This is a genomic window from Ruegeria sp. BF10, from assembly GCF_056538725.1.
The window spans coordinates 444,045-498,738 of the sequence record NZ_JBQFTR010000001.1 but is presented as its reverse complement, the minus strand read 5'-3'; the positions used below and the strand labels follow the sequence as shown (position 1 = coordinate 498,738).

General features: G+C 60.2%; 55 protein-coding genes and 3 tRNA genes (2 of these 58 only partly in view). 28 read left to right on the top strand and 30 right to left on the bottom strand.

The window, feature by feature from the left end; genetic code table 11:
• From ACR0DJ_RS02590 to ACR0DJ_RS02555, 8 genes are all read right to left on the bottom strand, one after another.
• Nucleotides 1-326, bottom strand: partial view of a ketosteroid isomerase-related protein gene (locus ACR0DJ_RS02590; protein WP_480683776.1) — the 5' portion only. The gene continues 73 nt to the left of window position 1, outside the view; only the first 326 of its 399 coding nucleotides appear in the window; the start codon lies at nucleotides 324-326; its stop codon lies off the left edge, out of view.
• 2 nt (nucleotides 327-328) lie between these two features.
• On the bottom strand, nucleotides 329-781 hold the full coding sequence (locus tag ACR0DJ_RS02585; RefSeq protein ID WP_480683775.1) for an arsenate-mycothiol transferase ArsC: 453 nt from the start codon (nucleotides 779-781) through the stop codon (nucleotides 329-331).
• Between the two features lie 3 nt (nucleotides 782-784).
• On the bottom strand, nucleotides 785-1,264 hold the full coding sequence (locus tag ACR0DJ_RS02580; RefSeq protein ID WP_170346175.1) for a UPF0262 family protein: 480 nt from the start codon (nucleotides 1,262-1,264) through the stop codon (nucleotides 785-787).
• Between the two features lie 98 nt (nucleotides 1,265-1,362).
• The gene (hisD, locus tag ACR0DJ_RS02575; protein ID WP_480683773.1) at nucleotides 1,363-2,664 is read right to left on the bottom strand and encodes a histidinol dehydrogenase; all 1,302 of its coding nucleotides are present in this window, start codon (nucleotides 2,662-2,664) and stop codon (nucleotides 1,363-1,365) included.
• A 61-nt stretch (nucleotides 2,665-2,725) separates the two neighbouring features.
• Complete coding sequence (locus ACR0DJ_RS02570; protein WP_480683772.1) at nucleotides 2,726-3,247, bottom strand: GNAT family N-acetyltransferase; 522 nt, start codon at nucleotides 3,245-3,247, stop codon at nucleotides 2,726-2,728.
• On the bottom strand, nucleotides 3,248-3,724 hold the full coding sequence (locus tag ACR0DJ_RS02565; protein WP_480683771.1) for a DUF2948 family protein: 477 nt from the start codon (nucleotides 3,722-3,724) through the stop codon (nucleotides 3,248-3,250).
• Nucleotides 3,721-4,989 carry a UDP-N-acetylglucosamine 1-carboxyvinyltransferase gene (gene murA, locus ACR0DJ_RS02560; protein WP_480683770.1) on the bottom strand — a complete coding sequence of 423 codons (1,269 nt, stop codon included), beginning with the start codon at nucleotides 4,987-4,989 and terminating at the stop codon, nucleotides 3,721-3,723. Before murA ends, ACR0DJ_RS02565 begins: the two co-directional genes overlap by 4 nt.
• A gap of 6 nt (nucleotides 4,990-4,995) precedes the next feature.
• A complete protein-coding gene (locus ACR0DJ_RS02555) occupies nucleotides 4,996-5,151 on the bottom strand; it encodes a hypothetical protein (RefSeq protein WP_170346170.1) in 156 nt (51 codons plus the stop codon).
• A gap of 83 nt (nucleotides 5,152-5,234) precedes the next feature.
• Here ACR0DJ_RS02555 and ACR0DJ_RS02550 point away from each other — a divergent pair.
• Nucleotides 5,235-5,309, top strand: a tRNA-Thr gene (locus tag ACR0DJ_RS02550).
• 289 nt (nucleotides 5,310-5,598) lie between these two features.
• On the top strand, nucleotides 5,599-6,087 hold the full coding sequence (locus ACR0DJ_RS02545) for an invasion associated locus B family protein (protein ID WP_480683769.1): 489 nt from the start codon (nucleotides 5,599-5,601) through the stop codon (nucleotides 6,085-6,087).
• Between the two features lie 188 nt (nucleotides 6,088-6,275).
• Here ACR0DJ_RS02545 and ACR0DJ_RS02540 read toward each other — a convergent pair.
• From ACR0DJ_RS02540 to ACR0DJ_RS02530, 3 genes are all read right to left on the bottom strand, one after another.
• Nucleotides 6,276-6,352: transfer RNA gene (locus ACR0DJ_RS02540), tRNA-Met, on the bottom strand.
• Nucleotides 6,353-6,424: 72 nt separating this feature from the next.
• The gene (locus ACR0DJ_RS02535) at nucleotides 6,425-7,411 is read right to left on the bottom strand and encodes an alpha/beta fold hydrolase (protein WP_425078765.1); all 987 of its coding nucleotides are present in this window, start codon (nucleotides 7,409-7,411) and stop codon (nucleotides 6,425-6,427) included.
• Complete coding sequence (locus ACR0DJ_RS02530; RefSeq protein ID WP_480683767.1) at nucleotides 7,412-8,884, bottom strand: flavin-containing monooxygenase; 1,473 nt, start codon at nucleotides 8,882-8,884, stop codon at nucleotides 7,412-7,414.
• Nucleotides 8,885-9,110: 226 nt separating this feature from the next.
• Here ACR0DJ_RS02530 and ACR0DJ_RS02525 point away from each other — a divergent pair, with 226 nt between their 5' ends.
• The 4 genes from ACR0DJ_RS02525 (at nucleotide 9,111) to ACR0DJ_RS02510 (ending at nucleotide 12,512) form a co-directional block, all read left to right on the top strand.
• Nucleotides 9,111-10,658 carry a trimethylamine methyltransferase family protein gene (locus tag ACR0DJ_RS02525; protein WP_480683765.1) on the top strand — a complete coding sequence of 516 codons (1,548 nt, stop codon included), beginning with the start codon at nucleotides 9,111-9,113 and terminating at the stop codon, nucleotides 10,656-10,658.
• Between the two features lie 71 nt (nucleotides 10,659-10,729).
• Nucleotides 10,730-11,053: a hypothetical protein gene (locus ACR0DJ_RS02520; RefSeq protein ID WP_425078768.1), complete on the top strand. Its 324-nt coding sequence runs from the start codon at nucleotides 10,730-10,732 to the stop codon at nucleotides 11,051-11,053.
• The gene (locus ACR0DJ_RS02515) at nucleotides 11,050-11,781 is read left to right on the top strand and encodes an SDR family NAD(P)-dependent oxidoreductase (protein ID WP_170346165.1); all 732 of its coding nucleotides are present in this window, start codon (nucleotides 11,050-11,052) and stop codon (nucleotides 11,779-11,781) included. The genes ACR0DJ_RS02520 and ACR0DJ_RS02515 overlap by 4 nt, the downstream gene beginning before the upstream one ends.
• Nucleotides 11,778-12,512, top strand: a complete 735-nt coding sequence (locus tag ACR0DJ_RS02510; RefSeq protein WP_480683763.1) for an SDR family NAD(P)-dependent oxidoreductase — start codon at nucleotides 11,778-11,780, stop codon at nucleotides 12,510-12,512. The genes ACR0DJ_RS02515 and ACR0DJ_RS02510 overlap by 4 nt, the downstream gene beginning before the upstream one ends.
• Before the next feature lie 10 nt (nucleotides 12,513-12,522).
• Here the strand turns inward: ACR0DJ_RS02510 and ACR0DJ_RS02505 are convergent, their stop codons facing one another.
• The 4 genes from ACR0DJ_RS02505 to ACR0DJ_RS02490 are packed head-to-tail and all read right to left on the bottom strand — an operon-like array spanning nucleotide 12,523 to nucleotide 16,997.
• Nucleotides 12,523-13,863 (bottom strand): NAD(P)/FAD-dependent oxidoreductase, encoded by a 1,341-nt coding sequence (locus ACR0DJ_RS02505; RefSeq protein ID WP_170346163.1) that lies wholly within the window; start codon nucleotides 13,861-13,863, stop codon nucleotides 12,523-12,525.
• Nucleotides 13,860-15,356 (bottom strand): aldehyde dehydrogenase, encoded by a 1,497-nt coding sequence (locus ACR0DJ_RS02500; RefSeq protein ID WP_480683762.1) that lies wholly within the window; start codon nucleotides 15,354-15,356, stop codon nucleotides 13,860-13,862. Before ACR0DJ_RS02500 ends, ACR0DJ_RS02505 begins: the two co-directional genes overlap by 4 nt.
• 5 nt (nucleotides 15,357-15,361) lie before the next feature.
• Entirely contained in the window at nucleotides 15,362-16,279 is a 918-nt protein-coding gene (locus ACR0DJ_RS02495; protein ID WP_480683761.1) for a dihydrodipicolinate synthase family protein, read from the bottom strand.
• Between the two features lie 7 nt (nucleotides 16,280-16,286).
• The gene (locus ACR0DJ_RS02490; protein WP_425078773.1) at nucleotides 16,287-16,997 is read right to left on the bottom strand and encodes a GntR family transcriptional regulator; all 711 of its coding nucleotides are present in this window, start codon (nucleotides 16,995-16,997) and stop codon (nucleotides 16,287-16,289) included.
• 168 nt (nucleotides 16,998-17,165) lie between these two features.
• Between ACR0DJ_RS02490 and ACR0DJ_RS02485 the strand changes: the two genes are divergently transcribed.
• Nucleotides 17,166-18,116 (top strand): GlxA family transcriptional regulator, encoded by a 951-nt coding sequence (locus ACR0DJ_RS02485; protein ID WP_480683760.1) that lies wholly within the window; start codon nucleotides 17,166-17,168, stop codon nucleotides 18,114-18,116.
• Nucleotides 18,117-18,603: 487 nt separating this feature from the next.
• Here the strand turns inward: ACR0DJ_RS02485 and ACR0DJ_RS02480 are convergent, their stop codons facing one another.
• Nucleotides 18,604-19,161 carry a ZrgA family zinc uptake protein gene (locus ACR0DJ_RS02480; protein WP_170346158.1) on the bottom strand — a complete coding sequence of 186 codons (558 nt, stop codon included), beginning with the start codon at nucleotides 19,159-19,161 and terminating at the stop codon, nucleotides 18,604-18,606.
• Between the two features lie 249 nt (nucleotides 19,162-19,410).
• On the opposite strand from ACR0DJ_RS02480, the gene ACR0DJ_RS02475 reads away from it, so the two are divergent.
• The 10 genes from ACR0DJ_RS02475 (at nucleotide 19,411) to speB (ending at nucleotide 30,424) form a co-directional block, all read left to right on the top strand.
• Nucleotides 19,411-20,682, top strand: a complete 1,272-nt coding sequence (locus ACR0DJ_RS02475) for an imelysin family protein (RefSeq protein WP_480683759.1) — start codon at nucleotides 19,411-19,413, stop codon at nucleotides 20,680-20,682.
• Between the two features lie 85 nt (nucleotides 20,683-20,767).
• Complete coding sequence (locus ACR0DJ_RS02470; RefSeq protein WP_170346156.1) at nucleotides 20,768-21,061, top strand: (2Fe-2S)-binding protein; 294 nt, start codon at nucleotides 20,768-20,770, stop codon at nucleotides 21,059-21,061.
• Entirely contained in the window at nucleotides 21,009-21,494 is a 486-nt protein-coding gene (bfr, locus tag ACR0DJ_RS02465; protein WP_170346155.1) for a bacterioferritin, read from the top strand. Before ACR0DJ_RS02470 ends, bfr begins: the two co-directional genes overlap by 53 nt.
• Nucleotides 21,454-23,001 carry a di-heme oxidoreductase family protein gene (locus ACR0DJ_RS02460; protein ID WP_480683757.1) on the top strand — a complete coding sequence of 516 codons (1,548 nt, stop codon included), beginning with the start codon at nucleotides 21,454-21,456 and terminating at the stop codon, nucleotides 22,999-23,001. Before bfr ends, ACR0DJ_RS02460 begins: the two co-directional genes overlap by 41 nt.
• A gap of 3 nt (nucleotides 23,002-23,004) precedes the next feature.
• On the top strand, nucleotides 23,005-24,015 hold the full coding sequence (locus tag ACR0DJ_RS02455) for an imelysin family protein (protein WP_480683756.1): 1,011 nt from the start codon (nucleotides 23,005-23,007) through the stop codon (nucleotides 24,013-24,015).
• A gap of 3 nt (nucleotides 24,016-24,018) precedes the next feature.
• Nucleotides 24,019-25,104, top strand: a complete 1,086-nt coding sequence (locus ACR0DJ_RS02450) for a DUF1513 domain-containing protein (protein ID WP_480683755.1) — start codon at nucleotides 24,019-24,021, stop codon at nucleotides 25,102-25,104.
• A gap of 101 nt (nucleotides 25,105-25,205) precedes the next feature.
• A complete protein-coding gene (gene speA, locus ACR0DJ_RS02445) occupies nucleotides 25,206-27,095 on the top strand; it encodes a biosynthetic arginine decarboxylase (RefSeq protein ID WP_425078781.1) in 1,890 nt (629 codons plus the stop codon).
• A gap of 24 nt (nucleotides 27,096-27,119) precedes the next feature.
• Nucleotides 27,120-28,331 (top strand): saccharopine dehydrogenase family protein, encoded by a 1,212-nt coding sequence (locus ACR0DJ_RS02440; RefSeq protein ID WP_480683754.1) that lies wholly within the window; start codon nucleotides 27,120-27,122, stop codon nucleotides 28,329-28,331.
• Nucleotides 28,332-28,415: 84 nt separating this feature from the next.
• Nucleotides 28,416-29,585 (top strand): carboxynorspermidine decarboxylase, encoded by a 1,170-nt coding sequence (gene nspC, locus ACR0DJ_RS02435; RefSeq protein WP_480683752.1) that lies wholly within the window; start codon nucleotides 28,416-28,418, stop codon nucleotides 29,583-29,585.
• Entirely contained in the window at nucleotides 29,582-30,424 is an 843-nt protein-coding gene (gene speB, locus ACR0DJ_RS02430) for an agmatinase (RefSeq protein WP_480683750.1), read from the top strand. Before nspC ends, speB begins: the two co-directional genes overlap by 4 nt.
• A gap of 39 nt (nucleotides 30,425-30,463) precedes the next feature.
• Here speB and ACR0DJ_RS02425 read toward each other — a convergent pair whose 3' ends face one another.
• Complete coding sequence (locus tag ACR0DJ_RS02425) at nucleotides 30,464-31,066, bottom strand: HD domain-containing protein (RefSeq protein WP_171206203.1); 603 nt, start codon at nucleotides 31,064-31,066, stop codon at nucleotides 30,464-30,466.
• A 101-nt stretch (nucleotides 31,067-31,167) separates the two neighbouring features.
• Here ACR0DJ_RS02425 and ACR0DJ_RS02420 point away from each other — a divergent pair, with 101 nt between their 5' ends.
• The gene (locus ACR0DJ_RS02420; protein WP_480683749.1) at nucleotides 31,168-32,001 is read left to right on the top strand and encodes a LysR family transcriptional regulator; all 834 of its coding nucleotides are present in this window, start codon (nucleotides 31,168-31,170) and stop codon (nucleotides 31,999-32,001) included.
• A 3-nt stretch (nucleotides 32,002-32,004) separates the two neighbouring features.
• Here ACR0DJ_RS02420 and lptF read toward each other — a convergent pair whose 3' ends face one another.
• Complete coding sequence (gene lptF / locus ACR0DJ_RS02415) at nucleotides 32,005-33,144, bottom strand: LPS export ABC transporter permease LptF (RefSeq protein WP_480683748.1); 1,140 nt, start codon at nucleotides 33,142-33,144, stop codon at nucleotides 32,005-32,007.
• 218 nt (nucleotides 33,145-33,362) lie between these two features.
• Here lptF and ACR0DJ_RS02410 point away from each other — a divergent pair, with 218 nt between their 5' ends.
• On the top strand, nucleotides 33,363-34,289 hold the full coding sequence (locus ACR0DJ_RS02410) for an alpha/beta fold hydrolase (RefSeq protein ID WP_480683747.1): 927 nt from the start codon (nucleotides 33,363-33,365) through the stop codon (nucleotides 34,287-34,289).
• A gap of 427 nt (nucleotides 34,290-34,716) precedes the next feature.
• Here the strand turns inward: ACR0DJ_RS02410 and ACR0DJ_RS02405 are convergent.
• Nucleotides 34,717-34,792, bottom strand: a tRNA-Trp gene (locus ACR0DJ_RS02405).
• A 141-nt stretch (nucleotides 34,793-34,933) separates the two neighbouring features.
• Between ACR0DJ_RS02405 and ACR0DJ_RS02400 the strand changes: the two genes are divergently transcribed.
• Nucleotides 34,934-35,638 (top strand): lysophospholipid acyltransferase family protein, encoded by a 705-nt coding sequence (locus ACR0DJ_RS02400; RefSeq protein ID WP_480683745.1) that lies wholly within the window; start codon nucleotides 34,934-34,936, stop codon nucleotides 35,636-35,638.
• Here ACR0DJ_RS02400 and ACR0DJ_RS02395 read toward each other — a convergent pair.
• The 5 genes from ACR0DJ_RS02395 to ACR0DJ_RS02375 all read right to left on the bottom strand — a co-directional run bounded on the left by ACR0DJ_RS02395 (nucleotide 35,635) and on the right by ACR0DJ_RS02375 (nucleotide 42,808).
• Nucleotides 35,635-35,880: a MoaD/ThiS family protein gene (locus tag ACR0DJ_RS02395; RefSeq protein WP_152458904.1), complete on the bottom strand. Its 246-nt coding sequence runs from the start codon at nucleotides 35,878-35,880 to the stop codon at nucleotides 35,635-35,637. The two genes, ACR0DJ_RS02400 and ACR0DJ_RS02395, sit on opposite strands and share 4 nt — an antisense overlap.
• Nucleotides 35,873-38,128, bottom strand: coding sequence for a xanthine dehydrogenase family protein molybdopterin-binding subunit (locus tag ACR0DJ_RS02390; protein WP_480683744.1), 2,256 nt, complete (start codon nucleotides 38,126-38,128; stop codon nucleotides 35,873-35,875). The genes ACR0DJ_RS02395 and ACR0DJ_RS02390 overlap by 8 nt, the downstream gene beginning before the upstream one ends.
• The gene (locus ACR0DJ_RS02385; protein WP_117868038.1) at nucleotides 38,128-38,607 is read right to left on the bottom strand and encodes a (2Fe-2S)-binding protein; all 480 of its coding nucleotides are present in this window, start codon (nucleotides 38,605-38,607) and stop codon (nucleotides 38,128-38,130) included. The genes ACR0DJ_RS02390 and ACR0DJ_RS02385 overlap by 1 nt, the downstream gene beginning before the upstream one ends.
• On the bottom strand, nucleotides 38,604-39,470 hold the full coding sequence (locus ACR0DJ_RS02380; RefSeq protein WP_170346140.1) for an FAD binding domain-containing protein: 867 nt from the start codon (nucleotides 39,468-39,470) through the stop codon (nucleotides 38,604-38,606). The genes ACR0DJ_RS02385 and ACR0DJ_RS02380 overlap by 4 nt, the downstream gene beginning before the upstream one ends.
• 125 nt (nucleotides 39,471-39,595) lie before the next feature.
• Nucleotides 39,596-42,808, bottom strand: coding sequence for a reductive dehalogenase (locus ACR0DJ_RS02375; RefSeq protein WP_480684749.1), 3,213 nt, complete (start codon nucleotides 42,806-42,808; stop codon nucleotides 39,596-39,598).
• A gap of 93 nt (nucleotides 42,809-42,901) precedes the next feature.
• On the opposite strand from ACR0DJ_RS02375, the gene ACR0DJ_RS02370 reads away from it, so the two are divergent.
• A complete protein-coding gene (locus ACR0DJ_RS02370; RefSeq protein ID WP_480683743.1) occupies nucleotides 42,902-43,804 on the top strand; it encodes a LysR family transcriptional regulator in 903 nt (300 codons plus the stop codon).
• Here the strand turns inward: ACR0DJ_RS02370 and ACR0DJ_RS02365 are convergent.
• Nucleotides 43,795-44,646: a LysR substrate-binding domain-containing protein gene (locus ACR0DJ_RS02365; protein WP_480683742.1), complete on the bottom strand. Its 852-nt coding sequence runs from the start codon at nucleotides 44,644-44,646 to the stop codon at nucleotides 43,795-43,797. The genes ACR0DJ_RS02370 and ACR0DJ_RS02365 overlap by 10 nt on opposite strands.
• Before the next feature lie 104 nt (nucleotides 44,647-44,750).
• On the opposite strand from ACR0DJ_RS02365, the gene ACR0DJ_RS02360 reads away from it, so the two are divergent.
• On the top strand, nucleotides 44,751-45,452 hold the full coding sequence (locus ACR0DJ_RS02360) for an SDR family oxidoreductase (protein WP_170346136.1): 702 nt from the start codon (nucleotides 44,751-44,753) through the stop codon (nucleotides 45,450-45,452).
• 2 nt (nucleotides 45,453-45,454) lie between these two features.
• Here the strand turns inward: ACR0DJ_RS02360 and ACR0DJ_RS02355 are convergent, their stop codons facing one another.
• The 3 genes from ACR0DJ_RS02355 to ACR0DJ_RS02345 all read right to left on the bottom strand — a co-directional run bounded on the left by ACR0DJ_RS02355 (nucleotide 45,455) and on the right by ACR0DJ_RS02345 (nucleotide 48,779).
• Nucleotides 45,455-46,726, bottom strand: a complete 1,272-nt coding sequence (locus tag ACR0DJ_RS02355; RefSeq protein ID WP_480683740.1) for an NAD(P)/FAD-dependent oxidoreductase — start codon at nucleotides 46,724-46,726, stop codon at nucleotides 45,455-45,457.
• Nucleotides 46,727-46,916: 190 nt separating this feature from the next.
• Nucleotides 46,917-48,074, bottom strand: a complete 1,158-nt coding sequence (locus ACR0DJ_RS02350; RefSeq protein WP_480683738.1) for an acyl-CoA dehydrogenase family protein — start codon at nucleotides 48,072-48,074, stop codon at nucleotides 46,917-46,919.
• A gap of 141 nt (nucleotides 48,075-48,215) precedes the next feature.
• On the bottom strand, nucleotides 48,216-48,779 hold the full coding sequence (locus ACR0DJ_RS02345; RefSeq protein ID WP_480683737.1) for a TetR/AcrR family transcriptional regulator: 564 nt from the start codon (nucleotides 48,777-48,779) through the stop codon (nucleotides 48,216-48,218).
• Between the two features lie 292 nt (nucleotides 48,780-49,071).
• Here ACR0DJ_RS02345 and ACR0DJ_RS02340 point away from each other — a divergent pair, with 292 nt between their 5' ends.
• Genes ACR0DJ_RS02340 through ACR0DJ_RS02330 form a run of 3 tightly spaced genes read left to right on the top strand, consistent with a single transcriptional unit; the run spans nucleotide 49,072 to nucleotide 50,379 of the window.
• On the top strand, nucleotides 49,072-49,536 hold the full coding sequence (locus tag ACR0DJ_RS02340) for a nuclear transport factor 2 family protein (protein ID WP_480683736.1): 465 nt from the start codon (nucleotides 49,072-49,074) through the stop codon (nucleotides 49,534-49,536).
• A 10-nt stretch (nucleotides 49,537-49,546) separates the two neighbouring features.
• Complete coding sequence (locus tag ACR0DJ_RS02335) at nucleotides 49,547-50,167, top strand: pyridoxamine 5'-phosphate oxidase family protein (RefSeq protein WP_171329351.1); 621 nt, start codon at nucleotides 49,547-49,549, stop codon at nucleotides 50,165-50,167.
• Nucleotides 50,168-50,217: 50 nt separating this feature from the next.
• Nucleotides 50,218-50,379 (top strand): hypothetical protein, encoded by a 162-nt coding sequence (locus tag ACR0DJ_RS02330; RefSeq protein ID WP_171228943.1) that lies wholly within the window; start codon nucleotides 50,218-50,220, stop codon nucleotides 50,377-50,379.
• A 174-nt stretch (nucleotides 50,380-50,553) separates the two neighbouring features.
• Here the strand turns inward: ACR0DJ_RS02330 and ACR0DJ_RS02325 are convergent, their stop codons facing one another.
• Both ACR0DJ_RS02325 and ACR0DJ_RS02320 read right to left on the bottom strand, forming a co-directional pair.
• A complete protein-coding gene (locus ACR0DJ_RS02325; protein WP_217355942.1) occupies nucleotides 50,554-51,249 on the bottom strand; it encodes a THxN family PEP-CTERM protein in 696 nt (231 codons plus the stop codon).
• Between the two features lie 251 nt (nucleotides 51,250-51,500).
• Complete coding sequence (locus tag ACR0DJ_RS02320) at nucleotides 51,501-52,163, bottom strand: TetR/AcrR family transcriptional regulator (RefSeq protein WP_480683734.1); 663 nt, start codon at nucleotides 52,161-52,163, stop codon at nucleotides 51,501-51,503.
• 65 nt (nucleotides 52,164-52,228) lie between these two features.
• Here ACR0DJ_RS02320 and ACR0DJ_RS02315 point away from each other — a divergent pair, with 65 nt between their 5' ends.
• The 3 genes in view from ACR0DJ_RS02315 to ACR0DJ_RS02305 are tightly spaced (each overlapping or abutting the next) and all read left to right on the top strand, a layout consistent with a single transcriptional unit that may run on beyond the window.
• A complete protein-coding gene (locus ACR0DJ_RS02315; protein WP_480683733.1) occupies nucleotides 52,229-53,545 on the top strand; it encodes a flavin-containing monooxygenase in 1,317 nt (438 codons plus the stop codon).
• On the top strand, nucleotides 53,542-54,444 hold the full coding sequence (locus ACR0DJ_RS02310) for a bile acid:sodium symporter family protein (RefSeq protein ID WP_425078797.1): 903 nt from the start codon (nucleotides 53,542-53,544) through the stop codon (nucleotides 54,442-54,444). The genes ACR0DJ_RS02315 and ACR0DJ_RS02310 overlap by 4 nt, the downstream gene beginning before the upstream one ends.
• On the top strand, nucleotides 54,441-54,694 hold the 5' portion of the coding sequence (locus ACR0DJ_RS02305) for an SDR family oxidoreductase (protein WP_480683732.1). 679 nt of this gene lie beyond the right edge of the window; only the first 254 of its 933 coding nucleotides appear in the window; the start codon lies at nucleotides 54,441-54,443; the stop codon falls past the right edge of the window. The genes ACR0DJ_RS02310 and ACR0DJ_RS02305 overlap by 4 nt, the downstream gene beginning before the upstream one ends.

Below are 54,694 nucleotides of genomic sequence, written 5' to 3'. Positions count from 1 at the left end.
TTCAGGTCGAAAAAAGACCCGGCAGGCAGGCGGTAGGTCTGGCCATGCGCATCCGGAAGGCCGTCATCGGTTTCCAAATAGGTTCCGTTGACAATAAACTCAGCCGCCGCGCGGGTGCCGCCTTCGGCTTCGAACACGACAATGTCGGTCAGGGTCTCTTTGTAGCAGCGGTTCATATGCGCGCAGAACGCGGCGAACTTCTCCTTGCCGATGCGGATCTGGCCTTCGTTCACGTGATGGGCCACGTCATCGGACAGGCAAGCCAGCATGGCATCCACGTCACCGGCATTGAAGGCTTCGAAATAGGTTTTGACGGTCTGGTTCATGGTCACTCCGTAGGTTCGCCCCAGCGGTCTTTCAGATGTTTGATGATCTGATCGCGGGTCTGTCGGTAGTGATGTAGCTTTTCTTCGCGGGTCTCGCCCAACCCGGTAGGGTCCATTATTGGCCAATAATCGACATCGAGGTGAAAAACCCGGGTCAGTTCCAGCGCCCGGCGCTGACTGGCGGGCGAAAGCGCCACGACCAGATCGAACGAGCTGAGATCGTCGCCCCATTCCTGCATCTCGTCAAAGGACCGCGAGCGATGACGGGACAGCTCTACACCCACCTCCTGGCAGGCCGTGATGCAGAACCCGTCGATTTCAAGATCGTTGTGCACGCCTGCGGACTGGACATAGGTGCCCGTGCCGTAAAACTTCTTCATCAGCCCCTCGGCCATCGGAGATCGAACCGAGTTGTGGTCGCAACAGAACAGGACCGACTGCGGCAGAGGCTTCACCCGTCAGCCCCCGAAATGCAGCACGCAGATCAGCGTGAACAGGCGTCGGGCCGTATCGGTATCCACTTCTGCTTTTCCCTCCAGCCGTTCCTGTAGAACGCGGCTGCCTTCGTTGTGGATGCCGCGGCGGGCCATGTCGATGGTCTCGATCTGGCTGGGAGGCAGCGATTTGACCGCGTCGAAATAGCTTTCGCAGATCTGGAAGTAATCCTTGACCACCTGTCGGAACGGGCCGAGCGACAGGTGAAATTCGGCGGCTTTTTCATCCTCTTCCGTCGCGACATCAAAGACCAGCCGTTTGTCGCGGATCGAAAGCTGCACGTGGTAAGGCCCATCAGGAATGACGCGGTCATCCCGTTTGGGCAGCGCAAAGCTGTTGTCTTCCAGCAGATCATAGATGGCAACCTTGCGTTCCTGCTCGATCTCGGGGGTCGGAGGCGGCAGGTTTCGGTCATCCAGTTCGATATGCGAAATACGGGTCATCTTTACGGCAACTATCCTTGTGTCAGCACAGACCTATAACAACGGCATTTCATCGGCAACGCAGAGAAGTGCCATACATGCCCGGTCTTTGCGTCATTTTAGCCATTCAGGCGGTTCAGGCGCGCCGTGACCGAAAGGCCGTGCGCCTCGAGGCTTTCCGATTGCGCCAGCTGTTCAGCGGCGGGCCCGATGGCGCGCAGGGCTTCCGGGGTCATCTGGCTGAGCGTGGTGCGTTTGAGGAAATCCATCACGCTGAGCCCGGACGAGAACCGGGCGGACCGGGCGGTTGGAAGCACGTGGTTGGGGCCGCCGACATAATCACCGATGGCTTCGGGGGTGTACTGGCCCAGAAAGATGGCCCCGGCGTGGATGGTCTTTTCGCTCAGCGCCACCGGGTCCGCGACGCAAAGCTCCAGATGCTCCGGGGCGATACGGTTGGAAAGCGCCGCGGCCTCGTCCAGATCGCGCACGGTGATGATGGCGCCATAGTCGCGCCAGCTGGCCCCGGCGATGGCGCGGCGTTGCAGGGTTTCGAGGCGCTTTTCGACAGCCTTGGCAACGCTGTGGCCAAAAGCGGCATCATCCGTGATCAGGATCGACTGTGCGCTTTCATCATGTTCGGCCTGGCTGAGCAGGTCCAGCGCGATCCAGTCGGGGTCGTTGTCCTTGTCGGCGATGACCAGGATTTCCGAGGGGCCCGCAATCATGTCGATGCCGACCTTGCCAAAGACGCGCCGCTTGGCCGCTGCCACAAAAGCATTGCCCGGGCCGGTGATCTTGTCGACCGGTGCGATGGTGTCGGTGCCATAGGCCAGCGCCGCCACGGCCTGCGCGCCGCCGATGCGATACACTTCGTCCACGCCCGACAATTGTGCCGCCAGCAACACCAGCGGGTTCACCTGCCCGTCCGGCGTGGGCACCACGATGGTCAGCCGTTCCACGCCCGCCACCTTGGCCGGGATGGCATTCATCAGAACCGAAGACGGGTAAGACGCCAGCCCGCCGGGCACATACAACCCCGCAGCCGAAACGGCTGACCAGCGCCAGCCCAGTGTGGCCCCGGCCTCATCCGTCCATTGGTGATCCTCGGGCATCTGCTTTTCGTGATAGGCCCGGATCCGGCCGGCGGCCAGCTCCAGCGCGGCGCGGTCTTCGGCCCCGACCTGCGCCACCGCGTCTGCGATCTCCTGCGCGCTGAAGGCCAGCGTTTCGGGTGTCAGCTCCAGCCGGTCGAATTTCGCGGTCAGTTCGATGACCGCCGCGTCGCCCCGTTTGCGCACATCGTCGATGATCTGCGCCACGACCGCGTCCACATCCGGACTGTCCTCGCGCTTGGCGGACAGCAGGGTCTGGAAGGCGGCTTCGAAATCGGGCGATGTGGCGTCGAGGAAAACGGGCATGGTCTGGCACTCCGGGCGTTGCGCCACGGGACATATCGCCCACGGGGCGCGGCCTCAACCCTCAGCCCTGGGGGTGCAGCGATTTGCGCATGGCAAAGCAGGACAGGTCCTGACGGTCACTGCATTGCCCGGTGACCTGCCAGCCGTGGCGCAGATAGAATTCGCGCGCGGTCCGGGTGCCATCAAGACGCGCCTCGGAACAGCCGCACGCGGCCAGTTGCCGCTCCAGCCTGTTGAGCAGTGCGGCCCCCACCCCGCTGCCGACGTGATCCGGGTCAACGTAGAGCAAGGTGATCTTGCCGGTTTCGATCAATCCTCCGACCGCAGCCACCTGACCTTCACGCTCGGCCAGCCAGATCTGGGATCCCGGCTGGAACCAGCCCCGGATGGTCGCCGGGTCTTTGTTCGCGGTCCACTGCTTCAGATGGTCGGGATCGTTGTTGTGATCGGCCACGCAAAGCTGCGTGATCGACCGGATCAGCACCCGGCTTACGTCAAACACATCGAACACCGTGGCCGGGCGCAATGCGATGCCTTCGGGCACCTTCAAAAACGCCTGAGGAATGCCACGCTTGTTCTGCATCTATTCAGGGTGGTGCGGGGCCCGACCGGATGGGGCCTGATACGGGCGCGTGACGTCTTTGAGCGTGGCTTCCAACGCCTCGACCGTCAGGCGGATCGCGCCATCACCCGCCAGTGTCAGCAAGACCTGGCCCGCGCCATCCTCGCCGGGTTCGAATTCGACGGACAGCAGGGACATGACCATGTCCTTCTCGCCGCGATCAATGCCCTGACTGGCCACGGACAGAACGGAATCGAAGACCAGAACCGACTGCACCCGTTCAAACGGGCGGTCACGGCGGGCGGCGGCATCCTTGTCTTCCCAGCGAAAGCGATTCAGCAGCAGGCCAAAGCGGCGCTTCGACGGTTGCCATTTCATCTCGGTCACGGGAAAAACCGCGTCCTGGGCAAGGCTCGAGATCACCTTCAGGTCATCTGCATCCTCGGCCCCCAGATTCAGCGGGGCTTCGCGCCCGTCTTCAAAACTTGCGTCCGTCATTCGCCCTTGATCCGTTCGATTTTTGCGCCCACGCCTTCCAGCTTGCGCACTACATGCTCATATCCGCGGTCCAAATGATAGACCCGGCTTACCGTTGTCTCACCTTCTGCCGCCAATCCGGCAAGGATCAGCGACACCGAAGCCCGCAGATCCGTCGCCATCACCGGGGCGCCTTTCAGGGCTTCGACACCCGTGACGGTGGCGGTGCCGCCGTGCACTTCGATATTCGCGCCCATGCGCACAAGTTCCGGGGCATGCATGAAACGGTTTTCGAAAATTCGCTCTTCCAAGACCGAGGTTCCTTCGGCGGTGCACATCAGCGCCATCATCTGCGCCTGAAGGTCGGTCGGGAACCCCGGGAAAGGTTCGGTCACCACATCCACGGCCTGAACCCGGCCGTTCTTGCGGGCCACTTTCAAGCCGTTTTGGGTTTCGGTGACACTGACCCCCGCCGCGTCGAGCTTGGCCGCAAAGGATTCAACCAGCGCCATGCGCCCGCCCAGCAGTTCGACCTCGCCGCCGCAAATCGCTGGGGCCAGCATATAGGTGCCCAGTTCGATCCGGTCGGTGACAACCTGATGGGTGGCACCGTGCAGCCGGTCGACGCCCTGGATCTCGATGGTCGAGCTGCCCTCGCCCGAAATCTGCGCACCCATCTTGCGCAGGCATTCGACCAGATCGACGATCTCGGGCTCGCGCGCGGCGTTCTTCAGAACCGTGGTGCCCTTGGCCAGCGTCGCCGCCATGACGATGTTTTCGGTGGCCCCGACCGAGGCAAATCGCATCTCATGCACCGCGCCTTTCAGCCCTCCCGGAGCCCTGGCGTGCAGATACCCGTCTTTCAGCTCGATCTCGGCGCCCAGCGCCTCGAGCCCTTCCACGTGCAGGTCCATCGGACGGGCTCCGATCGCGCAGCCACCGGGCAGAGAAACGACCGCTTGTCCAAATCGCGCAAGCAAAGGTCCCAGCACCAGATTCGAGGCACGCATCTTGCGCACGATGTCATAATCCGCCGTTTGGCTGGTCAGGTTATGGCTCGACATCGCGATCACCTGACCATCTTGCAGCGACGACACCTCGGCCCCCAGCGATTGCAGCAGAGCCGTCATGGTCTTGATGTCGCTGAGACGTGGTGCGTTGGTCAGCGTCAGCGGTTCTTCGCTCAGCAAGGTCGCGGGCATCAGCGTCAGACACGCGTTCTTGGCCCCCGCAATCGGTATCTGACCGTTCAGCGGGCCGTTGCCCGTCACCAGAATCGAATCCATCTGCTCTTATCCCTCGTCCTTGTCGGCTTTGTCCCCGGAGGCCGCCCGCGCCTTGGCCTGCGCCTTGCGCCGCGCCATATTGGCCTTCAGCGCCGCTTTCAGCCGCTCTTCGCGCGCATCCCCGGATTTGCCTTGTTTTTTGGGTGAATTTTTATCCGTCATGATCTTTCTCTACAGGAGGCGAAAAAAACCGTCCAGACACCCTTGCGCCGCGTTTCGTTTGAGTCTAATCACCCGCCCACAGCGCTGCTGTAGCTCAGAGGTAGAGCACTCCCTTGGTAAGGGAGAGGTCGAGAGTTCAATTCTCTCCAGCAGCACCATGATCTCCGATAAAGTTGATGTTTCTGAAACGCGTGGTTTTTAAACCCTGCTTTTGTCCTCTTTTCCTCGACGGCCAAACGCCCGGGCTTTGGACGCCGTGTCAGCCCAAAAATGTGTGGCTAGCAAAAACTCAATCTCCACCATCGACAAAGCTCAACCCGATTTCAGTTTTTTCCGTCAGACTTTATCGAGGTTTATAGCCCGGGCATCTTTCCCCACTAAAAGCTGGCAGAAACACAACTCCAGCGTTACTGAAAGAGACCAGTTAATCCGTTTTTGAGGGCTTCGATGCTGAAGATTTTTCTTATTGCCGCATCCATTTTCCATACCGCCAGCCAGGCGGAAGCACGGTCGAAGAAAGTTGCCAAAGCAGGTGTTTGGGACATCTACTGCGACGCGTCCAAGTCAGAGTGTTCGGCGATCCAAGGCATCAAGTACCACGGCAAGAACATCGCGAACATAATTGGTATCCCGATGGACAACAACGAGGTTGTAGCCGGGCTCGTTTTGCATTTGCCTACAACAACGGACTTGAAAAATGGAGTGGTTGTGACACTTGATGGCAGGTTCAGTCGAAAGTACGCATACCAGTTTTGCGCCCCCCAATATTGCCAAGTCAACGTCGGGCTGACGAAAGAATTGTTGAACGCAGAATTCGGAAAGGTGGAGTATTACTTTGCGGCTTCTCCAGCCGTCAAACGCAGTTTCACGTTCTCACTTTATGGGTTTTCTGCGGCCATCGAAGAGGTTCGGAAACGCGGCTACCCCTCCAATTGACAACAAGTTGCTGAAACCGGCCAGCGACCTGGAAAGGTACCTGCGTACAGGTCGATTCAAACCGTGACGCTGTTATCCGGGCGTTGGCCTCGACTTGGTTGTGGACTGCCAAGCAGTGGATAAGATGCCGGCAAGCTCCGCACAGGACGTCATTCCTGCTTACAATCCATTGCTTTACTTCAGGTGGGTGGTAGCGGAGGAGGGACTTGAACCCCCGACACGCGGATTATGATTCCGCTGCTCTAACCAACTGAGCTACTCCGCCGTGAGTGAGAGGCGATGTAAGCGAGGGGCCCGGGAGGGTCAAGAGGGAAATCAACCAACCCGAAGATTTCTTTCACGCCTGCTCTGATGGCCTGTCCTGCAAGGATGTCCGGGGGGATGTGGTCGCTTCGGTCATCCTGCGGATGAAGGCGGCACAGATTTCGGGCTCTGTGATCGGAATCATGTGGCCGAACCCGTCCAGCTCTTCGTAACTCAGCCCGAACTCGGTCATTGTCGGCCCGTGCAGCGGCGGTGACAGTATCGCGTCCTGACGGCCATACAAGATGCCCCCGGGGACAGTCAGTTTCGGATAGCGCGCGACCTGCGCATTGATACTTGCATCGACCCCGGCAACGTCCTGAGAGGCCGTGACAAAGGCGGAAGGCCGCAGACCAAGCGCGCCGCCTGCCCGGTCCAGAAAGTCGTCCGGCGGGGTTTCCGGGTCAAACGCTGCGCTCAGCGTGTGCGGCGCGGTTTTGGACGCCAGAGGAACGGCGACCGTGTTGCCGATCAGACTGCGCAGCCATTCGGAGCGGATCTCGAGCGGTTTGAAGATCGCCGGGGTTTCGGGCAGTTTGTGCGTCAGCGGCGCCAGCAGCGCCAGACCGGCGACCCGGGCCGGATGGTCCAGTGCCATCGCCAGTGAAACCGCGCCCCCCAGTGAATGGCCGACCAGAACGGCGCGGTCCACGCATTTTTTGTCCAGAAACTCGGCAATCATGCCAGCCTGGTGGGGCAATTGCGCCAGCTCGGCCGTATCGCGCGTTGAATACCCGCATCCCGGCCGATCCAGTGCGATGACGTGGTAATCGTCTGCCAGAAGATCCACCAGCGCATAGGTAAAGTGCTGCAACTGCCCGGCCAGGCCGTGGATCATAACGATGGTCTGCGCCTCGGGGTTTCCCTTTTCCACATAGTGGATGCTGCCGCCGCGAACGGGTGTGATCTGACCCAGCTGTGGCACGGTTTCAAGACCGCGGCGGGTAATCTTCCGGGTCCACAGGTTCATGAAAAACAGAACCGCGACAAGGACGGCGATTGTGATCAGAACGGTTGTCATTCAGCTTTCTCCATTGCCAAGGGCGGCGGGTCTGTATTGTTCCAACCCCGATTGTGCCATGCGTTTCTGAAACTCGGCAACGGTGCCGGGCCACAAGGTCGTGTTGCGGCCTTCCGCATCCATGTACCAGGATGTACAGCCCCCGGCCTGCCACACGCCCTCTGCATGGCGGTCGTGCATTTCCCGTATGAACGCCGCTTGTTTGGCGGCGTCAGGAGTGATCGCGGACAGCCCTTCGCGCTGCATCTCGCTCAGGACTCGGCCGATATGGCCAACCTGGGCTTCGATCATCAGCACGACCGAGTTGTGCCCCAGCCCGGTATGCGGCCCCAGAAGCAGGAAGAAATTGGGAAAACCCGCAACTGCGGTACCCAGATGCGCACACATGCCATCCGACCAGGCAGAGCGCAGCGTCAGCCCGCCTGTTCCGGTAATGTCCAGACGTTCGACCACGTCGGTTACGTGAAACCCGGTGCCCCAGATCAAGACATCCGCCTTGGTCCGGGTGCCGTCTGCCGCGATGACCGTGTCGCCTTCGATACGGGCGACGCCCTTCGGAACAACACTGACATCGTCGCGGGCCAGGGTCGGGTACCAATCGTTCGAACTCAGGATACGTTTGCAGCCGATCCGGTAGTCGGGGGTCAGACTCCGCCGTTCGGCCGGATCGGTGATGGCGCGTTCCAATGCCTTTCGCCACATTTTCAAGGCAAAATTCACCGCGCGTTCCTCACCGCGAAACACGCGGTGGCGAAATTCGAAGATCATGAATATCAGTTTGCGCCGAATGCGCGGCAAAATGGGAAACCGGGCGTAAAGGCTGCGCACCCAGGGCGCAATCGGACCGTCCGGGCGCGGCATCACGTAAGGCGCACTGCGCTGAAAGATCGTGACGTGGCCAGCAATCTTGGCGATCTCGGGTACAAACTGAACAGCGGACGCCCCGGTACCAACGACCGCCACGCTCTTGCCGGTCAGATCGACATCGTGATTCCATTCGGCCGAGTGGAAACTGGGGCCCGGAAACCTGTCTGCGCCGGGGATATCAGGGATGCTGGGATAATGAAGTGCACCAATGGCCGAGACCAGAAACCGCGCCGACCAGTGCTGGCCATCCATCGTTTCAACTTGCCAGCGCGTTCCATCCCACCTGGCCGATTTCAGCTCCTGCCCGAAATGGCACAGGTCATACAACCCTTCCTGCCGCGCGACATTTTGCAGATAAGCCTGAATTTCCGCGCCACCGGCATATGCGCGGCTCCAATGCGGGTTGAGATGGGTCGCCATGGAATACAGATGCGACGGCACATCACAGGCGACACCGGGATAGGTGTTTTCGCGCCATGTCCCCCCGATATCATCGGCCTTTTCCAAAATCGCGATATCCTTGATGCCGCGCTTGCGTGCCTCAAGCGCCATCGTCAGCCCGGCAAACCCGGCGCCGACGATCAGCATCTCTGTATTGTGGTGCATGAGTGAGTGCCTTCTGAATCAACCCTGCGTTTACCTGTTGCAGATGTATGCACTTGCTTGGCTGTGAAGTAGGTCACACATGCAAGAATGACCCCGCGTCTTTTCGTTACGCAGGGGCATAATTATTTGGAATGACCCGTGTCGCTTCTTGCAAGCACATATCGCAATCAGAGAGGTGGGCGCGCCGCGAATCCGTCAGTTTGTTTCAAAATTGGAGGATTGCCCCTTGACCACACGCACTGCCACGCGTTCCGGCGGACGTTCTGCCCGCCGTGCCATACGCTCCGCTCCGAATTTTGACATGCTGCCGGGCCTGACCCGAGGCATCCCGCTGTGCGAGGTCATGGACGCAACCCAGGTTGAGCGCATCGACAATGCGGCGATGGACATTCTGGAAAACGTCGGCGTTCAGTTCCGCGACCCCGTCGCGCTGGAAGACTGGAAAAAGGCCGGGGCCAAGGTTGACGGCGAACTGGTCTATCTGGACCGCAATATGGTGCGCGAGCTGATCTCGACCATTCCGGCGCAGTTCACCTATCACGCGCGCGATCCGCAAAAGAACCTGGCGCTGGGAGGCAAGCACGCGATCTTCGTGCCGATGACCGGCGCGCCATTCCTGCGCGATCTGGACGATGTACGCCGCAACCCGACGCTGGATGATCTGGCGATGTTCCACAAGCTGTCGCACATGATGCCGGCGCTGCACAGCTCGGCCCATCACATTGTCGAGCCCTATGATTACCCGATCAGCCAGCGGCACCTGCGCATCACCTATTCGTCGATGAAATACTCGGACAAGACCTTCATGGGTATGACCACCTCGCCCAGGAATGCCGAGGATGTGATGGATATGTGCGATATCCTGTTCGGCGAAGGGTTCATTGACGATCATCCGGTCACCACCGGCAATTGCAACGGCAACAGCCCTCTGGTGTGGGACGAAACCATGCTGGGTGCGATGCGGGCCTTCTGCCGCCGCAATCAGCCGGTTCTGTGCTCGCCCTTTGTTCTGGGTGGTGCGAACACCCCGGCATCGGTGCCCGCGACCGTGGCGCAGCTGACTGCCGAGGCGCTGTCGGCGCTGGCCTATACGCAGGTGATCCGCAAGGGCTGCCCTGCGATCTGGGGGCATTACCTGTCGACCGTTTCGATGAAATCCGGAGCACCCATGGCCGGCACGCCCGAGATCAGCCTGATGAACTTCATGATCGGCCAGATGGCGCGCTTTTACGATGTTCCGTGGCGCACCTCGAACACGCTGGGCGGGGCCAAGACCTTTGATGCACAGGCCGGGTACGAATCCGCAACGACGCTCAGCGCGGTCATTCACGCCGGGGCCAATTATATCTGGCATTCGGCAGGATGGAACGAGGCGGGCATGCATTGTTCGGTCGCCAAGTTCATCGTCGACGCCGAACAGTGCGCGATGGCTTACCGCATGGCCGAAGGGCCGAAATGGCACGATTTCGATGAGGCCCTGGCTGCGGTTCCCGATGTGGGGCCCGGCGGGCATTATCTGGGTCATCCGCACACGCAGGACAACTTCCAGACCGCGTTCTTCATGCCGGAACTGTTCGACAACAACTCGATCGAACAATGGGTCGCCGAAGGTGAAGTTGAAATCACCGAACGCGCCCTGAAACATGCGCGGAAGTTGCTGGCCGAATATCAAGAACCCAAACTGGACGAAGCCAGGAACGAGGCCCTTCTGGACTATATCGCCCGCCGCGAGAGGGAGATCCCGGCGGCGGATGAGTTGAACCAGACATACTGATCCACACTCCGCTTACTGGCCCGCCCGTCATCCGGGTGGGTCCTTTTTTCCGGTCAGGACAAGTACACAAGATGAAGATCGCCGAACTGCATATCAACAGCCACGACCTGCCGGTCAAAAACGAACCCGACACCAAGGCCAGTGCCAAGGTCCGGGCGCTGGATACCACGCTGGTCAAAACCGTCGCACATAACGGCGCAACCGTTCGGCCCGACCTGGTGGAAGGCGTCTGGCTGGCTGCGCCGTATATCGAAGGCAACTACGATCCCGAAAACGGCATTCAGATTCAAAGCGGGCATATCGCGCTGCCAACCGGGCCGGGGCTGGGCGTGGTTCCTGATGAAAGCCTGCTCGGAACACCTGTCGCATGGTTCCAACAATGGGTGACTTCATGAACCTGAATGGAAAATCGGCTCTGGTCACTGGCGCGGCTGGTGGCATCGGGGCGTCAATCGTTCAACGGCTGCGCAATGCGGGTGCACGGGTCGCCGTTGCAGACCGATCTGTGGATGGCATCGAGGCCGAGGCGCATCTGCCCGGCGATCTGCTTGATTCTGATTATGCCGACCAACTACCCGGCGAAGCCGCCTCCGCATTGGGCGGGCTCGACATCGTGATCAACAATGCGGGCGTCATCACGCGCGGGTCGGTCACGGATACGTCCGATGCGGATTGGTCTCTGTCATTGGGTGTCAATGTCGAAGCCCCTTTCCGCATTTGCCGCGCTGCAATTCCGATCATGGCGGAAGCTGGCGGCGGGGCCATCGTCAACACCGCGTCCTGCTGGGGGCTGCGCCCCGGCCCCAATCATGCGGTCTATTGCATGACCAAGGCGGCCATCGCGTCCCTGACCCAATGCATGGGCATGGATCATGCCCATCAGGGCATCCGCATCAACGCGGTATGCCCGAACGAGGTGAATACCCCGATGCTGCGTTCGGGCTTTGAAAAGCGGGGCTTTGACCCCGATACGGCCGTGGCCGAACTGGGCCGGACCGTGCCGCTGGGCCGGATCGCCGAGCCCGAGGACATCGCCGATGTGATGATGTTCCTGGTCTCGGACGCGTCGCGTTATGTTTGCGGCGCGCTGATCGAAGTCAACGGAGGGAAACCGGTTTCATGAAGCGGTTCGACGGAAAGGTGGCGCTGGTCACCGGTGGGCGCAGCGGCATTGGCCGGGCCATCGCCCGACGTTTGCAGGACGAAGGTGCGCGGGTCTTCACCGCCCAACGTGGCGAGGACACCGAATTCCACGGCATCGCTGCGGATTTTACCCTTCCCGACAGCGCCGCGCAGGTGGTCGGCGAAGTGACTGCCCTGGCCGGGCGTCTGGACGTGCTGGTCAACAACGCCGGCATGATGCAGGAAGCCTCGGTCGAGGGGATGAGCCTTGAGGACTGGCACCACACCCTGACGGTGAACCTGACCACCCCGTTCCTGATGATCAAAGCCGCGCTGCCGTATCTGCGCGACACCAGGGGCACTATCGTCAACACCGGATCCATCGAAGGCTTGGGCAGCAATCCCGGTCACGCCGCCTATTGCGCATCAAAGGCGGGGTTGCACGGCCTGACCCGCGCCGTTGCCGTCGATCACGGGGCCGAGGGTATCCGCTGCAACGCCGTCGCGCCCGGTTGGATCGATACCGAGTTGAACGAGGATTTCATCGAATCCATGCCCGACCCGTCCGCATTCCGTCGCGACATTGCCAAGATCCACCCGGTGGCCCGAACGGGGCGGCCTGAAGAAGTTGCCGCGCTCGTCGCGTTTCTGGCCTCCGGGGATGCGGGTTTCATCACCGGGCAGGTCTTTACGATAGACGGTGGGCGCATGGCCAAGCTGAGCTTGCCCTGACGCCCGCGCATCATTCCTTGCCGGACCGCCATTCTTTCCAGATCAGATAGCTGTTCGCCCCAAGCGAAGCGAAGGGCTCGGGCGGCAATCGCGGAAGGTCCGGCTGCGCCAGAAAGTGATCCGCGATCTCTGATCCGCCTTGCAGCGCCAGTTCCGCGATGCCCATGCCTTGCAGGGTGCCACGGGCGATGCCCAGGCCGTTCTGGCAGCAGGCCGAGAACACGCCATCCTCCAATTCGCCGAACGCTGCGGATCCGTTGCGGCTGAGGCACAGCATCCCGGCCCAGCGATGCTCCATCCGCACATCCGACAGATGCGGAAAGCGTTCCCGGAACTTGCGGTCATGCACCCAGCCGGCATTGCGCAACCGCATCCGGCTGGTTTCGATCGTCGGGTGAAAACTGGATCCGGTGCGGATCAGAATGCGATCCCCGTAGCTGCCCGAAATGCGCCGGACCGAGGTGCCCATCGGATCCGCCGGGGTCACCGACCAGCGCGGTTGCCCGCCCAGTGTCTTGATCTGCGCCTCGGTCAGCGGGGCCGTGATCGAGGCGTAGAGGCAGATATGCATCAATTGCCGTTGGTAGAACCCGAAGCTTTCCAGATGGCCATTGTTGGCCAGGATGATCCGCCCGGTGCTGACTTTGGCCTTGGCGGTGTTGACCACCCAGCCTGCGCCCTGCTTTGCAAAGCTGGTGACTGGCGAGTTCTCGAATACGTCAATCTGGCTTGCCAGTTGACCCGACAACGCCCGTACATAGGCCGCCGGCTGGATCATCACCGTCCCCGGCGCAAACAGCCCCGAAACATAATGCGGGCTGCCCGTGATCTCTTGCATCTGCTTTTGGTCGTACAGCGTATGCGGCTCACCCAGTTTGGTCAGATGCCCGGCAAAGGCGCGGTTATGAGCGTCTCCTGCCCGTGTGGCGGCTGCATTGTATTTGCCGCAAGGGTCGAACACCTCTTGCGGAAGGTCGCAATCGGCGGCGATCTCGGTCGCGAAGGCGATGGCCTTGCGGTTCAGGGCAATGGCGGCGCGGTCCGCATCCAACCCATCGCCTGCGTAATTGTCCGAGGCCAGATCATGCGGCAGGTCGATCATGAACCCCGAGTTCCGCCCCGCCGAACCATCCGCAAACCGACCCGCTTCCAACAGGGCGATCTTCAGCGAGGGGTCCAGCTGGTGCAATCGCCGCGCCGCCGTCAGCCCGGCAAACCCTCCGCCGACAATGGTGATGTCAGCGATCAGATCCTGTTCGAGCACCGGCAGAGGATCCTGGGGCGGCAGGATGGCATTCCATCCTGCCGGGCCCGTCTGCCGGGGCAGTCTTTTGGCCTCGTACCGCGTCAATCCACCGCCTCGTCGGAGTCGTCGGCAAGATCGATCCAGATGGTTTTCAGCTGGGTGTACTGATCATGCGCATGGATCGAATTGTCGCGCCCGCCAAAGCCCGATTGCTTGTAGCCGCCAAACGGCGTGGTGATGTCGCCTTCGCCGAAACTGTTTACTGTAACAGTCCCTGCCCGGATGGCCCGCGCACCGCGAATGGCCCGCTTGGCGTTGGCGGTGAAGATCGAGGCACACAAGCCATAGTCCGTGTCATTGGCGATCTTGATGGCCTCGTCAAAGCCCGACACTTCGATCACCGACAGGACCGGGCCAAAGATCTCCTCTCGGGCCAGCACGGTGTCATTGCCCAACACTTCGACGACGGTGGCCTCGACAAATCCCTTGTCCGCCTTGCCGCCGATCACCACCTTTTCAGCCTGATCGAGATATCCGCAGACCTTGTTGTAATGCCCTTCGCTGACCAGCGCGCCCATGCGGGTTTCAGGGTCCAGCGGGTCGCCGGTGTTCCACTGTTTGGCGTGATGCGCGATGCGGTCCAGCAGTTCGGCCTTCACGTCTTTATGCACGATCAGGCGCGACGAGGCCGAGCAGTTCTCGCCCATGTTCCAGAACGCACCGTTCACCACATGCGCCGCCACCCGGTCGAGGTTTTCGGCATCGTCCATCACGATGGCGGGGTTCTTGCCGCCCATCTCAAGCACCACTTCCTTGGCGTTGCTTTCCGCCGAATAGGTCAGGAACCGCTTGCCGGTGACGGTCGAGCCGGTGAAGGACACCATGTCGATATCCATGTGCCGCCCGATGGGTTCGCCCACATCGGCTCCTCCACCCGGTACGATGTTCAGCACGCCACGGGGAAGGCCAGCCTCCATCGCCAGTTCGGCCAGGCGCAGCGCGGTCAGCGTGGTTTCAGCCGCGGGCTTTACGACCACTGAACATCCCGCCGCCAAGGCAGGCCCGATCTTCCACGCCAGCATCAGCAGGGGGAAGTTCCACGGCAGAACCAGCCCCACCACGCCGATGGGCTCTCGCACGACCATTGCGATATGGTCGTCGCTGGCGGGTGAGACCTGATCGTAGATCTTGTCGATCGCTTCGGCATGCCATTTCAGACAATGGATGGTCTCGGGCACGTCCACGGTTTCGCAGTCATAGATGGTCTTGCCACTGTCGAGGCTTTCCATCACCGCCAGTTCGCGGGCATTGCGGGTCATCAGCTTGGCCAACCGGATCAGCACGTCCTTGCGCTCGGACGGGTGCAGTTTCGACCAGCGGCCATCGTCGAAGGCCTCACGCGCCTTTTCGACCGCAAAATCCACATCTGCTGCGCCGCAGGACGCGATATCAGCAAGCTTGTCGCCGGTGGCCGGGTTTACGGTTGCAAACGTCTCGCCCGAGATCGCCGGGCGGAAGGCACCGTCGATGAACGCCCCGGTCGGCAGGGTCAGGCCTGCGGCGATGGATTTGTATTCGTCCTGTGTCAGCAGATACATGTCTCTTACCCCTCGGCCACGATGTCGGCGATTGTCTTTTTCAGCACGCGCGTGACCTGTTCCAGCGCGCGCTTGTCGTCCTTGTTCAGGCCCTTCAGCGGAGGCCGCACCCCGCCCGCGCTGATCCCATTCATGGTAACGCCATGCTTGATGGTCTGGATGAACTTGCCACCCTGTTCCAGCACCCGCATCAGCGGCATCATCGCGGACATGATCCGGCGGCCCTTTGCGAAATTGCCTTCAACCACGCAGGCCTGATACAGCGCCACATGTTCGGCAGGCAGGAAGTTCGACCCGCCGCACACCCAGAACGGCGCGCCCCAGGCGAAGAATTCGAGCGCCTGATCATCCATACCGCAACCAAGCTGGATATGTGGATAGTCGCGGGCCAGCAAATGCACCCGGTTGATATCGCCCGAGCTTTCCTTGATGCCGCAGAAATTCCGGCTGCGGCCCACACGGTCAAGGAACTCTTCGCCCATCACCGTACCGGTGCGGTGCGGGTAGTTGTACAGCATCACAGGCAGATCGGCGGCCTTGTCGATGGCCAGCGCATTCAGCGCGTTTTCCCTATCAGTCGGCACCGAATATGGCGGGCTGGCAAGCAGGATTGCGTCTGCACCGATCTTACGTGCGCCCGAAGCCAGAGCAATAGAATCCGGCGTCAGCATCGCGCCTGTGCCAACCACCAATGGCAACCGGCCCTTCAACTGCTTCTGCGTGAACCGGGCCAGTTCCAGCCGTTCTTCCACAGTCTGCGCATAGTTCTCACCGGTCGAACCACCCGAGATCAGGCCATGCACGCCATTCTCGATCAGGTATTCGATCACGTCGGACAAGGCGTCCCAATTCACGCTGCCATCGTCGTGATAGGGCGTGACCACGGGGGTATAGATCCCCTCAAACTTGAAAATCGGGTTCATTCCGTCCTCATGCAGGTTTCGAAAGAGGCGGGACGCCCATAGGGACATCCAGCGCGTCAGGCATCACGAACATCTCGATCTGATCGCGTGACAGATTCCAGTGATCTTCCGCCAACTGCGCCGCCGTCGCTTCATCGCGCGCCTCGATGGCTGCGATGATCGCGTCATGCTGCTGGCTGGCCAGCGACAGGTTTTCCGACATTTCGCCAGTCTGTGGCCGATAAAACGTCATACCGATCCGGGCGTGATCGATCAGCAGCCGGTTGAACGACGGCAGCAGGTAGACATTGCCGGACATTTCGCCCGTCACGTCATGAAAGCGGTTGTTTGCCAAGGCACGGTCCTCGCCGGACCCGGACCGAAGGGCCGCCTTGAACGCCTGCTGGGCCTCTTTCAAATCATCAATCTGGGCGTTCGTCGCATTCAAAGCCGCCAAACGCAGGATTGCTCCGTATACCATGGGCGCGGCAAGGAAGAAGTCGCGCAGGGTGGTATAGGACATCTCGGAAACCCGGGCGCTGCGGTTTGTCCGCAAGTCCAGATAACCTTCGCCAGCCAACTGACGAAACACCTCGCGCAGCGGCGTGCGCGACAAGCCGAATTCATCCGACAGATGCGCCTCGTCCAGATCGGCGCCCGGGCGCAGGCGCAGCGTCAGGATGGACACTTTCAGGTGCTCTCTCAGCGCGCTTTTGCGAGATTTGGCTTCGTCTTTCATGCTTTGGCCCCATCCTTCTGTTCGGCGTCCGCGGTCGAATCGCGTGCGGTCACAGTTTTGTATTCCATAAAAATACAACTTGTATACAATTAAAATTCGTGCAGCATGGAAGCCGGCGAAATAGACTCAGGTTTCGGGCGTTGTCCCAGCTTGCAAACGGTACTGCTCATGCCTCAGACGCGGCACATCACGTTCATCCTTGTCGAGGAGTTCTCGCACCTTGCGTTTTCCTGCGCGGTCGAACCGTTGCGGATCGCCAATCTGGTGAGTGGCGAAGAACTGTACCGCTGGTCCTTTGTGTCCGAACATGGCGAGCAGGCCGTGTGCTCGAACGGATCCGTCACGCTGGTGCATTCCGGTCTTCAGGGTCTGGCCAAATGTGAACAGCTGTTTGTCCTGTCGGGCATTCACATGCGTGACCACGTCACCCGCCCTCTGCTTGCAACCCTGCGCCGCGAACGCGCGCGCGGCACGAAAATCGGCGCCCTGTGCTCGGGGGCGTGGGTGCTGGCTGAGGCTGGTTTTCTCGACGGAATGCAGGCGGCGATCCACTGGGAGTACCACGACGCGTTCATGGAGGCCTTTCCCGAGGTCAATCTGGTGCGCAGCGTGTTCGTGGCCGACGAAAAGCACATTACCGCATCTGGCGGGACCGCAACGGCGGATCTGATGCTGCACCTGATCGAACGCGACCACGGCGAGGAACTGGCCATCGATGTGGCGGATCAGATGGTTTATAACGCGGTACGCAATGCCACGGCCAAACAACGGGTTTCCCTGCAATCACGCAACGGAATGCGCAATGCGCACCTGGCGAAGGCGATCACCATCATGCAGGACAGTATCGAAACCCCGGTTTCGCCTTCGTTCATTGCAGAAGAGCTTGGCATTTCAACCCGACAGCTTGAGCGGTTGTTTGGCAAATACCTCAACACGTCGCCCAAGAAATATTTCATGGAAATGCGGCTGGAGCGCGCCCAGAAACTGTTGCTTCAGACCGAAGCATCCGTCACCGAGGTTGCCGTGGCCTGCGGCTTTGAAAACCCGGGCCATTTTTCGCGCGTCTACCGGTCAAGCTTTGGCGTTACCCCGCACGCGCAGCGCAACAAGATCGACTGACATTGTCTGGCGGTGGGTCTGGTGGTGGATTTGCCCTGACCTGTACGGCAGGGGATGCCGCGATTCACCGGCCCAAAACGGGCCTGAACGGGCATCCCCCTAACCCTGCCGAGATACCCCCTCATTAAAACCGGACTAGTCAACAGATCGACAGGATGATGTACCAATAGATTTGGATATTGGCATAAGTTTTGCGAGAACTTGTCATCCATGCGATTCTTGTGCCCTTATTCGTTAATCTTTGCCTCAATTGGAGATTTGTGATTCAGCGGAATCCGGCAGCCTCAAGGATCATGACATCTTGCAAACAAACTATAATTCATGGGCTTCACTCATTGCCGCATTCAGGGACCGCACCGGGAAACAATCTGCTTCGATCTGAGGTGTTCGTTTTCTGCCCGGTGCCCCAGGGATGGACGGGGCAATCTTGGCTCGACAGCTTCGGCTGCTTGCCTGACACCGCCCAACAGGCGCTCAAGCGCCATCTCTAACGGATTTGCGTCATATCCAGCCTGGGCGCGGCGCGCGTGATTTCATGGGTGCTGTTCTCCGCGCCTGCTCCGACGCGAAGGTTCAGCTTCCTTGTCCCGCTGAACCGCTGGAAATACGCAAATTCTATCGCGTTCAGCGCATCCATATCCTGACATTGAACAACGTAGTCAGCCTGAAATTCCGAATGCTCTCCCGCCGTGGATGACGTGCCCCCCTCGCCCGCGGTGTCCTGCTGCCCCGGGACATCATGCGTCAGGATCACGTTTGCAGATGCAGTAAAGCACACGGCCTCGGGCGGGACGACAAACAGGTCCAGCGGCTTGGACAGTTCGGAAATCGCGATGGCGACACGCGTGCGCTCGTCATCACTGGCTACCGGGGTCTCGAACCCGATGATGTCAATGCTTGGAACCCTGAGGGACAGCGAAAATCCCGTGTCCGTGAGCACGATTTCCAATTGACCGGACCCATGGTGATGGGTGGACGTGATCTGCGTCGCCTGAGCAGCAAGAGCTGCCGGAAAGAGAGACAAGGCCAGAACAGAGCACTTCATTAACCAACAACCGCCTTAAACAGAATCACACCAGTGATTTTAACGCGAATCACCTGCCACGCAATGCTATCCCTCGGATCGGAGCCCGCCAGATATGGGGAGGCTTGTTGGGTTCAACAGCCCCCGCCTATATCTGACAATAAAACTCAGGTTGACATTGCCGACTAAATAACTCAGTTATTTCTTCGCCAAACCCGCGGGGCATTCCCGCACGATCCGACAGTTCTGACAGGAAAGCACCGAACTCCTATGACCAAGTTATTCACCACTGCCAGCGCCCTGACGTTCTGCATGGCAACCGCCGCGATCTCGGGTGATGCCCCCACCAAGGCGGATGTACTGAACACCTATGCCAATATTGCGGAAGCCAAATTTGAGGACAGCCTGATTTCAGCCAGAAAATTGCAGGATGCGGTCAACGCACTGATCGCCGATCCGTCGGACGCAACGCTGAACGCGGCGCGCGCGGCCTGGGTTGCTGCCCGTGTTCCCTATCAGCAAACGGAAGTCTATCGCTTCGGCAATGCCATCGTTGATGACTGGGAAGGCAAGGTGAACGCCTGGCCCTTGGACGAAGGTCTGATCGACTATGTTGACGCGGCCTATGGCGGCGCGACGGACGAAAACGAGTTTGCCGTGCTGAATGTCATCGCCAACCCCAGCTTCCAACTGTCGGGCGAGACCATTGATGCCAGCGAAATCACCCCCGAACTGCTGAGCGACATCTTGCACGAAGCCGATGGTATCGAGGCGAATGTGGCAACCGGCTATCACGCCATCGAGTTCCTTCTGTGGGGCCAGGACATGAACGGCCATGGCGCTGGCGCCGGCAACCGCCCGGCCACCGATTATGCGCAGGGCGAGGACTGTACCGGCGGCCATTGCGACCGTCGTGCGCAATACCTGAGCGCTGCGACCGAACTGCTGGTCAGCGACTTGGCCTGGATGGCGGATCAGTGGAAAGACGGCGGAGCGGCGCGCGCAGCCTTGATGGAGAACGAAGCAGCTGGCATCAGCGCGATCCTGACCGGCATGGGCTCTCTCTCCTATGGTGAGCAAGCCGGTGAACGCATGCGCCTTGGCCTGATGCTGAACGATCCCGAAGAAGAACATGACTGCTTTTCTGACAACACCCACAACAGCCATTACTATGACGGGTTGGGCATCCAGAACGTCTATCTGGGCAGCTATACCCGCATAGATGGCACCCCGGTTTCGGGCGCATCTCTGGCCGATCTGGTCATCGCCACCGATCCGGCGCTGGATACCGAGATGAAAGCGAAACTGGCCGCCACCATGCAGGCCCTGGGCAAGATCAAGACAACAGCCGAGGCAGGATTTGCCTATGACCAGATGCTTGAGCGCGGCAACAAAGGCGGTGAGGCCCTGATCATGGGCGGCGTCAACGGCCTGATCGATCAGACCAAGACCATCGAGCGCATCGTAACTGCGCTGGAACTGGACGGGGTTGCGTTTGAAGGGTCAGACAGCCTGGACAACCCGGACGCCGTCTTTCACTAAACCCAAGCGGGCCGGAGAGGGTTTCTTTCCGGCCCGTGCAACCTTTTCTGATCGCCTGTAGAGGCGGCGAAACGAGCCAAGACCAATGATTGTCTGCCACTGCACCAACATATCCGATCACGACATCCGCGCGGCCATCGACTGGATGCGCACGGCGGATCCGCAGACCATCATCACCCCCGGCAAAATCTACCATGCCCTTGGCAAATCGGCGGATTGTGGCGGGTGCATGCCGCTGTTCCTAGACACAATGCGGGCCAGCGGTAATCTGGGCGTACCGATGCAACTCCGCACATTGCGTGCCGGAGCAACACAGGAGAAAGCTGATGAAGGGCGATCCGAAGGTCATCGAATATCTGAACAAGTCTCTGCGGCATGAGCTGACGGCCGTCAGCCAATACTGGCTGCATTACCGCCTGCAAGAAGACTGGGGCCTTGGCCATATGGCCAAGAAAAGCCGCGAGGAAAGCATCGAAGAGATGGGCCACGCGGACAAGCTGATCGAACGGATCATCTTTTTGGAAGGCCACCCCAACCTTCAGAAGCTGGACCCGCTGCGGATCGGGCAGACGCCGAAGGAAACGCTGGAATGCGACCTGGCGGCCGAGATCGACGCAAGGGCTCTTTACAAGGAAGCGCGCGAATATTGTCGGGAGGCCGGCGACTTTGTCTCCATGTCGCTGTTCGAACAGTTGATGTCCGATGAAGAGGGACATATCGACTTCCTCGAAACGCAGCTCGACCTGTATGAAAGGATCGGCGAAGCCAATTATGCGCAACTCAACGCATCGAAAATGGACGAAGGCGAATAGTCTTCTTGCCTTGTCGGTGGTCGCCCTGGCGGCCACCCCTTCCCTGTCAGCCGAGCTGCGGGACCTGCATCTGAATGTCACCCCCCGCACCGATGAGGAACGCGCCCGCATTGCCGCCGCGACTGCGCCCCCGCAGGACTATGGCGTGTCGCAGCCGTTCGAAGAACTCTCTGCCGGGGCGGCGACTGTCCGGGTCCGCAACGACGCGGATGCGTTCTCGCAACCCTCGGGCAACCTGAGCTTCGAACAGGAGCTGGATTTCAAGGTCGGCAACGGGTTGTTCAAGAAAATCTGGGTTTCGTCACCATCATCCACGTTGGCCTCTGATGGGTTGGGGCCGCTGTACAACGCACGATCCTGCCAGCGTTGCCACATCAAGGATGGGCGGGGGCACACACCCAACGGACCTGATGACAACGCGGTCTCGATGTTCCTTCGGGTCTCGATCCCCGGTGCGCCGGAAGACGGGTATGGTGGGATCGAAGACTACATCGCCACGCGGCCCGAACCCAACTATGGCGGGCAGATGCAGGATTTCGCACTTGCGGGACATCCGGCGGAATATCGGCTGGATATCTCGTATGAGGAAATCCGCATCGCGCTTTCTGACGGTGAAACCGCCGCTCTGCGCCGCCCAACCTATCGGGCCGCGGATCTGGGCTATGGCCCGCTGCACCCCGATGCGATGCTGAGCCCGCGGGTCGCACCGCAGATGATCGGGCTTGGGCTGCTCGAGGCGATCCCGGTCGAAGACCTGCTGGCCAAGGCTGACCCTGATGACGTGGATGGGGACGGCATCTCGGGCCGTCCGAACATCGTCTGGTCTGTTGAATACGGTGCGCCCATGATGGGACGGTTCGGGCACAAGGCAGGCATGCCGACAGTCATGGAGCAATCTGCCGCGGCCTTTGCCGGGGATATCGGCATTTCAAGCCCGCTTTACCCGGCACCTCAGGGGGACTGCACGGATTTGCAGGTGAACTGCGTCGAGGCCCCGCATGGCGACACCGATACGCGCGAGTTCGAGATCGATCAGCAGGGCATGGACCTGGTGGATTTCTACAGCCGCAATCTGGGTGTGCCCGGTCGCCGTGATGTCGACGACCCCGAGGTGTTGCGCGGCAAAGAGGTGTTTCACACGACCGGCTGCGCATCGTGTCATACTCCGGCCCATGTCACCCACCGGCTGGAAGATCGGCCCGAGCACAGCTTTCAGCTGATCTGGCCCTATACCGACCTGCTGCTGCATGACATGGGCGAAGGCTTGGCGGATCACCGCCCCGAGGCCCGCGCGACGGGGCGCGAATGGCGGACGCCGCCGCTGTGGGGCATAGGTCTGACCGAACGCGTCTCGGGCCACACGCAGTTTCTGCATGACGGGCGGGCCCGCAATCTGCTCGAGGCGATACTGTGGCACGGGGGCGAAGCCCAGGCCGCCCGCGATGCAGTTGTGTCGATGCCGAAAGCTGACCGAGACGCCCTGATCCGTTTTCTGGAGAGCCTCTGACCCATGCGTATTCTTACTCTTGTTGCCGCGTTGATGATGCCGCTTGTCGCGCAGGCGCAGGATCGCGCGCCGATCCTGATGGACGTGACCGAGACACATATTCTGCCCCGGTTCGGCAAACTGCCGGAAACAACCGGGGCTCTGGTCAGTGCATCCCGGGTGGATTGCGATCCGACCTCACCGGCGCTGCGCGCGGCTTATGACGCGGCCTTCGACAGCTGGATTTCCGCCAGCCATCTGCGGTTCGGTCCGACCGAGGTCGACGATCGTGCGTTTGCCATGGCGTTCTGGCCCGATACGAAAGGGTTCACCTCAAAGGCCCTGTCCCAGCATATCGCAACCGAGGATGACGCCGTGCAAAGCCCGAATACCTATGCCGAGACCTCCATAGCGGGGCGCGGATTCTTTGCGCTCGAACGGATGTTGTTCGATCCCGCCTTTGCAGAGCAGGGCGATGCGGACTACCGCTGCGCGCTGATCCAGGCGATCGCGGCGGATATTGATGCCAATGCCCGGGCGATGGCCGAGGACTGGCAAAGCTATGCCCCCAGCCTGACCCGACCCGGCGAGAGCAGCCGCTACCGAACGCAGGACGAAGCCATGCAGGAGCTGTTCAAGGCTTTGTCCACGGGTCTTGAATTCACGGCCGACACACGGCTTGGTCGCCCGCTGGGCACGTTCGATCGCCCGCGCCCCAACCGCGCCGAAGCGTGGCGGTCAAAGCGATCCTTGCGCCATGTCGAGCTTTCGCTGATGGCCCTTCGTGATCTTGCGGCACGATTGGCCTTTGATCATCCCGATATCGCCGCCGATCTGGATGCCGCCTTTGCGCGCGCCATCGAGAATGCCCAAGCCATCGAAGACCCGGCGTTGGCCGGCGTTGCGGATCCGCGGGCCCGGTTCCGTATCGAGGCCCTGCAACAGTCCATCCATGACATCCGCGCCATTGCTTCATCCGAACTTGGCCCGACACTGGGCATCAGCGCTGGCTTCAATTCGCTGGACGGGGACTGAAAAATGACATCGCGTCGCCGCTTCCTTGCAGGGCTTGCTGCAACCTCTCTGCCACCGATCCATGGATGGGCCTCGGTGGGCAGGCCGGATTTTCTGGCAGCGGGGCTGTTTCCGGATGGTTCGTATCGACTGGCCGGACTGGATGCACATGGAGCACTCCTCTTTTCCGTGCCCCTGCCCGCGCGCGGGCATGCGGCGGCGGCGCATCCTGTCAAAGCACAGGCCGTGGCCTTTGCGCGCCGACCCGGTACTTTTGCCGTCGTGGTCGATTGCGCATCAGGCGCGCAGACCGCGCAGCTGACAGCGCCGGAAGGTCGGCATTTCTATGGTCACGGCACCTTTTCTGCGGATGGCGCGCATTTCTTCACCACTGAAAACGATTACGAGGCCGGAAAAGGTATCATAGGGGTCTGGGACGCAGAAACCTTTGCGCGGTTGGGCGAGTTTTCGTCCGGTGGCGTTGGTCCGCATGACATGCGGCTGATGCCGGGTGGAAAAACGCTTGTGATTGCCAATGGCGGGATCGAAACCCATCCCGAAACCGGGCGCACGAAGCTGAACCTGCCGACGATGGAGCCCAATCTGACCTACCTTTCCCTGTCGGGCCTGGTTCAGGAACAGGTGTCGCTGACGCTTGCGCTTCACAAGAACTCGATCCGCCATCTGGCGGTCCGTCGCGACGGGCTTGTGGGCTTTGCGATGCAGTGGCAGGGCAGCAAGGCCGAACATCCGCCCTTGCTGGGTCTGCACCGTCAGGGGGAAACCCCGCACCTTCTGTCCGCCCCGGAGCAGGACCAAAGCACGCTACAGGGTTATGCGGGCAGCATCGCGTTTTCGGCGGATGGCGCAACCGTTGCCATCACCTGTCCGCGCGGCAATGCGCTGCATCGGTTCGACGTGGCCAGTGGCACGTTCAGGGATGCGTTCGAGCTTGAGGATGTCTGCGGGCTTGGATCCGGCCCGAACGGCTTGGTTTTCACCACCGGAACCGGTGTGTTCGGCGCGTTGACCACTGCGCACCCCAAGATCCGGACCCGCGCGAAGTGCCAGTGGGACAATCATCTGGTCCCGATCAACCCACCGGCATGAAATTCGGATTTTTCCGTCACATAGTTTACACTTGGAAGAATCAAACAGCTGCCGTATTGGCGGTCGCGAAACTGGCACCCCTACGTTAAGGACCGACTTGATTGAAACAGACGCCGGACGCACCGCATTCCATCTACGGGGTTGAGAAATGGGGCAAAGGCCTCATCGAGGTGACGGAGCAGGGCGAGATCGGTCTGCGCAACCCCCTGGCACCCGAGGTTGATGCGATCAGCCTGCCCGGTATTCTCAGCGATCTGGATGACCGCGGCATCAAGGCCCCGATGGTTCTGCGCGTCTCTTCCTATCTGGAACACGAGATCGCGCATCTGAACGAAAGCTTCCGGGATGCTATCGCCCGCGTCGGTTACAGGGGCAGCTATCGCGGTGTGTTCCCGATCAAGGTGAACCAGCAGGCCCAGGTCGTCGACCGGATCGTCGAATTCGGCAAGAAATACAACTATGGGCTCGAGGCCGGGTCCAAACCCGAACTGGTGATCGCGCTGGCGCATCGTCTGGCCAGCGAGGCGTTGATCGTCTGCAACGGCGTCAAGGACGCCGAGTTTATCCAACTGGCCACGCTTTCCCGCAAAATCGGCTTCAACACGGTGATCGTTCTGGAAAGCCCGAAAGAGGCCGACACGGTGATCGAGGTCTACAAGGAACTGGGGATCGAACCGCTGATTGGTGTGCGGGTGAAACTGACCAACCAGATCAGCGGCAAATGGGAAGAAAGCTCGGGTGACCGGTCCGCCTTTGGCATGAACACCGATCAACTGGTGGCCACTGTGGACAAGCTGCGCGATGCGGGCCTTCTGCATTGCCTGAAGTTGCAGCACTCGCATCTGGGATCGCAGGTACAGGACGTCAACGACGTACGCCGCGCGGTGGGCGAGGCATGCCGTTATTACACCGAACTGACCCGCGAAGGCGTGCCACTGACCCATCTGGACCTCGGCGGTGGCATGGGCGTGGATTACACCGGTGAAAAGAAGGCGGCTGAAAACTCGATCAACTACACGGTCGAGGAATATTGCGCCAACGTGGTGGAAACCGTGGCCTACGCGATGGATGAGGCCGAAATCGACCACCCGACGCTGGTCACCGAAAGCGGTCGCGCTGTGGTGGCGACATCGTCGATGCTGGTGTTCAACGTGTTGGAAAGCACATTGTACGATGCGCCCAACGGCCCCGAGGTTGAAGCCGACGATCATCACATGGTTTCGGACCTTGCCGCGGTGCACGGCTATCTCAGCAAAGACCGTCTTCAGGAATGCTGGAACGACGCCAATTTCTACCGCAACGAATTGCGCGCCCTGTTCCGCCGTGGGTATGTGGACCTGCGCCAGATGGCCCGCGCCGAACGGATCTATCTGTCGCTGATGGCCCGACTCAAGTCACTGGCGGCCAGTGACGATCTGGAAACCGACGTGGACGACCAGCTCGAGAAAGTGGCCGATATCTACCACTGCAATTTTTCGCTGTTTCAGTCCCTGCCCGACGTCTGGGCGATCGACCAGCTGCATCCGATCGTGCCCTTGCAGGGCCTGAACCAGACACCCGACCGCCGCGCGGTTCTGTCCGACATCACCTGCGACAGCGACGGCAAGATCGACCGGTTCATCCTGGCTGATGGCGTCTCGCCCAGCTTGCCGGTGCATTCCCTGCCGGAACAGGATGAATACTTCATGGGCGTCTTTTTCGTCGGCGCTTATCAGGAAACGTTGGGCGATCTGCACAACCTGTTCGGCGACACCAACGTCGTCACCATCGACCTGCGCGCTGACGGAGGGTTCGACCTGCTGCACGAGCAAGAGGGTGATACGATCAGTCAGGTGCTGTCCTATGTCGAATTCGACCCGACCGACTGCGTCGCCGCCTTCCGCAAAATGGTGGACGAGGCGATATCGACCGGTACTCTGAAAGCCAAGGACCGCAAAACCCTGATGAGCGCCTATCGCGACTCGATCAACGGCTACACCTATTACGAATAACCCCCTGTGAGAGGAGACTACCCCATGGGAAAAACACTGGTTGTCGGCGCGGGCGGCGTATCCCACGCCGCCGTGCACAAGATGGCGATGAATTCGGACATCTTCACCGAAATCACATTGGCCAGCCGCACCAAGTCGAAATGCGACGCCATCGCCAAATCGGTCAAGGAACGCACCGGCGTCGACATCAAGACGGCTGAGCTTGACGCCTACAAGGTCGAAGACACGGTCAAGCTGATCAAGGAAACAGGGGCCGAGATCCTGGTGAACCTGGCCCTGCCCTATCAGGATCTTGTGCTGATGGATGCCTGCCTCGAGGCCTGCTGCCACTATCTCGACACCGCCAATTACGAGCCCGAGGACGAAGCCAAGTTCGAATACCACTGGCAATGGGCCTATCAGGACAAGTTCAAGCAGGCCGGCCTGACCGCCATCCTCGGCTCGGGCTTCGATCCGGGCGTTACATCCGTCTTTGCCAAGTGGCTCAAGAAACACAAGCTGGACACCATCCGCCAGATCGACGTTCTGGACGCCAACGGCGGCCAGAACGATCAGGAATTTGCCACCAATTTCAACCCGGAAATCAACCTGCGCGAAGTCCTGGCTGAGGTGCGCCACTGGGAGAACGGCGAATGGAAACACTCCCCCGCGATGACCCACAAGGTCGAATTCAACTTCCCCGCCATCGGCCCCAAGAACATGTACCTGATGTATCACGAGGAACTGGAATCGCTCTCGACCCATTTCCCCGAGATCGAGCGCGCCCGGTTCTGGATGACCTTCGGCGACGCCTATATCACCCACGCCAAAGTGTTGGAAAACGTCGGCATGACCCGCATCGACCCGGTAGTGCACAACGGGGTCGAGATCATCCCGATCCAGTTCCTGAAAACCCTGCTGCCCGACCCCGGCGATCTGGGTGCCGAAACCAAGGGCAAGGCCTGCATCGGCGACATCGCCACCGGCCAAGCCAAGGACGGCTCGGGCGAGAAGACCTACTACATCTACAACATCTGCGATCACGAGGAATGCTACCGCGAGGTCGGCAGCCAGGCCGTCAGCTACACCACCGGCGTCCCGGCCATGATCGGCGCGGCACAGGTGCTGAAAGGCAACTGGCGCGAACCGGGCGTGTGGAACATGGAGCAGCTCGACCCGGACGACTTCATGGACATGCTGAACACCCACGGCCTTCCCTGGCAGGTCCACGAACTCGACGGCCCGGTCGAATTCTAATCCTTTCAGACTTCATCTTTTACCAAATACTCCGGGGGTCCGGGGGCAGCGCCCCCGGCCTCTCCACAATCGGAGACGCCCGACATGTCCGACATGATGACCACACAGGCCGGAGACGCCGGAGCCTTCCGCCACTTCGACCTGACACGCGTGCCGTCACCCTGTTTCGTCGTCGACGAAAAGGCGGTGGAGCGAAATCTGGCGGTTCTGTCCGATATCGGCGAGCGGTCTGGCGCACGTATCCTGTCGGCGCTCAAGGCATTCTCGATGTTCGCGCTGGCACCGCTGGTGCGCCAGTACCTGGGCGGCACCTGCGCCAGCGGCATCTACGAGGCCCGGCTGGGCCGTGAGGAATATGGCGGCGAGGTCGCGACCTTCTGTGCGGGCTACAAGGATTCCGACATCGACGAAATCCTCGCGCTCTCGGATCACATCATCTTCAACAGCCCGGCGCAGAAAGACCGCTTTCTGGCCAGGGCACAGGCCGCCGGGCGGCAGGTGGGGCTGCGGATCAACCCCGAACACTCCGAGGGCGAGGTTGCGAAATACGACCCCTGCGCCCCCTGTTCGCGCCTCGGAACCCCGGTCAGCCAACTGGACGCCAAGGCGCTGAAGGGTGTGGACGGGCTGCACATGCACACACTGTGCGAACAGGGCTTCGAGCCTCTGGCGCGCACCTGGGCCGCGGTTGAACCGAAACTCGCCCCCTTCCTGAACGGTCTGAAATGGCTGAACTTCGGCGGCGGCCACCACATCACCCGCAGCGACTATGACCGCGACGGGCTGGTGGAGTTCATCAAACACATCCGAGCCAAATACGGCGTCGAGGTCTATCTGGAACCCGGCGAGGCGGTGGCGTTGGATGCGGGCATTTTGGTGGGCGAAATCCTCGACCTGCCGCACAACGGCATGGACCTTGCCATCACCGACATTTCGGCCACCTGCCACATGCCCGACGTGATCGAGGCCCCGTATCGACCGGCCCTGATGGACGAGGCCGAAGCAGGCCATGCATACCGCCTGGGCGGCCCCTCGTGCCTGGCGGGCGACGTGATCGGCGACTACACCTGGGCCGAGCCGTTGCGGATCGGGCAGCGCTTTGCCTTTCTGGATCAGGCGCATTACTCGATGGTCAAGACCAACACCTTCAACGGCGTTCCCCTACCCACGATCGCCCTGTGGAACAGCGAAACCGACGAGCTTAAGATCATCAGGCAATTCGGCTACGACGACTTCAAAGAGAGGCTATCATGAGCGTTTTCCTCGACAGCGAACTGACCGACGCCGAACGCAGTGAAGACGCCCGGTTCCGCGTGATCCCGGTGCCGTTGGAACGCACGGTGTCCTATGGGTCAGGCACGGCAGACGGACCCGCCGCGATCATCGAAGCCAGCAACGAGCTCGAACGCATCACGGGCCACGCGGAACCCTGCGTCGAAGGCATCTTCACCGAGCCGCCGCTGGATTGCGACGGCCCACTGCCGGACGTCATGGAGCGGCTCGCCCAGCGCACCGAGGCCGCCGTCCGCGCCGGCAAGGTGCCGGTCACGCTGGGCGGAGAACACTCGCTCAGCTATGGCGCGGTCATGGGTGTGGCCCGCGCATTGGGCCAGCCCCTCGGTATCGTGCAGATCGACGCCCATGCCGACCTGCGCAACGCATATCAGGGGGAAAAACACTCTCATGCTTCGGTCATGCATCTGCTGGCCGAGGAAGGTATCCCACTGGCCCAGTTCGGCGTGCGCGCCTTTTCCACCGAGGAAGCAAAAAGCCGTCTGAGGAACCGCGTCTTCCATGTCGATGCCGAGGAACTGGTGACGGGTCACATCCACTCGGTCGACCTGCCCGAGGATTTCCCCGAACTGGTCTATGTCAGCTTTGACGTTGATGGGCTGGACCCGGCGCAGATGCCCGCGACAGGCACGCCTGTTCCGGGTGGGCTGGGATATTATCAGGCGCTTCGCCTCGTCGAACACGCCCTGAAGGGCCGACGCTGCGTTGGTTTCGACGTGGTCGAACTGGCCCCCGACGGCAACGCGGCGTGGGATTTCACCGCGGCGCAGATCGTCTATCGCCTGATGGCGAGCTGCTGAACAGGCAGGCGGGCCGGGCTGGCCCGCCTGATCCGGTACTTAGTCGGTTTTGCCGTCATCGACGGTTTCGTTCAACTCCATATGGCCTTCGCCCCTGTTCAGGACGCGGCGCAACATGGGTTCGAAGAACTCCAGCGGCTTGGTCGGATAATTCGGGTCGAACGCCTTCTGATCGTATTCATGGCAGAAATAGCGACACTCTTCCCAATAAGGGCTGTCGCGGTACTTGTCGCGCGCGTTGCGGTCGCCACCCAGGTGGTGGTTGTAGTAGTACCCCTGAAACACGCAATGATGCTTGAGAATCCAATAGGTCTTCTCGCTGACGTAAGGCTTCATCATCGCCGCCGACAGCTCTCCGTGATTGTAGGGCGACAGGATATCGCCGGTATCGTGAATCAGCGCAGCCACCACCAGTTCTTCATCCGCACCGTCCTCGTAAGCACGTGTCGCGGCTTGCAGGCTGTGCTGATAGCGGTTGACCGGATAGGGCGTCCATTCTTCGTCCAACGAGCGGATGGCATCGAGGATGCGGTCAGGCAGGGCCGCATTATAAGCCTCTTCATACGCCATCACAGCGTCCCAGTCGGCCTTGGTGGCATTCTCGAAACTGGTCCAGGTGGGTTTGTGGCTTTTGTCCAGCATGGCTGATCCTTTGGCATGTGTCCTGAGAAGAAGCGTAGTTCGAAACCAGCCTTGAAAAAAATGAATTGATTTTATCACTGTGATCAAAAAATACTTTCGACATGCAATTCAAAGCTCTGGAAACTTTTCTCTGCGTGGCCGAAGCCGGTGGCTTTCATGCCGCCGCCCGCAAGTTGAATGTGACGCAGACCGCCGTCAGCGCGCGCATTCGCCTGATCGAGGAGGAAACCGGCAGGGCGCTGTTCACGCGCGGTGCCGGAGGAACGGCGCTGACCGAGTTCGGCCGGCAGTTCAAACCCTATGCGGAACAGATGCTGTCCCTTTGGGGCTTTGCATCGCGCGACCTGCCGGTACAGGTACAGAACCGCCCGGCGCTGCGGTTGGGCGGTCAGCTCAGCATTTGGGATCCGTTGCTGGTGGACCTGGCGGTTCGGTTTGAACAGCGCTTTGGCAAATTGCTGTTGACGCTGAACTACGACCACGACCTGAACATGGTCGAAGCGGTGGCAACCCATGTGCTGGACGCGGCGATCACACATGAAAAGCCATCCGACCGGCGCGTCACGTGGTACGCGCTTAAACCCGAGCTCTTGTCCCTGGTCCGGACGCCAAAGGCTGACGGCGCGGACGATGACCTGATCTTCGTCAACCTCGAACTGGGCGAAGTCTATCAGGATCATGTAAGATCGGCGGCGCGACGGGCGTCAGGTCAGACCGTATTTCTTGGCAATTGCATGATGGCGCTGCGATATGTTCTGCAACGGGGCGGAAACGGTTACTTCCCCGATTACGTCATTTCCGAACATCTGGCCTCGGGTGCTCTGAAGCGGGTCGAGGACAGTATCAGCTTGCCCTTGCCCATGTATCTGGTCACCCGCGGTGATCGCGAGGAATTCGACGACATCCACAGCTGTTTGGTGGATCTTCGCAGCTAGAACTCAGGCCGGTGTCGGCATGATCCGGGGCGCGCGCTGCCGTTTTCGCATCAACGGCCGACCAGCAACAAGCAGGAAGAGGCCCGAGATCAGCACCCCCATGATTGCGGGAAGGTAAAGCAGAAACCAAAGCTCCGGGTCATCGATCACCACCGGGGAAACAAACCCGCGCACACCTTCAAGCAGCACAAGAATGGTGAAGGCGCCCAATATCTGCGGCCACAATCCAAACCGGGAAAAGCTGCCCAGCATCAGGGTTGAATACCCGGCCAGCGCCACGGCGATGCAAATCGCGATCCACGAGAACCGCTGGTGCAGCTCTTCGATCAGTTTGCCTTGGCTGAACCCTTCCGTGGCTGAAACCTCATCCCGGTTGCGGATCAGGTCCGCCGTTGGAATGGCTTCGAGACTGCGCCGGGCCATTGGATTTGTATTCGTCAGTTCCGAGATGTCGTAGGAGGCGTCCTGAAACAGGGTCGATGACAACACCTTGCCTTCCTTGTTCAGGCGCAATGCAACCCCATCAACCATCACAAGGTGGATGCCGGCATCATTGTTGACCAGATAGGCGGTTACGCTTGAATAGCTGACCGAGTTTTCAGGATCGCGGCGGTCAGACACGAACACTTCGTGGAGTGTGCCGTCCAGATCAATCCCGCCTATGTAAACCGTGACGCCTTCGGCAGGGTGCAGAAACTCACCTTCGTTCAACAGTTGAGCCGTCACATCTCCGGCCACTTCAGCCTGCCGGATTTCCAGCTGTTCCACCGAGGCCGGGCGCAGGAACACGCTGATGATCGCCATCATCACCCCGGTAATCACACCGAAAAGCAGCACCGCCCGGGCAAGCCGCCAAGGGCTGGATCCGGTGGCCAGCATAACCGTCAGTTCACTTTCGCGGCTCAGGCGATTTGTGGCATAGACGGCGGCGGCAAACACCGCCATGGGCATGACCGTACGGATCAGGGTCGGCAAAGTCAGCGCGGTGAATTCCAGAAAGACCATCGCCGACTGCCCGCCGCTGATGACCCTGTCAAACAGGCTGACGGACCGGGTGATCCAGAACACACCGACCAGCACCAGGGTGAAAAAGCCAAACAGAATCAGCAATTGCCGCAGGAAATATCCATCAAAACGCGACATGGGGCCTCGTGCGTGTGTTCGTTTGCAGCGGACACTAGGGCATTAAGCCGACAGAGGAAACAGGCATTGGACGTCAGGATGCCCCTGTGTGCAACCTTCGCGCATACCGGTTTCACCGCACATCCCTGTTTTGGCATCAAAAGGGCCCGGAGAATACGCTTTGTGAAAACAGCGGCTCATGGCACATTTTATGGATTGATTGAAATGGAGTTTGAAAAATGGCACTGTTTTTTTCCCGCCGCACCTATAACGCACATAAGAAGAAATTTACCCTCAAGCCCGCCGCAAAGACGAGATATGTCAACATCACCCAGCAAAGCCCGGGTGGAAAAATCCGAAAGGGCAGTATCGTCAAAAAAGCCAAATGGCTGGATCTCGTGCGTCAGGAGGGCGGGGATTCGGCCGTCCTGATCTATGTTCACGGGTTCAACACCAGCCAGAAGGACATGCTGGACCGGCTGGGGAAAATAGAAACCAACCTAAGGGGCAACGGATATCAGGGCGCGGTCGTTGCCTTTGACTGGCCCAGCGACGGATCGGTGCACACCTACGACTCGGACCGCTCCGATGCCAAGGCGGTGGCACCGCATCTGGTGGGGGACGGAATCTTGCCGCTGTTGGGAATGTCGCCACGCCCCAAGGTGCATCTGATCGCTCATTCTATGGGTGCGTTGGTGGTACTGCGCGCATTCTCGGACTTCGGGGATTCGGCCGGGCCCGGCAACAAGATATGGTCGGCGGATCAGGTCATGTTTGCGTCAGCGGACATCGATTCAGAATGGCTGGAAAAGGGCGCATGGGCCGATCTGGTCCTGAAAAAACGGTGCAAGCGATTCACCAATTACTACAGCCGGAAAGACAAGGTGCTGGCCCTGGCCGGCGGGATTGTTCACGGCGGTCGGCGTCGCGCCGGTCGTGTCGGGATGCCGAAGCTGACCTCGAAAGGTCACTGGGATATTTTCTGTGACCACCAATATCAACGAGACGTCCCCAAAGCACAGCGCAAGATGATGAAGTCGCATCGCTGGTGGTTCGACAGCGGCGGGTTTTATGAGGACCTCGCCCTGACGATCGACGGCCATCCGGCAAAAACGATGCCGACCCGGCACAAGACAAATATCGGGGATCTGGCGCTGCTGGCCTGACTGACCGGCCGCCCAACGCCTTTCTCTGGTGCAAAGCCCGTTTTCGCGGGTTTTGCTCAAGTAGCGGCTTTGGGCAGATTCTCTGCACGTTCTGGCAGCGTCACTATGTGTTGCTGACCAGAAACGGAAAGGGCGCGCTCGACCACAAGCGCGCCCCAGTCACAGGGGAGAAACTGAAAACCTGCGTTCTGTGCAGAACCTGAACGCCAACTCTTTGACATCCTCAGACAAACAGACTTTCCAACATCCGTCAGTGACGCTGTTCACACTCTGGGCCGGTATTTTTAGATGGCATATGGGGTTTGGTTGCACGGCGACTCACAATGCCTGCATGCGTCCTGATTGCCGGTTCGCCCCGGCCATAGTCGTAAGCCGTGCGCGCTGGCAACGCGCCAGGCACGATCGCCGATTGGTGTTTTGATGCGGATGGCAGGGGCAGCAGGGTTCGAACCCGCGACCTACGGTTTTGGAGACCGTCGCTCTACCAACTGAGCTATACCCCTGTGGTGCGCCCCAGATATGACAGCCGCGCGGCGGACTCAAGAGGCTTTTTCGGATTCCACACCACTATCTGAGCCGACAAACAAGTTGCGCAAAATGTGCAGTGCGCTAAGACAAGGTCCGGTCAGCAAAAGGAACCCCGTGTGAACCTCCGCAAGAAGATCGCAGACAGCGAAGCCGTGCTGAACTGGGTGGCCCGCCGGATCGCCGCTTACATCCGATTGGTCAACCGCAACACACGTTGGCAACGCATCGGATACGAAGAACTGGATCATCTGGTCGAACAAGGTGAGCCGGTCATCGTTGTGCTCTGGCATCAACGGCTGGCGCAGTCGCCATATTTCTTCCCGCTGGACAAGGGGCGCATCTGTTCGATCACCTCCTCTGCCCGGGCGGGCAGCATGGTGGGTCGGGTACAAAAGCTGTTTGGCATGGATACGATCGCCATGGCCAGCAAGACACGCCACGTCGCCTTGTCACGCCAGGTTCTGGGCAAGATGAAGCAGGGTATCTCAATTGGGATCGCGGCAGACGGCCCGCGCGGGCCAGAGCGGGTTCTGTCGACGGTTCCGTTGGTATGGGCGCGGACCTCGGGCAAGCGCGTATTCGGCATCACCTATTCAACAAAACATGGTCGCGAAGCGGGAACCTGGGATCACCTTCTGATGCCCCGCCCCTGGCGAAATGAAGGCGTGTTTCTGTGCCGGGAATGGGCTGAAACAGTGCCCCGCAAGGCCAGCGAAGAGGAAATCGAGACCCTGCGCCTGAGCCTGGAGCAGCATATGAACGACATCACGGCAGAAGCTGACCGGATGGTCGGGCGCGAGCCCTGGTCACCTGACGCCTAACCGCCCCTGAGACGTTGCATCAGATAGACTTCGCTGCCTTCGGGAATCGGCTCGGTAAGCCCTGTGGCAATGACACGCCCGTCGATCGCGATGGAGACCCCCGCGTCAATGGGGGCCTGCAACTGCGGGTGGGCCCGGACCAGAGCCCGCAAAAGCTCTCCGGTGGTTTTGGCCTCGACCTCAACCACTTGCTGGCCCCCGGTCAGTGACCGGAGGCCGGACCAGAGGTGGACCTCAACCATTTTCCTTCAGGGCCGCCAGAATGCGCGGCGGAGACATCGGCAGTTGCGTCATCCGAACACCCGCCGCATTGGACACCGCGTTGGCGATGGCGGCCAGGGGCGGCACGATGCCCGTCTCGCCCACGCCGCGCACCCCAAACGGGTGGCCGGGGTTGGGCACTTCGACGATCACCGTGTCGATCATCGGCAGGTCGCTGGCAACAGGAATCCGGTAATCGAGGAATATCGAGTTCTGCAACCGACCATCCTCGCCATAGATGTATTCCTCGTTCAGTGCCCAGCCGATACCCTGTGCGGCACCACCTTGGAACTGCCCTTCCACATAGGTCGGGTGGATCGCCTTTCCGGCGTCCTGAATGACCGTGTACCGGGTGATCGATGTCTTGCCGGTTTCCGGGTCGACCTCGGCATCGACGATATGGGTGCCAAAAGATACGCCCGCGCCTTCGGGGGTTGCTTCGAAATGGCCCGAAATCGGGCCTCCGGTCGATCCCATATCCGCCGTAATGTCGGCCAGAGGCATCGGGTCGAAATCCCCTGCATTTGGCCCCGAGGGCACCGCGCAGCCGTCTTCCCATTTCACCGCATCGACCGGGATACCCCACTTGGCCGCCGCACGTTCGCACAGTTTCTCGACCGCGTGTCTTGCGGCCTTGATCGTCGCGAGGCCCGACGCGTAGGTCACGCGCGAACCATGGCTCACGTCGTTGTAACCCAGCGTCGCCGTGTCGGCGATGGTCACGCGGATGTTTTCATACGGAATGCCCAGAACCTCGGCCGCCATCAGGGCCATGGATGCGCGCGACCCGCCGATGTCGGGTGTGCCGACCATCAGCTGCGCCGAACCATCCTCGGACAGTGCCAGTGAAACGCTGGTCTCGCCCCCGTGGTTGAACCAGAAACCGCAGGAAACCCCGCGCCCCTGCCCCGGCTTCAGCGGGGCCGAGTAATGGGGATGCGCTTTGGCAGCCTCAAGGGTTTCGACCAGACCGATGCGTTCGTAGGTTGGGCCATAGCTGGCCTTCGTGCCTTCATGCGCGGCATTTTTCAGACGCACATCAATAGGATCGAGGCCCAGCTTGTTGCAGAGCTCATCAATGACGGATTCAACGGCGAAGGCGCCCATGGGTGCACCCGGCGCGCGGTAGGCGGCCTGTTTCGGACGGTTCGACATCACGTCGTAACCGATCTGCTTGACGTTGGTCAGGTTGTAGGGCGCAAAGGCACACATGGCCGTCATATCGCCCGGGGCGCCGGGGAAGGCCCCGCCTTGCAGGCGGAAGACACCCTGCGCCGCCGTGATCGTGCCGTCTTTCTTCATGCCGATCTTCACGTCCATTGACGCCGAAGAGGTCGGCCCGGTGGCCCGGAAAACCTCGGACCTGGTCATCACGATCTTGACCGGTCGGTTTGCCTTGCGGCTGAGCGCCAGAGCAACGGGTTCGATGAACACCGTGGTCTTACCGCCGAAACCACCGCCAATTTCAGACGCAGTCACGCGCAGTTGCGAGGTTTCGATCCCCAGCAACGCCGCACAGGTTTTCTGCGCGATCCAGTGGCCCTGAGTTGTGCACCACAGCTCACCCTTGCCGTCATTGCCCAGCATGCCCAGACAGGCATGCGGCTCGATATAGCCCTGATGGGTCGCCTCGGTCACAAAGCTGTCTTCGATGACCAGATCGGCCTCGGCAAACCCAGCCTCGACATCGCCGTGCCCGCTTTCGTGATAACGCACGACGTTCGGGTGCATCCCTTCCGGCACCGAATAATCCGCAGCACCTTCCCGGATCACCGGCGCATCCGGGGCCATCGCTTTGTCCACATCGGTGACGTGCGGCAGCACCTCGTATTCGACCTCGATCAGTTTCAGCGCGTCACGTGCCGCCAAGGCAGATGTGGCCGCCACCGCAGCAACCGCGTGCCCGTCATAGAGCGCCTTTTCCCCCGCCATGACGTTTTCCAGCACATTCCAGAATTCGCCTTCGAGCCCAGGCTTGAATGGGACATCGGCGAAATCAGCACGGGTCACGACGGCTTTGACGTCCTTCGATGCCTCGGCTTTCGAGGTATCAATCCTGACGATCCGGGCATGAGCGTGGGGTGAGCGCAGAATCGCGCCGTGCAACATGCCGGGGGCCGAGATATCCGCACCGAACTTGGCCCGGCCTGTCACCTTGTCCAGTCCGTCAGGGCGATCGGGGCGGGTGCCAACGAAAGTGAAATCAGTTTTGCGATCGTCCAGAGCCATTATGACGCCTCCCGCATCTCAGCCGCCGTGTCCATCACGGCGCGAATGATCTTGTCATAGCCGGTGCAGCGGCACAGGTTGCCCGCCAGCCAATAACGCGTTTCTTCCTCGGTCGGATTGGGGTTCTTCTCCAACAGGGACTTCGCCGCCACCAGAATGCCCGGGGTACAGATGCCGCATTGAAGCGCGGCGTATTCGATCATCTTCTTCTGCAACGGGTGCAGGACGTCACCATCCGCAATCCCTTCGACGGTCTCGATCTGCTTTCCTTCGGCCTCGACACCCAGCATCAGGCACGAGCACACAAGGCGGCCATCGACGGTGACCGAACACGCGCCGCAATCACCGGTGCCGCAGCCCTCTTTGGCGCCGGTCAGGTTCAGCTTGTCGCGCAGACAGTCCAGCAGGGTTTCGCGCGGGTCACAGAGGTATTCAACTGCGTCCCCGTTTACGGTGGTGGATACGTGGAGCTTGCTCATGCGTTTTCTCCCTTCGCGCGGGCATAGGCGATCTTCGCGGCACGCTTGGCCAGAACGCCGGCGACTTCGGTGCGGAATGCGATTGTACCTCGTTTGTCGTCGATCGGATTGCAGGCGGCCGACGCGGCCGCGGCCAATGCGTCAAGGGCGGCATCGTCCAAAGTGCTGCCGATGATCGCGTTGGCACAGTCTTCAACCAACAGAACGGTCGGTGCCACGGCACCCAGCGACACGCGCGCCTCGGTGATGACGTCACCGTCCAGACGGAGGTTCACGCCAACGCCCACGACCGCAATGTCCATTTCGGTACGGGGGATGAACCGCAGATAGGCGTCGCCCCCATTCTTGCCTCGGGCCGGAATGTTGATGGCCGAGATCAGTTCGCCTTTCGCCAGCGAGGTCCTGCCGGGCCCGGTCGGGATGTCCTCAACCGCAACGTCACGCGTGCCATCGGGGCCGGTTACGGTGACGGTCACGCCCGCCGCCACCATGGCGGGCACGGAATCAGCCGCAGGTGAGCCATTGCACAGGTTGCCCGCCAGCGTCGCGCGGCCCTGAACCTGAGTTGAACCGATCAGGTCCATCGCCTCGACGACACCGGGCCAGTCGCGGCCAAGGTCGGGGTGCTCGCTCATCTCGGCGCCCGTGACGGCCACGCCGATCGTCCAGCTGCCGTCGTCGTTGCGGGTGATGTCACGCACGCCGTCGATCTTCTTGATGTCGATCAGCGTATCGGGCGTCACCAGTTCCGAGCGCAGTTGCACCAGTACATCCGTACCGCCCGCCAGAAAACGTGTGATGCCCGTCGCATTCGCGGCCAGAGCCGAAGCTTCGGCAAAGCTGGCGGGGCTGTGATAATCCATGAAGCTACCTCGTACCTGTTGATCAGGAATATCTGGGTTCGCGGCGACGTTAATTCACACCTCGTCCGGCGTCCATGGGCCGAGCGACCAAAATTCAACTTCCAAATGTCGCTTTTGGACAGGGTTCAGAGATCGATTTCGATCACCCCATCAGGTTCCGCCGCGCGGCTTTGGCACAGGATCATGGCGCCTTCGCGCTGTTTGCGGGACAAAACGAAATCCCGATGCTCGACCTCGCCCGAAATGACACCGCATTTACAGACGCCGCAGATGCCGTCAGCGCATTTCACATCCACATGAATACCGGCTTCGTTCAGAACTTGCGCCGCGTCCTTGTCTGCGGGCACGGGCAGTGTCCGGCCCGAACGCGCGAGCTTGAGTTCAAACGCGTGGTTTTCATATTCAGGCGTTTCAGGGACCGAGAAATATTCCAGATGGCGCGCCTCTTCGGGAAAGCCTTGCTGCTCGGCCGCCTGAATCACGCCGTTCATGTAACGATCCGGCCCGCAGGTATAGACATGCCATCCATCCCGATAACCGGACAGAATCACATTCAGATCGGCGCGGGTGCCTTCATCCGAGAAATGGCAATGAACGCGGTCCGCCCAAGTCATGGCGGCCAGATCATCCAGATACCCCGCCCCGCCCCGTGTGCTGGCCGAATAGTGCAATTCGAACTCGCGGCCCAGCGCATGGAGGCGATGGGCAAAGGCGATCATCGGGGTAATGCCGATACCGCCGCCCATGAGGAATGTTCTGGTTGCCGTTTCATCCAATTCAAAGTGGTTGATCGGTTTGGACACGAAAACCTTTCGCCCCTCGGTGAAGATGCGATGCAGCAGCGCGGACCCGCCACGCCCGTCATCCTCGCGCAGCACTCCGATCTGATAGGTCGCACGATCCGACGGGTCGCCGGACATGGAATATTGCCGCAGGAATTCCGGTGCGACCAGGACGTCCAGATGTGCGCCCGCTGTCCATCCCGGCAGGGGCGCACCGTCCAGCGATGTGAATTCGTATTTCGTGACATCCGCCGTCATCTTTTCGACCTTGGTCACGGCGACACGCATCACAGGCGCATCACCGGCGATCTGATAGCGATGGATGATCGACATGTCCCCGCTTGCCTTGCGGGCCTTGTATTCATCGGCCGTCACCATGGCCTCATAGGCTGCAATCCCGGCCTCTCGGTCCATTGCAAAGGGATAGGGCCAGGGGTGCGGAGCCAGATAAGCGGGATAGACGGCCAGGGTCTGATCCTCATATTTCAGGTCCAGATCCTTTTGCAGATCGCGCCGGTTCAACGGGTGCGTCGTGGGGCGATAGGCGCCGTCGGGCTGCAACTCGATATCCCACCACCATTTCTTGATATCGTTCAGCCCGCCATTGCCGACCGCATCGTCCAGCCTGGCCAGTGCGGGCGCGGCCGAGGGGATGTTCATCGCAGCCCAGCGGAAGGGACGTTCCTTGAAGATGCCTTCGAGGTTCCACGGGCAGGTCTTCATGCACCGTCCGCACATCGCACCGCCTGGCGTCGTTACACGGTAAGTGGCGCATTTCTGGCTGTCGGACTTCCAGATTTCATAACCGTTGAACATCAGCTTCGGTCCGGCGGTGATCGCGCCCGAGGGACATTCGCGGGCGCATTTGTTGCAGGATTCACAAAAGGTTTGCAGGCCGAAATCGATGGGTTTGTCATGCGCCATCGGCATGTCGGTCGTCACCACGCCTGATTTCAGGCGCGGGCCCAGATAGGGGTTCAGGATAACTTCTCCGATCCGGCTGACCTCGCCCAGACCGGACAGCAACAAAAGCGGCGGTTGCAGCACCTCGCCATCCATCACCGTATGCGCCTTGGCCTTGTAACCGAGGTTGCGGATCTGCTGGGCGATCACACCGCCCAGCAGCGAAAAGCGCAGGTAGGCGCGCATGGATTGGGCGACACTGATCCAGTCGTCACCACTGGCACCTTCCATCGTTTCATAGCCCTGATCGATGATCATGCTGATGGCCTGATCATGAGGCGGCACGATTTCTTCGCCGGTGGCGTCATGAGAATACCACGCCCATTCCGGGCAGCGGCTGAGGCCCACTGCATCGACCCCAAGGAAATAGGTCGCCGCCTTGATGTTTGCCGCATTGCGTCGGGCATCGGTTGACTTGCGCAGGTCAGCGCTTTCACCGTCCTGCAACAGAACGAATGCACCCAGCGCGCGACGCTGGGCAAAACTGGGCGCGGCTTTGCGCACGTAGTACCCGCCTTTCGCGGCGTCCTGCAATGACTTGCCCATGTCGCCGAACTGGGCGCGGGCAAACATGTCGGCGCGCTTGGGAACGCGGGCAACATTCTCTTCGTCGATATAGGTTGTCGGAGCCTCGACCCGTTTGAGTTTTTCGAACGGATGGGCCCCGTCCACATAGCGTCGTTTGGCATATGGGTCACGGTTGAGGGCGTTCTTGGCAAATCCCGTGCCCAGCCACCATGCCGGGCCTTGGGTCCGAAACCACGGCTGTTGCGCCATGGGCCTGAGCGGCCGGTCATGCGCGACGGGCATCTCGGTCGTCACGGCTGCAAGGCCAAACCTGGTGCCCAGCCACGGCGCAACCAGCTTGCCGCCCTCGACCGAGGCCAGACCGGCGGCCACGGCCAGCTTGCCCAGATCGACTTCGGACGACATCACGCTGTGCGCGCGGGCGTCAAAACCCAGCAGTCGGATATAGTTGGCGATGACCACGGCATTCTCGGTTGCCAGCAGGCAGGCGCGATGATCCTGCGCGTCGATGATCCAGTCCGTACCGGGTTCGGAAGGGTCCGGATCGCGGTTATGTTCATAAAGAAAGACGATGGCGTGACGATGGTCGTCAATCGGCTTGGGCGCGGCCTCCATACTGTCTTTCAGATCGGCCATGATGAGATCGATCCCAGAGGCCAGCGTTTTGGTCTGGCGCGTGCGCAGCGCGTGGGCAAGCCGGTCGATATCGGGGTTGCGGCGTGGTTCGTCCAACAGCGCATCTGACGGCAACGGCCCGCAGCCCATCATCGACGCATCGTTGAAATATCCAAATGCCTTCAGATGGTTGGCGCGTTCCTGCGGATCTGATGGGATCTCGGATGCAATCGGGTTCACCAACCCGTCGCGAATCGCGTCCAGCATCGCCTGAAATTCGCCCATGGCGTTGACGATGCTGTCGGGCCGTTCCGGCCGGTGGAAACTCAGTTCGCCCATCAAGGGCACGCGCGACAAATCCGGCATGGTATCTTGTCGGGTCAAACGCTCCAACGGGTATCGCCCCATGTGAACGGGCCGGTTCTTGTCCGAGAAAAAGCGGATTCCCATTATGCGCCTGATTCCCATTATGCGCCTCCTGTTGCCACCCATCCCCTACCCCGTCATGGACAGCGAAACCATTCATGCATAATCATAAGTGGTATGAAGAAAATCGATTTTACTGATCTAGACGGCAAGGTTCTGCGCACCTTTCTGACCATACTCGAGGAAAGCTCGGTCTCGAAAGCTGCGGATCGGCTGGGCGTTACGCAATCGGCCATCAGCCACACGCTGGCCAAGCTCCGGCTGGTGCTGGGCGACCCGTTGTTTGTCCGGTCCGGTCAGGGCCTGACCCCGACCGAGCGCGCCTTGTCCCTGAAGGAGCCCGCGCAAAAGGTGCTTGACGGAATGCGGGCGCTGACCGAAGGGCGGCCGTTCGACCCGCAGTCTGAACAGATCAGGATCCGAATCGCCACCAATGACATGCCGCGCGAGTTGATCTTTCCGCAGCTGCTTCGAGAAACACGTGCCGAAGGCGCAGGTCTGCGGCTGGAATTCATTCCTTCAGGCGTGCCCGACCCCGAGCTGCTGCGCAGTGACAGATGCCAGTTGATGCTGACCCCGTTGCCGCCGGACGGGCCGGACATCTTTCAAAAACGCCTGATGACCAGCCCGCTGATGCTGTTCTATGACGCCACACAGCGCACGGCCCCGGACAGTTGGGACGCCTATTGCAACTGCGATCATGTCGAGGTTCGCTTTGCCGATGGCCGCAACGCCCGCGCCGTCATGCGTGGCGTTGATCAAAGCCAGATCAGGCCAGCGGTGGTGACCCTGCCGCATTTCAACGCCATCCCGGCCTTCATACAGGGCAGCGACCTGATCTCGACCGACACGGCGCTGATGAAACAGGGCCCGCTGGCCATGCTGGATTGCGCGCCACTGCCGTTCGAATGCGCGCCAGTGTCGATCTACATGGTCTGGCACCAGAGGTCGGCCAATGACCCGGCACATCGCTGGTTGCGGGCCCGGATCGAGGCAATCGCCGCATCCCTTCAAACCTGAGACAACAGCCAGTCTCGCATGATCTCGACCAGTTGCGGCTGGCGTGGCTTGCGGGGTGCAACCACATAGAACCCCAGATCTTCAACCAAGACATCCGCAAGCGGCTGAACAAGACGGCCCGAGGTCACCTCGGGCGCGACGAGAGGCGCATTGGCCAGTGCTATACCCTGCCCCGAAACTGCCGCGTCGATCGCAAGACTGGTCTGGCTGAAGCTCATCATTCTGGGCTTTCCGCTTACCCCCACCCGTTCAAGAAACAAGGGCCACAATCCGTGGGTATCGTTCAGCAATACCTGCTTCATCAAGTCAGAAGGGGTGCTGACTTCCCTCGCCATCGCAGGGCTGCATACCGGGATGAATTCGGTCGAGAACAAGGGCACCGCTTCCAGTTCCGCCGCAAACGGCGCTCGACCCTGCCTGACAGCCAGATCGACGCCATCCGAACTGAAATCCGCCAGACGCTCGCGCGCATCCACCTGAACCGAGATGTCCGGATACAGGTCCGTGAAGCCCGACAAACGCGGCACCAACCATTTCGAGGCAAAGCTGGGCGTGACCGACAACGTGACCCGGCGGTCCGGAGACAGGTCTTCGACTGCCTCTTCGATCAACCTGAAGGCACGACGCAGCGGCGCGTGAAACCGCCGCCCGGATTCGGTCAGTCGCAACCCACGCGGCAGGCGATCGAACAGAACCTCGTCCAATCGTGCTTCAAGCCCGCGCACCTGCTGCGCCACGGCACCTTGTGTAACGCCAAGTTCCTCGGCGGCCAGTCGAAAGTTCAAATGACGCGCAGAAGCTTCGAAGGCACGTAAAGCGTTCAGGGGTGGAAGGGCGGCCATCGTGTTGTCCTGTAGATTTTCTACAGCATAAGGCCAGCAGAACTGATTGGTCAAACCGCTCTCTGACCGCCATCCTGGGTTCAACTGAAAAACGGAGATGTCAGATGGAAAAGGTAGCACTTATTACAGCGGGCGGCAGTGGCATGGGTGCGGATTCCGCACGGAGGCTGGCGGCGGACGGGTTCAAGGTTGGCATTCTGTCTTCCTCGGGCAAGGGAGAAGCCTTGGCAAAAGAGTTGGGCGGCGTTGGCATTACCGGCTCGAACCAGTCCACCGAGGATTTGCAGAAGCTTGTCGATGCCGCCATGGCCCATTGGGGGCGCATTGACGTTCTGGTCAATTCCGCCGGTCACGGCCCCCGCGCTCCGATCCTTGAACTGACGGATGAGGATTGGCACACCGGCATGGATGTCTATTTCCTGAACGCGGTGCGTCCCACACGGCTTGTGACCCCGATCATGCAGGCGCAGGGGGGAGGCTCGATCATCAACATCTCGACCTTTGCCGCGTTCGAGCCGGATCCGGTTTTCCCGACCTCGGGCGTGTTCCGGGCCGGGCTGGCCGCCTTCACCAAGCTGTACGCGGACAAGTATGCCGCCGAGAATATCCGCATGAACAACGTCCTTCCGGGCTTCATTGACAGCCTGCCCGAGAAGGAAGAATTCCGCAGCCGCATTCCAATGGGGCGCTATGGGCGCAGCTATGACGAGATCGCCTCGGTCGTCGCTCTGCTTGCCTCGGAAGGCGGCGGCTACATCACCGGACAGAATATCCGGGTGGACGGCGGTATAACCCGGTCTGTCTGAACTCAGACCCGCGCCTTTATCAGATGCGTCAGCGCCGCGCCGGATTCGAAAAAGGCGCGGCGCAAGCGCGTCCAGTTTTCGCGGTGTTCCGACACGGCGGGAACCGGCAGAAGCGAGGGATCATCCGCCAGAAGGCTTTCGGCCATCATGCGACCGAACACCGTGCCCGGGCCGATGCCGCGACCGGAATACCCGTGTGTGGCCAAAGCGTTGGGGCCGATCTGCGTGATCTTCGGAAGATTATCCGATGTCATTGCGATCCGCCCGTGCCACCCGTGTTCGAACGGCTGGTCGGCCAATTGCGGATAGAGCTCGGCCAGCTTGCGCCGGACCCAACCGGAATGTGCAACCCGACCGGCATGTCCCAGATCGCCCATGCCGCCAATGATCATCCGCCCGGCCTGATCCAGCCGGAATGACGTCATGATAAGCCCGGTATCCCAGCACCCTTCTTTCCTTGGCAGGATACTGGCGCGCAAGTTGTCGGTCAGCGGGGCCGTGGCGTACTGGAAATAGTAGACCGGCACATAGGCAGTCGCGGTCTCCGGCAGCGCAAGATGATAGGCATTCGTCGCCTGAATGACCGATCTTGCCCGAACCGTCCCGCCCGGTGTCATCAGAACCCAGTGCCCAGCCTCATATGTCATGGTCTGCACGGGGCTGTGGGTATATATCCGTGCCCCGGCCTGTGACGCCGCGCGCACCAAACCCACCGCATAGGCCAAAGGCTGGATGGTTCCCGCCCGTGGATCGAACAAGGCACCGTGAAAGGCCTGGCTACCGGTGCGTTCACCGGCCTGGTCCGCCGACAACAACTCAACCGGTGCTCCGGCTTCGCTCAACTGCGCATGACGCGTTTTCAGGCCCTTCAAACCCGACGCGGAATGAGCGCAATGCAGGGTTCCGTTGCGCACGGGCTCACACGCTATGTCATATTCATCGATCAAGGCAAACACATCCGACGGCGCCTTGGCCAGCAAGTCGATCAAACGGTTCCCCGTTTCAGTACCGAGATGCGTGCGGATGTCGTCCGGCGGCAACCACAGCCCCGCATTGACCAGACCGACATTACGCCCCGAACCGCCAAACCCGATCTCCTGCGCCTCGAGCAGGCAGACCGACGCGCCGGCGCGGGCTGCGGTCAAAGCCGCTGAACAGCCGGTATAGCCACCTCCGATGACAGCCAGATCAACCTCTGCGTCAGCGGTCAGGGGCGGTGCGGGGACTGTCTCGGTGCAAGTGGTCTGCCAAAGTGCATGTTCGGGATCGTTCACGTCGGGCCTCTGAGTCTTGTCGGCGGATCATCATACCGACACCCCCCCTTTGCAAGCGGCCTTTTGACCCGTGCTGCGACAACGAAACAGGCCCGGCAGGAACGGGCTTTGCCCGGGCCTGCCGGGCCCAACCGGAGGAGTCATTCCGTCAGGAATGATGACGACGTGCGGGAGAGCCCGCGTGGTGGGCTCAGACGTCGAGCGATCGCGCGATCAGCTCTTTCATGACCTCGTTGGTGCCGCCATAGATCATCTGCACCCTGGCATCCGCATAAAGACGCGCAATCGGGTATTCCATCATGAACCCGTAGCCGCCGAACAGTTGCAGGCATTCATGCATGATCTCATTCTGCACCTCGGATCCCCAGTATTTGGCCATCGAGGCCGTGGCCGCGTCCAGTTCGCCTGCTTCCAGCTTCCCGATACAATCATTGATGAAGCTGCGCAGAACCTCGGCCTTGGTCTTGCATTCCGCCAGTTTGAACCGGGTATTCTGAAAATCCATCACCCGCTGCCCAAAGGCTTTGCGTTCCTGCACGTATTTCACTGTTTCGGCGATGGCGAAATCGATCGCGCCCAGCGCCATGATCGCGATATTCAGCCGTTCCCACGGCAGCTGTTTCATCAGTTGATAGAAACCCTGCCCTTCCTCGGGGCCCAACAGGTTTGTCATCGGCACTTTGACATCTTCGAAAAACAACTCGGCAGTGTCATTGCCCTTCATGCCCAGTTTCTTGAGGTTCCGCCCCCGGCGAAAACCTTCACACCCGTCGGTTTCCACCACGATCAACGAAACGCCGCGTGCGCCGGCGGACTTGTCGGTCTTGGCGGCCACGATGATCAGATCCGCAGTCTGTCCGTTTGTGATGAAGATTTTGGACCCGTTTAACCGGTAGGAGTTGCCGTCCTTCTCGGCAGTCGTCCGCACCGCCTGCACGTCCGAACCGGTACTGGGTTCGGTCATTGCCAGCGCGCCGACCAATTCACCCGACGCCAGTTTGGGCAACCACTTCCGCTTCTGATCTTCGTTGCCATAAGCGGTGAGATAGTGGGTCACGATCGACTGGATGCCATAGCCCCAACCCGCATCACCCCGCGCGCCCTGTTCATAGGCCGTGATGGCGTCAAAGCCCATGCCGCCGCCGACACCGCCATATTCTTCGGGAATCGCACCCGCCATCAGCCCGGTTTCGCCGGCCTTGCGCCAGAAATCGCGATCCACAACGCCGTTTTCAACCCAGGTTTCGATATTGGGCGACAATTCGTCATCCATGAACCGACCCGCCATATCCGCGAACATGCGGTGTTCATCAGTGACCCATGCCGCAGTCGAAGTGAAAAGTGACATTGAACGCCCTCCAATCGGTCTTTCCGGAAAGGCTAGCGCCGTGTTCGATTCACGCCAATCCTTGTGACGCGGCGTCCCTTTGAGGAACAACGCAACGTTCCTCAGCCTGCAATGTCAGAGAAACCCTTTTGACCGGCGGGGTTAAGCCAGTGCTTTGGCCAACAGGTGCTTGGCCGCATCCTTGGCGTCTTCCGCCGGATCGCAGTTCTTGAGCAGGACCGCGGATACGATGGCTCCTTCTTGCAACAACACGATCTGACTCGCGAGCTTCCGAGGATCATGCGCGCCGGCCTGCTGGGCTATGGCCGTGAAGTGTTCCAGCAAAAGCTGTTTGTGTTCGGCGGCCTGTACATGGATCGGGTGATCCTTGTCCTGATACTCGGCCCCGGCCTTGATGAACATGCAGCCCCGGAACCCGTCCTCTTCGAACCACTCTTTCAGGGCATCGAAGCTGACGAGGATCTGCTCGGCCGGTGTTTCCGTCATCTCGTCGATGCGTTGAAAGAACCAGTTGCGAAAGTTCTCATCCCGCAGGCGCAGCGCGGCGACAATCAGGTCTTCCTTGGTGCGGAAATGCTTGTACATCGACGTCTTGGACACGCCCGTTTCCACAACCAGCTTGTCCATGCCGGTTGCGTGAAACCCGTCGCGGTAAAAGACCTTCAGGGCCTTGCTGACCAACTCATCCCGTTTGTTTGGGCGCATGATTCGGCTCCATGGTGTACCGTTCTGTACATATTACCATGGAGCGTGAAGTACAATGACCCCAGGCCAAAGCATTGTTTTGGAATGGTTTTGCCAGACGCCCAGTCTCATCGTGAAATTTCTACTTGCAAAGGCTTACAGATCAGTACACCTTATTCGTAAGTTAACCGATCTGTACACCATGGGATTTGACCGATGAAACGTCGCGCCAGCATTTTTCCACCTCAGTACGTCCCCTTCCTTCTGACCATGGCTATTCTTGCCGCCTCACTCACCTGAAAGCCTTTGCAAAATGTCCAGACCCCCTCTGCCCCCGTTCACCGCCGAAACCGCCACTCAAAAAGTGCGCATGGCGGAAAATGCCTGGAACAGTCGTGACGCCGACCGCGTGACGCCTGCCTACACCGACGACAGTCAATGGCGAAATCGGGCTGAATTCCTGTCCGGCCATACCGACATCCACGCCTTTCTGACCCGCAAATGGCGGAAAGAGCTGGAGTACCGCCTGATCAAGGAACTGTGGGCCTTTGCCGGAAATCGCATCGCCGTGCGCTATGCCTATGAATGGCGCGACGACAGCGGTCAGTGGTTCAGATCCTATGGCAATGAGAATTGGCAATTCGCCGATGACGGGCGCATGTCACATCGCCATGCCTCGCTCAACGATCTTCCCATTGCCGAAGGCGACCGGCTGCTCCATTGGCCCCTGGGCGAACGCCCTGAAAACCACCCCGGATTGACCGAACTGGGTCTTTGAAAGGACAATCATGCCCCGCGCTTTTGCCGAACTGACCTTCACTCCCGCTGTCCGCGCCCATCAGGAGAGGATGGGATCGGCCAGAACCTATACCAAGTTCATTGAAGGTGGTCCCCAGCAAGGCCATCTGATCGGAGACCCCGAGAAAGAGTTCATTCAGGCACGGGACGGGTTCTATCAATCCACCGTGTCCGAGACCGGCTGGCCCTATGTGCAGTATCGGGGCGGGCCGAAAGGGTTTCTGAAAGTGCTGGGGCCCCAGACCATCGGATATGCGGATTTTTCGGGCAACAAACAGTATATCTCGCGCGGGAATCTGGACGGCAACGATCGCATCGCGATGATCCTGATGGATTACGCCAACCGACGCCGTCTCAAGATCCTTGGGCGCGTCGCATTCACGGAAGGCGAAGCAGCGGCCGCCACCCTTTACCCGGAAGAGGCCGAGGCACCGGCCGAACGGGCCGTGATCATCCGCGTCGAGGCGCTGGACTGGAACTGCCCAAGCCATATCACACCGCGCTTCACCGAAGCAGAGTTGCGTCCTCATCTGAACAGGCTGGGGCAGCAGTTGGCAGAGTTGCAGGCGGAAAACCAAAGATTGAAACAACAATTGGCAAAGTCAGGTTGACGTTTCAGCCCTCACAGAATTTTCGGATATCAAGAGAAGGGAGTGTCGCAATGGTTCGCTCGGTCTTTCACCTCTCGGCGGCTTGCCTTGCCGGTACTGCCCTGATCATACTGATCATCATGTTCGGTTTTTTTGCCTCGCCCAGTGCCGTGCGAACGTCACCGCCATCGGTATTCAGCAAGATTTTGTTCGAACATTTGCAGCAAGAGTGATGCCCGGGCGGCATTGCGACAGGTGCCCGGCAAGCGCGCAAATCTTTTCAAGCCAAAGCCATCAATTCGGCCCCACGGCGCGCATACGCTGAAAGACTGAACATCCTCGCCCAGACGCGACCCGGTTCCAGGTCTGCTCTCACCACACGAATGGTGAGAGCACGAAAAGCCAAGTCAGGCCGTGCTGCGCTTTTTCCGGCGGCCCATTGCGAACAAGCCACTGATGCCGCCAAGAAGCAGCCAGCCAGCGGCGGGCAATGGCACAGGGGCAATCGTGTATTGCCCGTAAAGGGTCGCGACGTTTTGCATGTTTTCCGTTGTGCTGAAGCCGTTTGAAATGGTGCCGCCACCGTTCTGCGAGAAACCGAGGACCGAGAACACGTAATTCTGCCCACCAAAGCTGAAGTTCTGTGAGCCCAGAGTATTGGTAATGGTCACGATGTCATCGCAAGGGGTGGAATCCGCCGGACAGTTGCTTGGACGATTCAATGTCTCGTTATGCGTCAGCGCAAACGACGAAGACACCAGTGGGCCACCGCTGATCAGTATGTCGACAAGAAGGTCGACCGAGCTCAGCGTTGTTCCCGTGATCGGGAAATTCAGATGCGAGAACTGTCCCAGAGCAAATGCCGTATCAGGCAACAGACCTGAAATCGGCGTGCCAGTCGGCGTGAAATCGTAGCCACTTGAGCTGCTGCCATTTCCCCACCGAAGAGAGATCGTTGAACCAGAGGTGCTTTCAGTAACGCCGGGCGTTGGATTTACGTTTTGCCAAGAGGGCGAGATGCTGGAAATGGTCAGCGCCGACGCACCGCTTGCAGCCATCACGCCTGCAACAGCGACAGCAGCTATGTTTCGTATGAATGTCATGTGCCCACCTTACGAACTAATACTCGTTACAAACCACTCTGAAAAAGAGTAGCACAACAGAAACATATTTACAGCTCACGCGCCACATTGACGCCACGTTTTCACCTCAATCAAGGCGAATGACGCCTCAAACAGCGCCAAAGAAGACACAATCGTTCTACCTGCGCTAATTGTCCGGTTTTTGGAAACAGGTATGTAGATACAGGGCACCACCTCAACGATTGAACGCACAACCGGCGTCGCGTGAGGGTTCATTCACGACCGGATCGTACCATTGCTTCGATACCGGCGGCGCAAAAATCCACCAGACGTTCCATGCCGGACACGTCACCGCCCTGCGACAGGGCTTTGACCCGCCATCCACTGTTGAGATGGGCCAGCATCGCCGAGACCGAATAAACCTGACCACTTGCCAAAACGGCTGGATCGACATCCGGGTAAAGCGTGGCGATCTCGGTGATGAACAACTGGGCGGTGGGGTCGAAACACTCTGCGGCGATATCGCGCCACCTGGGGTCAACCGATACGTGGGCCACCAACCGCCCATATGCCATCCATCCGGGCCCACCCGTTTCAGCCAGGTCCACATAGGGTCGGATAAAGCTGTCCAGAATGCTGTGAAGCGTCAGCGGAGCAACAGCCCTGGCCCTGTTCAATGCGTCGATCCGAAGCTGCGCCAGCGCGTCCGCGCGCCGCGCGACCGTTCGGTAAAACAACTCCTCCTTGCCACCACCATGATGGTGCACAAGACCAATCTGAACCCCCGCCAGTGCCGCGATGTCCCGGATCGACGCACCTTCGAATCCCCGTTCAGCAAAGACGGTTTCTGCCGCATCCATGATCCGCGCCTTGGTTTCAAGCGATCGCTTGGACGGTGCTCTTTGCCTTGGTTTTTCGATGTTTTTTGGACTCATGAATTTCATCTTGCCTTATTTTGGTCGTTCGTTCAAGTTAAGCATCGCGAACTTCGGGAGGGTTCATGACACAGACGCGCAACGCATTCGCCCTGATCGGGGCGGGGCCGATGGGTTTGGCCGCAGCCAAGGTGCTGAAGGAACAGGGCATCGCCTTTCAGGGGTTCGAATTGCATTCGGATGTGGGCGGTCTGTGGGATATCGATGCCCCCAGATCAACCATGTATGAATCGGCGCATCTGATCTCTTCCAAACGCATGACCGAGTTCGAGGATTTCCCGATGGACGAGGCGGTGGCCGAGTACCCCTCGCATCGGGCGATGCGCGACTATTTCCGGGCCTTTGCCGATCGTTTCGGCCTGCGTGAGAGTTACAAGTTCAATGCAGAAGTCACCCGGATCACTCCGCTGGGCAAATCCGGCGACGGTTGGCGTGTTGCATGGCGGGACGCCGAAGGTGAGCATCAGGCTGAATTCGCAGGGGTTCTGATTGCAAACGGCACCCTGTCGGAACCGAATATGCCCAGCTTTCCCGGCACGTTTGACGGCGAGTTGATCCATGCTTCGCAATACCGGTATCCCAGCCAGTTCGACGGCAAGCGCGTGTTGGTCGTGGGCGCGGGCAATTCCGGCTGTGACATTGCGGTTGACGCAATCCATCACGCAGAACGCTGCGATCTGTCCATGCGCCGCGGCTATTACTTCGTGCCCAAATACGTCTTCGGCAAACCGGCCGACACGATGGGCGGCAAGATCCGCCTGCCCATGTGGCTGAAGCGCAAGGTGGACAGCCTGATCCTCAGCTGGTTTGTCGGTGATCCGCAGAAATACGGCTTTCCCAAGCCCGATTACCAGCTTTACGAAAGCCATCCGGTGGTGAATTCGCTGGTCCTGTATCACGCGGGCCATGGCGATCTGCGCATTCGTCCCGATATCGACCGGCTGGAGGGTCACACTGTTCGTTTCAAGGATGGCTCCAGCGAAGACTACGACATGATCCTCGCGGCAACCGGATACAAGCTGCACTATCCGTTCATCGACCGGGGCTTGCTGAACTGGCGGGGCGATGCCCCCCATCTGTACCTGAACGCGCTGCACCCCGAACGGGACGATCTTTTTGTGCTGGGCATGGTCGAGGCCACGGGTCTGGGCTGGCAAGGCAGGCACGAGCAGGCCGAAATGGTGGCGCGCTATATCAAAGGTCTTCAGAAGGGTTGCCCGGTGGCGGCCGATCTGAAAACCGAAAAGCAAAAAAACTATACGCGCGCCACCGGAGGCATGAGCTATATCGATCTGCCGCGAATGGCTTACTACGTGGACAAGGCCACTTACAGAAAGGCTGTCACCGGGTGGATCGAACGGCTGCGGAAAGCCGCCGTATGAGTGGTATCGACGAAATCACGCTGAATTTCAGCCCGGCCTCTCTGACGCTGTTGAACGCGATATTGGCGATCGTGATGTTCTCGATTGCGATCGATCTGGCACCAAGGGATTTTGATCGTCTCAGGCGCGCGCCCAAGCCGGTACTTGTCGGGCTGGTATCCCAATTCATCGTTTTGCCCGCTCTGACCTTTGCTTTGGTGTGGATGACGGAGCCGCGCCCGTCGATCGCGCTTGGGCTGATCCTTGTCGCCGCCTGTCCGGGGGGCAATATTTCGAACTTCATTACCCACCGCGCCGGTGGCAATGCGGCGCTGTCAGTGTCGATGACCGCCTTTGCCACCATCGGCGCGATTTTCATGACGCCCTTCAACATTGCGCTTTGGGGCGGGCTGTATCCTCCGACACGCGCGATTCTGCAACAGACACAGATTGACCCGGTGCAAATCGCAATCCTTGTCGGGCTGATGCTGATCTTGCCTCTGGTCCTGGGCATTGCTCTGAACCAGCGCCGCCCGGCCCTGACCGCACGGTTGCGTGCGCCGCTGCAATACCTGTCGATGGGTATCTTTGCGGCCTTCATCGCACTTGCCCTGGCCGCAAACTGGGGGTTCTTCCTCAGTTTTGCCGGGGCTGTTGCCGGGCTTGTGGTCCTTCACAACGCCCTGGCACTGGGGGGCGGTTGGGTTGTGGCCACTCTGACCCGGCTGTCCCCCTTCGATCGCCGCGCCATCACCATCGAAACCGGCATTCAGAATTCCGGCCTTGGGCTGGTGCTGATCTTTGCCTTCTTCCACGGGCTGGGCGGCATGGCTGTCGTGGCCGCGTTCTGGGGAATCTGGCACGCGATCTCGGGGATTGCTCTGGCGTCGGTCATGGCCCGAACCGAGGCCGCGCGATGACCCGTATCCTGATCACAGGTGCCGCCGGGTTGGTCGGGCAGGCGCTGTTGCCCGAATTTCAGGGGCACGAGGTTTTTGCCACGGATATCAAACACCCCGACAGCATGCCGGAAAACGTCCACTATCTGCCCATGGATGTGACAACCGACGCCCCCGCGCGCGTGATCTGCAACGTAAAGCCTGAAGTCATTGTGCATCTGGCCTCCATCGTGACGCCTCCGCCCAAAATGGAGCGGGCGGCGGCATATGC

Bases quoted from the DNA above. Each gene is read 5' to 3' on its own strand.
- ACR0DJ_RS02580 (WP_170346175.1), bottom strand. From the start codon at position 1,264: ATGACCCGTATTTCGCATATCGAACTGGATGACCGAAACCTGCCGCCT.
- hisD (WP_480683773.1), bottom strand. From the start codon at position 2,664: ATGCCCGTTTTCCTCGACGCCACATCGCCCGATTTCGAAGCCGCCTTC.
- ACR0DJ_RS02570 (WP_480683772.1), bottom strand. From the start codon at position 3,247: ATGCAGAACAAGCGTGGCATTCCTCAGGCGTTTTTGAAGGTGCCCGAA.
- ACR0DJ_RS02565 (WP_480683771.1), bottom strand. From the start codon at position 3,724: ATGACGGACGCAAGTTTTGAAGACGGGCGCGAAGCCCCGCTGAATCTG.
- murA (WP_480683770.1), bottom strand. From the start codon at position 4,989: ATGGATTCGATTCTGGTGACGGGCAACGGCCCGCTGAACGGTCAGATA.
- ACR0DJ_RS02555 (WP_170346170.1), bottom strand. From the start codon at position 5,151: ATGACGGATAAAAATTCACCCAAAAAACAAGGCAAATCCGGGGATGCG.
- ACR0DJ_RS02545 (WP_480683769.1), top strand. From the start codon at position 5,599: ATGCTGAAGATTTTTCTTATTGCCGCATCCATTTTCCATACCGCCAGC.
- ACR0DJ_RS02535 (WP_425078765.1), bottom strand. From the start codon at position 7,411: ATGACAACCGTTCTGATCACAATCGCCGTCCTTGTCGCGGTTCTGTTT.
- ACR0DJ_RS02530 (WP_480683767.1), bottom strand. From the start codon at position 8,884: ATGCACCACAATACAGAGATGCTGATCGTCGGCGCCGGGTTTGCCGGG.
- ACR0DJ_RS02520 (WP_425078768.1), top strand. From the start codon at position 10,730: ATGAAGATCGCCGAACTGCATATCAACAGCCACGACCTGCCGGTCAAA.
- ACR0DJ_RS02515 (WP_170346165.1), top strand. From the start codon at position 11,050: ATGAACCTGAATGGAAAATCGGCTCTGGTCACTGGCGCGGCTGGTGGC.
- ACR0DJ_RS02510 (WP_480683763.1), top strand. From the start codon at position 11,778: ATGAAGCGGTTCGACGGAAAGGTGGCGCTGGTCACCGGTGGGCGCAGC.
- ACR0DJ_RS02500 (WP_480683762.1), bottom strand. From the start codon at position 15,356: ATGTATCTGCTGACACAGGACGAATACAAATCCATCGCCGCAGGCCTG.
- ACR0DJ_RS02495 (WP_480683761.1), bottom strand. From the start codon at position 16,279: ATGAACCCGATTTTCAAGTTTGAGGGGATCTATACCCCCGTGGTCACG.
- ACR0DJ_RS02490 (WP_425078773.1), bottom strand. From the start codon at position 16,997: ATGAAAGACGAAGCCAAATCTCGCAAAAGCGCGCTGAGAGAGCACCTG.
- ACR0DJ_RS02485 (WP_480683760.1), top strand. From the start codon at position 17,166: ATGCCTCAGACGCGGCACATCACGTTCATCCTTGTCGAGGAGTTCTCG.
- ACR0DJ_RS02480 (WP_170346158.1), bottom strand. From the start codon at position 19,161: ATGAAGTGCTCTGTTCTGGCCTTGTCTCTCTTTCCGGCAGCTCTTGCT.
- ACR0DJ_RS02475 (WP_480683759.1), top strand. From the start codon at position 19,411: ATGACCAAGTTATTCACCACTGCCAGCGCCCTGACGTTCTGCATGGCA.
- ACR0DJ_RS02470 (WP_170346156.1), top strand. From the start codon at position 20,768: ATGATTGTCTGCCACTGCACCAACATATCCGATCACGACATCCGCGCG.
- bfr (WP_170346155.1), top strand. From the start codon at position 21,009: ATGAAGGGCGATCCGAAGGTCATCGAATATCTGAACAAGTCTCTGCGG.
- ACR0DJ_RS02460 (WP_480683757.1), top strand. From the start codon at position 21,454: ATGCGCAACTCAACGCATCGAAAATGGACGAAGGCGAATAGTCTTCTT.
- ACR0DJ_RS02455 (WP_480683756.1), top strand. From the start codon at position 23,005: ATGCGTATTCTTACTCTTGTTGCCGCGTTGATGATGCCGCTTGTCGCG.
- ACR0DJ_RS02450 (WP_480683755.1), top strand. From the start codon at position 24,019: ATGACATCGCGTCGCCGCTTCCTTGCAGGGCTTGCTGCAACCTCTCTG.
- ACR0DJ_RS02440 (WP_480683754.1), top strand. From the start codon at position 27,120: ATGGGAAAAACACTGGTTGTCGGCGCGGGCGGCGTATCCCACGCCGCC.
- nspC (WP_480683752.1), top strand. From the start codon at position 28,416: ATGTCCGACATGATGACCACACAGGCCGGAGACGCCGGAGCCTTCCGC.
- speB (WP_480683750.1), top strand. From the start codon at position 29,582: ATGAGCGTTTTCCTCGACAGCGAACTGACCGACGCCGAACGCAGTGAA.
- ACR0DJ_RS02425 (WP_171206203.1), bottom strand. From the start codon at position 31,066: ATGCTGGACAAAAGCCACAAACCCACCTGGACCAGTTTCGAGAATGCC.
- ACR0DJ_RS02420 (WP_480683749.1), top strand. From the start codon at position 31,168: ATGCAATTCAAAGCTCTGGAAACTTTTCTCTGCGTGGCCGAAGCCGGT.
- lptF (WP_480683748.1), bottom strand. From the start codon at position 33,144: ATGTCGCGTTTTGATGGATATTTCCTGCGGCAATTGCTGATTCTGTTT.
- ACR0DJ_RS02410 (WP_480683747.1), top strand. From the start codon at position 33,363: ATGGCACTGTTTTTTTCCCGCCGCACCTATAACGCACATAAGAAGAAA.
- ACR0DJ_RS02395 (WP_152458904.1), bottom strand. From the start codon at position 35,880: ATGGTTGAGGTCCACCTCTGGTCCGGCCTCCGGTCACTGACCGGGGGC.
- ACR0DJ_RS02390 (WP_480683744.1), bottom strand. From the start codon at position 38,128: ATGGCTCTGGACGATCGCAAAACTGATTTCACTTTCGTTGGCACCCGC.
- ACR0DJ_RS02385 (WP_117868038.1), bottom strand. From the start codon at position 38,607: ATGAGCAAGCTCCACGTATCCACCACCGTAAACGGGGACGCAGTTGAA.
- ACR0DJ_RS02380 (WP_170346140.1), bottom strand. From the start codon at position 39,470: ATGGATTATCACAGCCCCGCCAGCTTTGCCGAAGCTTCGGCTCTGGCC.
- ACR0DJ_RS02375 (WP_480684749.1), bottom strand. From the start codon at position 42,808: ATGGGAATCCGCTTTTTCTCGGACAAGAACCGGCCCGTTCACATGGGG.
- ACR0DJ_RS02370 (WP_480683743.1), top strand. From the start codon at position 42,902: ATGAAGAAAATCGATTTTACTGATCTAGACGGCAAGGTTCTGCGCACC.
- ACR0DJ_RS02365 (WP_480683742.1), bottom strand. From the start codon at position 44,646: ATGGCCGCCCTTCCACCCCTGAACGCTTTACGTGCCTTCGAAGCTTCT.
- ACR0DJ_RS02360 (WP_170346136.1), top strand. From the start codon at position 44,751: ATGGAAAAGGTAGCACTTATTACAGCGGGCGGCAGTGGCATGGGTGCG.
- ACR0DJ_RS02350 (WP_480683738.1), bottom strand. From the start codon at position 48,074: ATGTCACTTTTCACTTCGACTGCGGCATGGGTCACTGATGAACACCGC.
- ACR0DJ_RS02345 (WP_480683737.1), bottom strand. From the start codon at position 48,779: ATGCGCCCAAACAAACGGGATGAGTTGGTCAGCAAGGCCCTGAAGGTC.
- ACR0DJ_RS02340 (WP_480683736.1), top strand. From the start codon at position 49,072: ATGTCCAGACCCCCTCTGCCCCCGTTCACCGCCGAAACCGCCACTCAA.
- ACR0DJ_RS02335 (WP_171329351.1), top strand. From the start codon at position 49,547: ATGCCCCGCGCTTTTGCCGAACTGACCTTCACTCCCGCTGTCCGCGCC.
- ACR0DJ_RS02330 (WP_171228943.1), top strand. From the start codon at position 50,218: ATGGTTCGCTCGGTCTTTCACCTCTCGGCGGCTTGCCTTGCCGGTACT.
- ACR0DJ_RS02325 (WP_217355942.1), bottom strand. From the start codon at position 51,249: ATGACATTCATACGAAACATAGCTGCTGTCGCTGTTGCAGGCGTGATG.
- ACR0DJ_RS02320 (WP_480683734.1), bottom strand. From the start codon at position 52,163: ATGAGTCCAAAAAACATCGAAAAACCAAGGCAAAGAGCACCGTCCAAG.
- ACR0DJ_RS02315 (WP_480683733.1), top strand. From the start codon at position 52,229: ATGACACAGACGCGCAACGCATTCGCCCTGATCGGGGCGGGGCCGATG.
- ACR0DJ_RS02310 (WP_425078797.1), top strand. From the start codon at position 53,542: ATGAGTGGTATCGACGAAATCACGCTGAATTTCAGCCCGGCCTCTCTG.